Source organism: Vibrio sp. A8-1 (assembly GCF_013048685.1).
Classification (GTDB): Bacteria; Pseudomonadota; Gammaproteobacteria; order Enterobacterales; family Vibrionaceae; genus Vibrio; species Vibrio metschnikovii.
Map to the genome: position 1 here is coordinate 1 of NZ_VHTC01000021.1, position 57671 is coordinate 57671.

The 57671-nt window shown below is 43.5% G+C and carries 46 protein-coding genes (1 of these 46 running past the window's edge); 30 read left to right on the top strand and 16 right to left on the bottom strand.

Features of this window, described 5'->3' with window-relative positions:
- Positions 1 to 337: 337 nt before the first annotated feature.
- Positions 338 to 1255: a LysR substrate-binding domain-containing protein gene (locus FKN93_RS11915; RefSeq protein ID WP_154168346.1), complete on the bottom strand. Its 918-nt coding sequence runs from the start codon at positions 1253 to 1255 to the stop codon at positions 338 to 340.
- Positions 1256 to 1412: 157 nt separating this feature from the next.
- On the opposite strand from FKN93_RS11915, the gene FKN93_RS11920 reads away from it, so the two are divergent.
- On the top strand, positions 1413 to 2066 hold the full coding sequence (locus FKN93_RS11920; protein ID WP_170905171.1) for an HAD family hydrolase: 654 nt from the start codon (positions 1413 to 1415) through the stop codon (positions 2064 to 2066).
- A 124-nt stretch (positions 2067 to 2190) separates the two neighbouring features.
- Here the strand turns inward: FKN93_RS11920 and FKN93_RS11925 are convergent, their stop codons facing one another.
- Positions 2191 to 3828, bottom strand: a complete 1638-nt coding sequence (locus FKN93_RS11925) for a methyl-accepting chemotaxis protein (protein WP_170905172.1) — start codon at positions 3826 to 3828, stop codon at positions 2191 to 2193.
- 484 nt (positions 3829 to 4312) lie between these two features.
- On the opposite strand from FKN93_RS11925, the gene FKN93_RS11930 reads away from it, so the two are divergent.
- Complete coding sequence (locus FKN93_RS11930; RefSeq protein ID WP_170905173.1) at positions 4313 to 5965, top strand: methyl-accepting chemotaxis protein; 1653 nt, start codon at positions 4313 to 4315, stop codon at positions 5963 to 5965.
- Between the two features lie 168 nt (positions 5966 to 6133).
- On the opposite strand, the gene rplY is transcribed toward FKN93_RS11930, so the two are convergent.
- A complete protein-coding gene (gene rplY / locus FKN93_RS11935) occupies positions 6134 to 6412 on the bottom strand; it encodes a 50S ribosomal protein L25 (RefSeq protein WP_004395389.1) in 279 nt (92 codons plus the stop codon).
- A gap of 179 nt (positions 6413 to 6591) precedes the next feature.
- A complete protein-coding gene (locus FKN93_RS11940; RefSeq protein WP_170905174.1) occupies positions 6592 to 8331 on the bottom strand; it encodes a DEAD/DEAH box helicase in 1740 nt (579 codons plus the stop codon).
- 86 nt (positions 8332 to 8417) lie between these two features.
- On the opposite strand from FKN93_RS11940, the gene rsuA reads away from it, so the two are divergent.
- The 3 genes from rsuA to FKN93_RS11955 all read left to right on the top strand — a co-directional run bounded on the left by rsuA (position 8418) and on the right by FKN93_RS11955 (position 11184).
- The gene (rsuA, locus tag FKN93_RS11945) at positions 8418 to 9113 is read left to right on the top strand and encodes a 16S rRNA pseudouridine(516) synthase RsuA (protein ID WP_170905175.1); all 696 of its coding nucleotides are present in this window, start codon (positions 8418 to 8420) and stop codon (positions 9111 to 9113) included.
- Positions 9114 to 9316: 203 nt separating this feature from the next.
- Complete coding sequence (locus tag FKN93_RS11950) at positions 9317 to 10525, top strand: Bcr/CflA family multidrug efflux MFS transporter (protein ID WP_004395386.1); 1209 nt, start codon at positions 9317 to 9319, stop codon at positions 10523 to 10525.
- Positions 10525 to 11184, top strand: a complete 660-nt coding sequence (locus FKN93_RS11955; protein ID WP_170905176.1) for a DUF2913 family protein — start codon at positions 10525 to 10527, stop codon at positions 11182 to 11184. Before FKN93_RS11950 ends, FKN93_RS11955 begins: the two co-directional genes overlap by 1 nt.
- Positions 11185 to 11389: 205 nt before the next feature.
- Here FKN93_RS11955 and FKN93_RS11960 read toward each other — a convergent pair whose 3' ends face one another.
- The 3 genes from FKN93_RS11960 to FKN93_RS11970 all read right to left on the bottom strand — a co-directional run bounded on the left by FKN93_RS11960 (position 11390) and on the right by FKN93_RS11970 (position 14732).
- Positions 11390 to 12229 carry a lipase secretion chaperone gene (locus tag FKN93_RS11960; RefSeq protein WP_083797755.1) on the bottom strand — a complete coding sequence of 280 codons (840 nt, stop codon included), beginning with the start codon at positions 12227 to 12229 and terminating at the stop codon, positions 11390 to 11392.
- Positions 12229 to 13143, bottom strand: a complete 915-nt coding sequence (locus tag FKN93_RS11965) for a triacylglycerol lipase (RefSeq protein ID WP_224214109.1) — start codon at positions 13141 to 13143, stop codon at positions 12229 to 12231. The genes FKN93_RS11960 and FKN93_RS11965 overlap by 1 nt, the downstream gene beginning before the upstream one ends.
- 161 nt (positions 13144 to 13304) lie before the next feature.
- On the bottom strand, positions 13305 to 14732 hold the full coding sequence (locus FKN93_RS11970; protein WP_004395382.1) for a DUF2867 domain-containing protein: 1428 nt from the start codon (positions 14730 to 14732) through the stop codon (positions 13305 to 13307).
- Positions 14733 to 14913: 181 nt separating this feature from the next.
- Here FKN93_RS11970 and FKN93_RS11975 point away from each other — a divergent pair, with 181 nt between their 5' ends.
- The 15 genes from FKN93_RS11975 to nspC all read left to right on the top strand — a co-directional run bounded on the left by FKN93_RS11975 (position 14914) and on the right by nspC (position 34691).
- Positions 14914 to 16290: an MATE family efflux transporter gene (locus FKN93_RS11975; protein WP_170905177.1), complete on the top strand. Its 1377-nt coding sequence runs from the start codon at positions 14914 to 14916 to the stop codon at positions 16288 to 16290.
- Between the two features lie 125 nt (positions 16291 to 16415).
- Entirely contained in the window at positions 16416 to 17087 is a 672-nt protein-coding gene (locus tag FKN93_RS11980) for an ABC transporter ATP-binding protein (protein WP_004395380.1), read from the top strand.
- The gene (locus tag FKN93_RS11985; RefSeq protein WP_170905178.1) at positions 17068 to 19527 is read left to right on the top strand and encodes an FtsX-like permease family protein; all 2460 of its coding nucleotides are present in this window, start codon (positions 17068 to 17070) and stop codon (positions 19525 to 19527) included. The genes FKN93_RS11980 and FKN93_RS11985 overlap by 20 nt, the downstream gene beginning before the upstream one ends.
- Positions 19524 to 20642, top strand: a complete 1119-nt coding sequence (locus FKN93_RS11990; protein WP_170905179.1) for a lipocalin-like domain-containing protein — start codon at positions 19524 to 19526, stop codon at positions 20640 to 20642. The genes FKN93_RS11985 and FKN93_RS11990 overlap by 4 nt, the downstream gene beginning before the upstream one ends.
- A gap of 632 nt (positions 20643 to 21274) precedes the next feature.
- The gene (nhaA, locus tag FKN93_RS11995; protein ID WP_170905180.1) at positions 21275 to 22468 is read left to right on the top strand and encodes a Na+/H+ antiporter NhaA; all 1194 of its coding nucleotides are present in this window, start codon (positions 21275 to 21277) and stop codon (positions 22466 to 22468) included.
- A gap of 491 nt (positions 22469 to 22959) precedes the next feature.
- Entirely contained in the window at positions 22960 to 25251 is a 2292-nt protein-coding gene (locus FKN93_RS12000; RefSeq protein WP_170905181.1) for a putative monovalent cation/H+ antiporter subunit A, read from the top strand.
- On the top strand, positions 25248 to 25679 hold the full coding sequence (locus FKN93_RS12005; RefSeq protein ID WP_040904350.1) for a Na+/H+ antiporter subunit B: 432 nt from the start codon (positions 25248 to 25250) through the stop codon (positions 25677 to 25679). The genes FKN93_RS12000 and FKN93_RS12005 overlap by 4 nt, the downstream gene beginning before the upstream one ends.
- Positions 25680 to 25684: 5 nt before the next feature.
- A complete protein-coding gene (locus FKN93_RS12010; RefSeq protein WP_154168320.1) occupies positions 25685 to 26038 on the top strand; it encodes a Na+/H+ antiporter subunit C in 354 nt (117 codons plus the stop codon).
- Positions 26035 to 27531 (top strand): Na+/H+ antiporter subunit D, encoded by a 1497-nt coding sequence (locus tag FKN93_RS12015; protein WP_154168318.1) that lies wholly within the window; start codon positions 26035 to 26037, stop codon positions 27529 to 27531. Before FKN93_RS12010 ends, FKN93_RS12015 begins: the two co-directional genes overlap by 4 nt.
- Complete coding sequence (locus FKN93_RS12020; protein WP_040904346.1) at positions 27528 to 28001, top strand: Na+/H+ antiporter subunit E; 474 nt, start codon at positions 27528 to 27530, stop codon at positions 27999 to 28001. The genes FKN93_RS12015 and FKN93_RS12020 overlap by 4 nt, the downstream gene beginning before the upstream one ends.
- Before the next feature lie 6 nt (positions 28002 to 28007).
- Positions 28008 to 28283, top strand: coding sequence for a cation:proton antiporter (locus FKN93_RS12025; RefSeq protein ID WP_040904345.1), 276 nt, complete (start codon positions 28008 to 28010; stop codon positions 28281 to 28283).
- Positions 28276 to 28686 (top strand): monovalent cation/H(+) antiporter subunit G, encoded by a 411-nt coding sequence (gene mnhG / locus FKN93_RS12030; RefSeq protein ID WP_154168316.1) that lies wholly within the window; start codon positions 28276 to 28278, stop codon positions 28684 to 28686. Before FKN93_RS12025 ends, mnhG begins: the two co-directional genes overlap by 8 nt.
- 564 nt (positions 28687 to 29250) lie before the next feature.
- The gene (locus FKN93_RS12035; RefSeq protein WP_170905182.1) at positions 29251 to 32136 is read left to right on the top strand and encodes a pyridoxal phosphate-dependent class III aminotransferase; all 2886 of its coding nucleotides are present in this window, start codon (positions 29251 to 29253) and stop codon (positions 32134 to 32136) included.
- 14 nt (positions 32137 to 32150) lie between these two features.
- Complete coding sequence (locus FKN93_RS12040; protein WP_170905183.1) at positions 32151 to 33395, top strand: carboxynorspermidine synthase; 1245 nt, start codon at positions 32151 to 32153, stop codon at positions 33393 to 33395.
- A 165-nt stretch (positions 33396 to 33560) separates the two neighbouring features.
- A complete protein-coding gene (gene nspC, locus FKN93_RS12045; RefSeq protein WP_161426559.1) occupies positions 33561 to 34691 on the top strand; it encodes a carboxynorspermidine decarboxylase in 1131 nt (376 codons plus the stop codon).
- A gap of 76 nt (positions 34692 to 34767) precedes the next feature.
- Here the strand turns inward: nspC and FKN93_RS12050 are convergent, their stop codons facing one another.
- Together FKN93_RS12050 and FKN93_RS12055 are read right to left on the bottom strand one after the other, a co-directional pair.
- Positions 34768 to 35280, bottom strand: a complete 513-nt coding sequence (locus tag FKN93_RS12050; protein WP_004395364.1) for an ACT domain-containing protein — start codon at positions 35278 to 35280, stop codon at positions 34768 to 34770.
- 178 nt (positions 35281 to 35458) lie between these two features.
- The gene (locus FKN93_RS12055; RefSeq protein ID WP_158143932.1) at positions 35459 to 36355 is read right to left on the bottom strand and encodes a DUF3943 domain-containing protein; all 897 of its coding nucleotides are present in this window, start codon (positions 36353 to 36355) and stop codon (positions 35459 to 35461) included.
- A 286-nt stretch (positions 36356 to 36641) separates the two neighbouring features.
- Between FKN93_RS12055 and FKN93_RS12060 the strand changes: the two genes are divergently transcribed.
- Positions 36642 to 37892 carry a CinA family nicotinamide mononucleotide deamidase-related protein gene (locus tag FKN93_RS12060; protein WP_170905184.1) on the top strand — a complete coding sequence of 417 codons (1251 nt, stop codon included), beginning with the start codon at positions 36642 to 36644 and terminating at the stop codon, positions 37890 to 37892.
- Between the two features lie 192 nt (positions 37893 to 38084).
- Positions 38085 to 38351: a hypothetical protein gene (locus FKN93_RS12065; protein WP_040904342.1), complete on the top strand. Its 267-nt coding sequence runs from the start codon at positions 38085 to 38087 to the stop codon at positions 38349 to 38351.
- Positions 38352 to 38377: 26 nt separating this feature from the next.
- On the opposite strand, the gene yfaE is transcribed toward FKN93_RS12065, so the two are convergent.
- The 4 genes from yfaE to ubiG form a co-directional block, all read right to left on the bottom strand.
- Positions 38378 to 38656 (bottom strand): class I ribonucleotide reductase maintenance protein YfaE, encoded by a 279-nt coding sequence (yfaE, locus tag FKN93_RS12070; protein WP_110167010.1) that lies wholly within the window; start codon positions 38654 to 38656, stop codon positions 38378 to 38380.
- On the bottom strand, positions 38656 to 39789 hold the full coding sequence (gene nrdB, locus FKN93_RS12075) for a class Ia ribonucleoside-diphosphate reductase subunit beta (protein WP_004395360.1): 1134 nt from the start codon (positions 39787 to 39789) through the stop codon (positions 38656 to 38658). Before nrdB ends, yfaE begins: the two co-directional genes overlap by 1 nt.
- Positions 39790 to 39865: 76 nt before the next feature.
- Entirely contained in the window at positions 39866 to 42148 is a 2283-nt protein-coding gene (nrdA, locus tag FKN93_RS12080) for a class 1a ribonucleoside-diphosphate reductase subunit alpha (protein WP_170905185.1), read from the bottom strand.
- A gap of 500 nt (positions 42149 to 42648) precedes the next feature.
- Positions 42649 to 43356, bottom strand: a complete 708-nt coding sequence (ubiG, locus tag FKN93_RS12085; RefSeq protein WP_158138394.1) for a bifunctional 2-polyprenyl-6-hydroxyphenol methylase/3-demethylubiquinol 3-O-methyltransferase UbiG — start codon at positions 43354 to 43356, stop codon at positions 42649 to 42651.
- Between the two features lie 350 nt (positions 43357 to 43706).
- Here ubiG and gyrA point away from each other — a divergent pair, with 350 nt between their 5' ends.
- From gyrA to FKN93_RS12110, 5 genes are all read left to right on the top strand, one after another.
- Positions 43707 to 46382, top strand: a complete 2676-nt coding sequence (gene gyrA, locus FKN93_RS12090; protein WP_158138395.1) for a DNA topoisomerase (ATP-hydrolyzing) subunit A — start codon at positions 43707 to 43709, stop codon at positions 46380 to 46382.
- Between the two features lie 374 nt (positions 46383 to 46756).
- A complete protein-coding gene (locus FKN93_RS17670; protein ID WP_040904340.1) occupies positions 46757 to 46936 on the top strand; it encodes a hypothetical protein in 180 nt (59 codons plus the stop codon).
- A 482-nt stretch (positions 46937 to 47418) separates the two neighbouring features.
- On the top strand, positions 47419 to 48066 hold the full coding sequence (gene ribA, locus FKN93_RS12100) for a GTP cyclohydrolase II (RefSeq protein WP_154168307.1): 648 nt from the start codon (positions 47419 to 47421) through the stop codon (positions 48064 to 48066).
- Between the two features lie 390 nt (positions 48067 to 48456).
- A complete protein-coding gene (locus tag FKN93_RS12105; RefSeq protein ID WP_170905186.1) occupies positions 48457 to 49995 on the top strand; it encodes a L,D-transpeptidase family protein in 1539 nt (512 codons plus the stop codon).
- A 109-nt stretch (positions 49996 to 50104) separates the two neighbouring features.
- Complete coding sequence (locus tag FKN93_RS12110) at positions 50105 to 50761, top strand: MBL fold metallo-hydrolase (protein ID WP_161438151.1); 657 nt, start codon at positions 50105 to 50107, stop codon at positions 50759 to 50761.
- Between the two features lie 66 nt (positions 50762 to 50827).
- Here the strand turns inward: FKN93_RS12110 and FKN93_RS12115 are convergent, their stop codons facing one another.
- Positions 50828 to 51493 (bottom strand): DUF2982 domain-containing protein, encoded by a 666-nt coding sequence (locus FKN93_RS12115; RefSeq protein ID WP_170905187.1) that lies wholly within the window; start codon positions 51491 to 51493, stop codon positions 50828 to 50830.
- Positions 51494 to 51740: 247 nt separating this feature from the next.
- On the opposite strand from FKN93_RS12115, the gene FKN93_RS12120 reads away from it, so the two are divergent.
- Entirely contained in the window at positions 51741 to 52127 is a 387-nt protein-coding gene (locus tag FKN93_RS12120) for a MarR family transcriptional regulator (RefSeq protein WP_158138399.1), read from the top strand.
- Between the two features lie 69 nt (positions 52128 to 52196).
- Here FKN93_RS12120 and FKN93_RS12125 read toward each other — a convergent pair whose 3' ends face one another.
- Positions 52197 to 52673 carry a MarR family transcriptional regulator gene (locus tag FKN93_RS12125; protein ID WP_004395351.1) on the bottom strand — a complete coding sequence of 159 codons (477 nt, stop codon included), beginning with the start codon at positions 52671 to 52673 and terminating at the stop codon, positions 52197 to 52199.
- A 629-nt stretch (positions 52674 to 53302) separates the two neighbouring features.
- Here FKN93_RS12125 and FKN93_RS12130 point away from each other — a divergent pair.
- Both FKN93_RS12130 and FKN93_RS12135 read left to right on the top strand, forming a co-directional pair.
- A complete protein-coding gene (locus FKN93_RS12130) occupies positions 53303 to 54877 on the top strand; it encodes a BCCT family transporter (RefSeq protein WP_004395350.1) in 1575 nt (524 codons plus the stop codon).
- Between the two features lie 224 nt (positions 54878 to 55101).
- A complete protein-coding gene (locus FKN93_RS12135) occupies positions 55102 to 56985 on the top strand; it encodes a methyl-accepting chemotaxis protein (protein ID WP_170905188.1) in 1884 nt (627 codons plus the stop codon).
- A 128-nt stretch (positions 56986 to 57113) separates the two neighbouring features.
- Here the strand turns inward: FKN93_RS12135 and FKN93_RS12140 are convergent, their stop codons facing one another.
- Positions 57114 to 57671, bottom strand: the 3' portion of a protein-coding gene (locus FKN93_RS12140; protein ID WP_170905189.1) for a 3'-5' exonuclease. The gene runs 159 nt beyond the window's last position; only the last 558 of its 717 coding nucleotides appear in the window; the start codon falls outside the window, past its right edge — the gene reads right to left on this strand; its stop codon occupies positions 57114 to 57116.

The following is a 57671-nucleotide window of genomic DNA, read 5'->3' on the forward strand; positions in this document are numbered from 1 at the left end:
ATGTCAGTTCTGAGTGAAATCATCACGTCAGTCGTTGAGAAGAAACCGTACCCGAACGTTTTTGATCTATAAACTGCACATGCTTCTTCAGGCATGGTAAGTCAAGATACCTCGGTGAACGCTTACGTATAGACGGTCAGTTCGGTTGCGTGAAGCATAAAAGAAAAACTTGCCGAGAGAGCCAGTATTCCTTTGGCCAAAATGTGTCGTGCTGACATGGTTAACTCCTCATAACATATTTGTTGGGCGAATATCTGTGGTGAACTTTATTATGATTACATTAAGCAAGTTAGATGACGAAACCGTTACGCCATTGGGTTAAATGGCCTAGAATTTCTTATGTCAGGCCTAATAAATCAGCTTGTGTTGCATGGTGCTTGGCAACTTCACGACGAATCCAATCACAAAAAGCCAATACTTTGGGGCGATGATCGCCTTTTTTCCACACGAGATAATGTCCTCCAGTCGTTGTCATACTCGCCGGATGCGCCAGTACGAGGCTACCTTTAGCAAGAGGATCGGCGACCACAAAATTACGCGTCAGTAAGGCAATATCACCGTGACGAACCGCTTGAATTGCTAGGGTAGTGGTATCGAACTCTAAGCAAGGTGCATCGGCAATCTCAGTGATACCTTGTTGGCTAAACCAATCGAGCCAAGTTTCTCGATAACCAATAATCGCGGCGCGTGGCCAATCTAATAACTGTTTGGCACAAGTGACGTTACCGTAATGGTTTATGGCTTGTGGGCGGCACACCACTTGCCAGTATTCATGAGTTAGCCGTTCGACTTGACGCCCATCCCAGTCTCCATAACCGTTGTATATTTCAATATCAGGCTGACTTCTTTGATCAGATTGGCTCCATGGCGAGGTGTATAACCGAACTCGAAAGCGGGGATAATCTTTTAAAAAACTCGGCAATCTTGGGGCAAGGAAATGCTCAGCAAATGTATTGGATACACGCAGTGATAAGGTGTTATTTCCCCGCTCACCAAACAGATCTTCAGTTCCAATCCGTAATGAGTGAAAAACTTGGCTTAATACGGGTTGATAACTTTGTCCCGCATCCGTCAGTCGAATGCCTTTCGCCTCACGAGTAAACAATGTGGCTTTGAGATGATGTTCTAAAATTTTCACTTGTTGGCTGACCGCAGCTTGCGTGACATTGAGTTCATCGGCCGCTTTGGTAAAACTGCCTAAACGAGCTGAGGCTTCAAATGCACGTAAAGCATTCAGAGGGGGTAGTTGACTCATGATTAACTCCAATGGGATGTGGTTTAACCATAAATAAGAAAGATGAAGTTCCAATGACAGACATTAGTTAATATAGGGCTAAGGCCAAGCTAGACTCGCTATACAAAAGCAATTTGGCTTGGCATCCTATACAAAGGATTATCGATTAGGAAAAAATATGGAGCTGGCTCTGTTTGATTTAGACCACACATTGATTGCTACTGATAGCTCTGCACAGTGGTGGCATTACATGTCGGAGATAGGTTGGCTGAAGAAAGAAAGTGCATTGCATCATCAGCATGCGCAAATGATGGCTGAGTACGATCATGGTGTACTGGATATGCATGATTATTTAAAGCTCACCCTTGCTCCTCTTGTCGGCAGGGAGTATCAGCAAGTCAGTCAGACAGCGGAAGCGTTTGTGCAGCAGCATTTATTCAAGCAGTTATATCCGATGGCGCAACAATTGATCAGAGAGCATCAACAAGCTGGACGTCGAGTCGTGATTGTTTCAGCCAGTGAGGATTTTTTGGTGCGCCCTTGGCAACAGTTATTAGAGATTGATGCTGCGATTGGCATTGAGATAGAGACACAGCAAGGGCTCATTACTGGACAGGCGCGAACCCCATTAAGTTATCGCGAAGGAAAAGTGGCTGTGATTCATCGCTGGTTGGCCGAGCAGGGCATCAGCTTTGGTGATTGTTATGCCTACAGCGATTCACATAATGATATTGCCATGCTTGAATTTGCCAGCCATCCTGTTGCGACCAATCCAAACCAACAGCTTAAAGCGCGTGCCTTAGTGTCTGATTGGCCGATCATACATTTTTAGCCGTTGCAGGCATTATCAATCAACCGATCTTTTTCGGCCCTCAAGTACGATATTGTACTTGAGGGCATGGCTATTTAGTTTTTGCGGATCAAGGCTAAAGTGTCAAAAGCTCCACCCAGCGTACCTATACGGTGGTAAAATGCTGTACTTTTTCCCCAAGTTGTTGAGAAGCATCGCTTAACCGCTCACTGATCGTTCTTGCTTGTGTTGCTTGTTGTTCTAGCCCATGAGTTTCTTGGCTGAGATGATAAATAATACTTTTAGTCTGCTTCGCGACACTGGCTTGTTGATGGCTAGCCGTGGTGATCGATTGGTTAACCAGAGCAACCTCTTCAAAGGCTTGACGAATATGTTTAAGAACCTGTTCAGAATGTTCCGAAAATTCAACACTGACTAAAGCTTGTTGGTTTGCCGATTGCATCGCCGTGACTGCGTCATTAGCGCCCTTTTGTAATCGAGAAAGCACATCGTTAATCGAACGGGTAGCTTGTTCAGTATTGCCTGATAAATTACGCACTTCATCGGCGACGACAGCAAACCCTCGCCCTGCTTCTCCCGCTCGTGCCGCTTCAATTGCGGCATTGAGAGCCAATAAATTCGTTTGTTCAGCAATGGTCTGGATGACGGTTAATACTTGGGATATTTCGGTAGATTCTTTATGGAGATGACGAATGATTTGTGCTGAGTCATCGATCGATTTCGCTAAGCTTTTTATTCCGGCGCTGGCTTTTTGTACGGTATCTGTTCCTTGCGAACTAAATTCTTCCGCTTGGGCAATCACAGTTTGCGCGTATTGTGTGTGTTCACCGACCGCATAAATGGTTTGCTCCATTTCATCCATCGCTTTTGTGACGCTTGCGGTTTGTCGACTTTGCGTATTTGCTTTGTCCTCGACCGTTTCGCTTACCGCGAGCATACGTTGAGCATTTTGGTGTAAATCGACACTTTTATTTTCAATTTCTATGATCAAGTGACAGAAATTATTAACCATCGTATTGAGCGCTTGCGCTGTTTGTGCAACTTCATCTTTTCCTTGCACCGTTACTTGTGTTGTTAGATTAGAAGAATGAGCAAGGTATTGAATGCTATTACGTAATTGGCGTAATGGTTGCTGAATTGAGTGTTGGATCAACCAGCCGAGTACCATGAGCAAGATAACCCAAGCGGCTCCACCAAAGAGATAAAAATGCATCATTCTAGCCGTCAAGAGCGTTGCTTCTTGTTGAACGTCATCGGCTTTACTAATTTGTTGGTTAACTAATTGATTCAGTGTGTCACCGAGCGGAACTAATACTTGATTAATTTCATTACCAAACGTCGATTCGTTGAGAATTCGGATCGTAATTGCATCACTGCCTGCCCTTGATATCCACTGCTGATAAAGTTCGATAGCTTTTTGCAATTGTTCATCCGCTTGTTGACTTAATGGGTCGAGCACACCACTTTGCGTCCGTTGATAAGCTGTCCAGTGGGTTTCCACTTGGTTTATTAACTGTTCTATTTTTTCTACGGTATCTTTTTGACTTGCCCAGCCGGTGCGATAACGTCTTAAGTCATCTAAACCTTCTTGTCTCAGTAAAGAGTGGGTTGCCAAAATATCACTCAGTGGCAGTAGATGTTGTTGATAAAGCCGCGTGAATTGCCGATCTTTTTCTTGAGCGGCTTCAAATGAGAGTCCAAGTGCGACCAGTAAGCTGATGATGGGTAAGGCGCTTAAGCAAAATAAGCGAGTACTAATGTTGAACTGGTTTAATTTAAACATAATGATAACCACCGTTAGAAAGAGGCTCTCTCGCTATCACTGCTGTGTTTGAGTAGTAAAATACCGAGAATCCGCTGGATTATTTCTCTTTTAGATGACGACGATGTTACAGAATGTTTGAAAATTGAGCGTTCAATCAATAAGTGTTGAGTTCAATCACTCGCTTTGATGATAAGTTAAAGTGCACAGTAGAAAACTGAGTGGTTAATTATTACTTTTTCCTATCAAATTAATACGTAGATTCGATTAGCGAAGGCCCCTTTATTTCACTATACCTAATCAGACTAAAGTGGTCTTTTTAGTTTACGTTACGTACAACCTGTTCAGCATTGATTCGACGTACGACACAGTAAAAACTGTTTTGTCTGAACGTGTGATACATCGGTGTGTTGACCCTATTTAGCCTATTTTTTGCATTAAATATTAGCAAGCTTAATAACAAGAAATACTAATAATTAATTGATACTTATTTTTGGAGGAAGCCATGGACTTTATGTCTCAATGGAAAGTAAAAACGCGACTTGCACTGGGTTTTGGCATTTTAGTCTGTTTAATGTTGTTGTTAACGATACTGGGTATTCAGAAAGTAAACTTGATTGACGATACCTTGTCACAAATCACCGATGTCAACTCACTCAAACAGCGTTATGCGATTAATTATCGAGGTAGCGTGCATGATCGCGCTATTGCAATTCGAGATGTTGCCATCGCCCGAAATAGTAGTGAGCTTAATAGATTAGAAAATGAGATAAAAAATTTAGAGCGTTTTTATCGAGACTCTGAAAATAACATGCAAAAAATGATCGCCAGTGGCGTGATATTTACGCCGAAAGAGCAGGCTATCTTACGCAGTATTGATCAAATCCAGCAAAAAACCTTACCCATGGTGCAATCGATCATCAGTGATAAGAAAAGAGACATTAATGCGAATGTAGCGCTCCTTGATCAGGTTCGTCCGGCATTTGTAGAATGGTTGAATAGCATCAACCAGTTTATTGACTATCAAGAAGAGTTGAATCAGCAGATGACGCCCGCGGCTCGTGAACAAGCAAGCGGTTTTCAAAACTTAATGCTGCTGCTATCGGGAGTGGCGATCGTGATTTCATTACTCGTCGCCATCGTTATTGAGAGAAGCTTTCGCCAATCATTGGGTGGTGAACCTTATGAAGCCCAGCAGGCGATCAAACGCTTATCAAAAGGGGATTTAACCCACCGCTATGGGCAACGAGCGAAAGACAGTATTTTGGATTCATTGTCTGGTATGTCATTAACCTTAACGGCTATCGTCAGTAATATTGTTCAAGCTTCAACCAAGATCGTTGGTCAAGTTTCAGAGGTCTCTGATGGGTCGAGTCGAGTTTTGAGTTCGGCCAAGCAGCAATCAAATTTAACCGCAGATACGCTTTCACGATTAGAAGATATGCGTCATACGATTGATCAAATCGCGGATATTGCTAAACAAACCGAAAGTAATTCGGTCATGACGACAGATAATGCGCATCACGGGCGCGAATTAGTCTTCTCGGTCGCGAAACAAATGGAAAAAATTGCTCTTACGGTCAACTCAACCGTTGAACAAGTCAAGTTACTTGAAGCAAAGACCAAAGATATTGGTGGAATATTAAATGTGATCAGTGGTATTTCAGAACAAACCAATCTACTCGCATTGAATGCCGCGATTGAGGCTGCACGAGCCGGAGAATCTGGTCGAGGATTTGCTGTAGTGGCTGATGAAGTGCGTCAATTAGCCAAGCGTACCGGAGAAGCGACTTCGCAAATTGAATCATTGATCAGTGAAGTTCAGTCTCAAACTGCGATCAGTGTTAAGGCCATGCAAGCAACACAACCTCAGGTCGAAGAGGGTAATCAAAAAACCGCGCAAGCCAGCGATCTACTGATTAATATAGAAAAACAAGCCAAAGATACGCTTCATCGGATTCGAGAAGTGGTTTCAGCGACGGATGATCAAGTGGCTGTGGTTGGAGAGGTAGTTTCAGCGATGGGGCAAATCTCATCAATGTCGAGTGAGTCGATCCAATTGATGGCAGCCAATGAAAATGCGGGGCACGAGTTAAATCGTTTGGCTAACGAACTTAAAAAAGAGGTCGCTTACTTTAATATTTCGCACAACCGCTAACGCGATGATACATGAGGGTAGGGCTTTAAAAGGAAGCCCTTAAAACGGTGAAACCCCGATGTTGGTAGCATCGGGGTTTCTGATTTTTAGATGGTTTGGATGGTAAGGCCAAAAAATCTTATTTATGCAAAAGGTTGGATTTTATCCAACAAATTCCTTGGTAGGGAATTAGATACGGATGAAGTCCATGTGCTCAACTTTTGGCTTGAACACGTGACGTTGAACGTCTTGAGGCTTAACTTTAACTTCAGTACCGTCGATAACTAGAGTAATCGCTTCGTAGAACTCTGGCTTATCCATTTGGTTGATCACATCATCGTGTTTTAGAGCGATAGATACTGGCGCTGCTTCACCACCGTAAACGATAGCTGGGAATAGACCAGTGTGACGTAGGCGGCGGCTCGCACCTTTACCTAGTTCAGTACGCACTACTGCATTGAATTTCATAGTATTTACTCTCAAATTAGTAAAAAAATAGTAAGTGTGACAGCATCAATGCGACCTTGTGCTGTCGTAGCGCTTCGTTAGCGATAATAATCACTCTCAAAACGAGCGCGGATACTAACATTCTACGTTAGGATGAGCAATAAAAATGATGGCTTCATACTAGGCAATCCCCAGCATGGTTAATCACTGAGCTCATCGGCAAAAATTTTATCCCTCAGTGCCCAAAATCGGCCATTTTTTCGTGCGATAACGAATTGTGGTGGTCGAAAACGGTGCTGATGATCGACGACTTTACTCGGTGATGCGGCGTCAAATGCTCGATGTTTATCGGCCAGATGGGGGCGAACGAAACGCTGTTTAAAGATAGCTTTCTGTTTTGGGGTTGTGAGTGACCAAAACTCGTGCACTTGGGCGTTATTCTCACCAAGATAAGTCACTCGAAGATGGTTTTTTCCTTTGCTATCTTTATGAACGCTGAATGTCATGGTGAGACACGCAAACACTAAGGCATCTTTTAAGCTCAATGCCTCTTTAAGCTTTTTATCCGGATCCACTAACGTCGCTTGGCATTCGTGACAAATTCGTGCGGCGATGTCGTTATCGGCTCCGCATTGATTGCAATATTTGGCACGAAAACGGTAGCCGCAATGTTCGCGCTCTGCAGTCTCTTTATCTTCAAAATAGCCTTGGCATCGCCGCCCATAGTGTTCGAGAAGAAAGCCGTTCGCATCCAGTTTGCCCCAAAAATTATTATTAAAGCCGCAAGCAGGACAAGGAATAGTAATGATTTCACTGTTAGAGTCGGGTTTCGGATCGCCGACTTCGGGTTGATACAGATCATACTGATTACCTGCATAATCAAGCACCAAACATTCGTTTTTTCCCGGCGCGAGACGTAAACCTCGACCGACGATTTGTTGGTATAAACTCACCGACTCGGTAGGCCTTAAAATAGCAATCAAATCGACATGTGGAGCATCAAAGCCGGTGGTTAATACTGAGACATTGACCAAAAATTTGATCTCTTGCTGTTTAAAACGTTGGATGATCCGATCGCGATCTTGTGATGATGTATCGCCAATCACTAAGGCGGATTGCTGTTCAGGCAGTAAACTAAGGATCTCTTGGGCGTGACGAACCGTAGCCGCAAAAATCATTACCCCTTGCTTGTTGTGCGCTAACTGAATAATTTGTTGAACGATTTGTGGTGTTGCGCGTTTGGATTGCTCGATAACCAGATCGAGTTCAGATTCTTTGTATCGTCCGCTAGTCGTTGGGCTTAACTGAGAGAAATCGTAGCTGAGGATAGGCGCATCAATCAGACGCGCTGGAGTTAAGAAACCTTCATCCAATAAGTAGTGGATCGGTAATTCAAAAATGCAATCTTTGAAAAAACGTGGCTCTTCACTGCGCACGAGCCCACGAGTGTGGTACTGATAGATCCATCCCATGCCTAGTCGATAAGGGGTTGCGGTTAAACCGAGCACCTTCATCTTTGGGTTGAGGGTCAATAAGTGGCTAATGACTTTTTGATAGCTGCTGTCTTTATCATCGGGGACTCGATGACATTCATCAATCACTAATAACGAAAATGGCTGTTGAAAAGTCGATAAATTTCGTACCACAGACTGCACGGAAGCAAACACCACCGCATGTTCGCTCTCTTTTCGTCCTAGTCCGGCTGAAAATATGCCACCAGTGAGCCCATAGCCTTCATATTTGGCATGGTTTTGTTCCACCAGTTCTTTAACATGGGCAAGAACTAATACTCGCCCTTTAGCTAAACGTGCTAATTCAGCAATTACTAAGCTTTTTCCTGCACCGGTAGGGAGGACAATCACCGCAGGGGTACTGTGCTGACGAAAGTAATGAATCACGGCTTTGACTGAATCCGCTTGATAAGGTCGTAAGGTATACATAAAGGCAAGGGATTAATTATGTGAAATAGTTCAACTATTTTGAGTGAGGCTTGTATAATACCTGACTTCAAGCAGATGAGGTATTCATGCGTTTAGATAAATTTTTGTGTGATGCGCTCGGCACCACACGTAAAGAGTCGACTCAACTTTTAAAAAGTGGCGATGTAACGGTCGATGGTATTGTTCACAAAAGTGGTTCATGTCAAGTTACCGAGTTATCGCAGGTTGAGTGGCAAGGCAGAGCGCTGACCTTAAGTGGCCCTCGTTATATCATGCTGCATAAGCCTCAAGGTTATGTTTGTTCTCATGAAGACAGCTTCAACCAAACGGCCTTTGTGTTATTGGATGAGGCTAACCAACGGGACTTGCATTTTGCTGGGCGCTTGGACGTTGATACGACAGGGCTCGTGTTAATCACGGATGATGGGCAGTGGTCACATCGGGTGACTTCACCTAAACATCATTGTGAAAAAACTTACCGTGTCTGGCTCGCAGATCCCATTGCCGCCGAGTATACTGAGCAGTTTGCGAAGGGAATTGAGTTACGCGGTGAGCGAGATCTAACCCGACCTGCTCAGCTAGAAATCATAGATCAACAACAGGTTTTGTTGACCATTCACGAAGGTAAATATCATCAAGTTAAGCGTATGTTTGCAGCTCTTGGTAATAAGGTCGTTGGGTTACATCGTGAACGTGTGGGCGATATTGTTTTGGACCCTGGCCTTGAGCCGGGAGAATCTCGTTATTTGACCGAATCGGAAATCGCTTCTGTCTGGAACTGATCGCTCAACCTTAGGAAACACGGCCATCGAGTTTCCTTATATTTGAACATACAATTGGCTTCGTAGCGAACGCTTATCCTAAGCCAGTCGCTTATCTCAGCTCGTCGCAATAAAGAAATGGGTTGCTGATCGGCAAGATCAGCGCTTGGGTCGATAGGCTATCGACCAGAGTTAAATCATATTCATTGATAAAACGGAGACTTATGACTTCCAATACTGCCCCCGCTAAATATGATGCTTCTAGCCTTGGCTTTTTGCTGTTTATTGTGTTGGGCGCTATCGGGGCGTTAACCCCACTCGCTATCGACATGTATTTACCTGCAATGCCTGCTATCGCCAAAGATCTAGGTACTACTGCCGGTTCCGTGCAATTAACGTTAACGGCTTATACGGCAGGTTTTGCGATTGGACAATTATTGCACGGCCCGTTAGCGGACAGTTATGGTCGTCGTCCGGTGATGTTGTCAGGGGTATTTTTATTTGCGGTGGCTTCGGTTTTTAGTGCCACGACACACGGTATCGAGGCATTAACTTATATTCGTGCCGCCCAAGGGTTTGCAGGTGCAGCTGCCGCAGTAGTGATTCAGGCGGTTGTGCGCGATATGTTTGATCGAGAAGACTTTGCACGTGCGATGTCTTTTGTCACCTTAGTGGTTACACTTGCGCCGTTAGTTGCGCCATTGATTGGTGGGCATTTAGCTGTTTGGTTTGGTTGGCGTTCCATTTTTTGGGTGTTGGCTATCTTTGCTGTGGTCGTGATGGCGATGGTACTTTGGAAAGTGCCTGAGACATTGGCAATAGAAAATCGTCAACCCTTGCGATTTATGAACACCATGAAAAACTATGCGCAATTATGCCGTAATGGTCAGGCGATGGGGCTGATTTTCGCTGGGGCTTTTTCATTTTCGGGGATGTTTGCCTTTTTGACCGCAGGATCTTTTGTTTATATTGATATTTATGGTGTGACTCCAAACCAGTTTGGTTATCTGTTTGCGCTCAATATTATTGCGATGATCGCGATGACCAGCATTAATGGTCGATTTGTGCGACGCGTTGGTTCGCATGCCATGTTACGTTTTGGATTATTTATTCAATTATTGGCGGGCGTTGGTTTATTTGTTGGTTGGGCACTTGATTGGGGATTATGGGGAACCGTTCCTTTTGTGGTGTTGTTTATTGGCACCATTTCAACCATTGGCAGTAATGCGATGGGACTATTATTGAGTGGTTATCCTCGAATCGCTGGTACGGCTTCTTCTTTGTCCGGTACATTGCGTTTTGGTACCGGTTCGGTGATTGGTGCCGTGGTTGCCTCAATGCCAAGTGATGTGACTTGGCCAATGATTTTAGTGATGTCAGCATGTTCAGTGCTGTCAGCGGGTTTTTATTGGACATTGGGAAGAAACGCATAGTGGCGAAGTATTATTTAGAAATTCAGAAGCTGGTGAACAGCGCTTTAGAAGAGTTAGCGCAAGAACACGCTGCTGGAAAGTTGGCGAATGCTCCCGTGGCAAATAATCATTTTTTAGTACATTGGGTGACCAAATCTTTAAAAAATCAGCGTTTTGACCGCTGTGTACGCGATGATTTAACCGTTTGGCAAAAAGCGGGGCGCTCGAAGGGGAATCAATCAGGACTATGGTTGCAATTTCGACGTATTTCGGCGTATTACGCCCAGTTTTTCAATGAGCATGCCGATAATTACTTAACGGATAAGAAAATAGACGCCTTTTTGGACGAAATGGAACAAGCTGGATGGGAAGTCTCAACCTCTGAACCATTAGTGGATTGTGGTAAAGTACAAATATTTATCGAAGGGCAAAACTCTTTCGCGCTTTGCTCAAGACAGTGTGATGACTGTTTTGATGGCGAAGCCTTGATAAAACCCATGAACTGGTTTGTGCGTGGCCACCATGCCGGATTTGTTGAGAAAGCAGCGGCAGCAGGGTTTATGCTTCATAAACGCACTGATTACAAATCGAACGTCAAATACCATGGCGAATATGTGATTTTTCCAGATAATCAAGGGACCCAATTAGCGGAAATTCCCCTTTCTTTTCAAGCCTCTTAATTTTACCATTTTAGTCTAAATCAGAGCGACGATTTATCGTGGCTCTGATAAGTATAAAAGTAACGTTTCCTCTTTGAATCTGCATCAGTTGTTGATGATGTTTGCTCACGTCAATCCAATAATTATTCCCCGCAATGGGGGAGTGACTTATCCGATCTCTTACTTATACTATCTTATTGACCAAAGCGCTTATTGAGCACAATGCTTATTGATCAAAGTGAATGCGTTCTAAACTTTGTACACGTCGTAAATCTTGTTCGGAAAACGTGCGACGACGTAGCTCGTCTAACTGTGTTTGTTGCTGATCAGGATGATCGGCTAAACGTTTAACAATTACTTTTCTTTGCTCAACATAATGCTGCCACTGTTGATCAAACTGCTGTCTTGATTGCCCAAGGTGATTAAGACGTTGAATGGTTTCTTCATCCACCCATTCTTTTAAAGCTAGGTAGTGGTCTTGTGGATCTTGCTCATCTAATGTGAGAACCGCTTTTAATAAACGATCATTGTGTTCATTACGTTGTATGTAATCCGGTTGTTGGTTTATCTGCTCATCCCATAAGCGTTGCGCTTTTTGTTGTGGATAGATTTCAAACAGTTTTTGTTTATCAATCGCGAGCTGTCGAATACGATTTTCTTCAGTAAATAAAGATTGCTGATCGGTAGAAAAATGAACGCCTTGAAGATTAACGATTTTGTCATGCAGACGTTGCCAATCTGCAGCGAGTCCGTTCAGTGATGAAAAGCTTAACTTATCGAGAGCGTGGTGATAGTCGATTAATTGATGAAACAAAGGCTCATCAAAGCTGATTTTTTCATCAATATAATGCGCAAATTGTTGTTTTAATAAGTTAACATCGATCTGATCCATTTCTGATACCAGATAATTCAAGAAATCGCGAGGGGAGGAAAGATCAACGTCACTTTTCAGTACACTCGGTGGTTGGGCGGTCACGGGTTGATCATCATGCAACCATATTGGTGACAATGTCACTATCAATACTCCGAGTGCTAGGGCAACCATCATGGGTTTATAACGCATCATTACAGTCCAAGTTGTTGCAAACGATTGGCATGTTGACGATAAAGAGTAACGGGTGAAACCTCAAAAAGATGGCGAATGCCTAAAAGCCCATTGACTTCATCGAGATGATTCATTTTATAGTGGGTACCAATGACTTGACCAAGATGGCTACTGCAGACAGAGACCAAGCCATCATTGGGTTCATCAAAAGCAAGGCTTAAAACTCCGATAGGGATGTCGGTGGGGTCAAGCAAGTTAGTAATGGCCGATGAACCAGTCCAAGAAAAATAGTGAACACCATTACTGGCGATCGCTTCACCTTGCCCACAATAGGTTGTCGGAACGCCTTCTGGATAATGACGGTTAAAAGCCAATGAGCCTTCCGTGGTTAAGGTATCGAGCGCCGCTAAGGCATCTTGTTCTAGCCCCTTGCCACCGGAGAGTACGTTGATCAAAGTGACAAAACTATTGGTGATTTTGACGGCTAAGGCCTCAGAAATCGAGTCTTCTGGTACGGTATTTCTCACAATATCAGCGACTCGCGATCCCCAGTTAACACCACCAACGCTAGTCACCGAAGCAACCAGATCAGGACGCACTGAGGCGACATAACGAGCGGTTGGACTGCCTTGACTGTGACCGATAAGATTGACTTTCTCTTTGCCGGTTAGGGCTAGAATGGTTTCAACTTGTGCCAATAGTTGCTCGCCGCGTACTTCTGAGCGGTTAGCGGCTGCGACTTGCGCAGTAAATACGGTAGCACCATCTTTACTGAGTGCATGAGGAATGCCATAGAAGTAATCTATTTTGGCGATACTATCAAAACCGAAGATGCCATGGACCAGTACCAATGGGTAGCGGGTTTCGGTATAGCCACTATTGGCGAATGTCGCTGGTGTGTGAAAGGATATTAATCCAATACAGAGTAGGCTTATCCATCGATATATGACGTTCACATTGATACCCTTGTGTTATTTATTATAAGTTGGCATTGATATTATCAATGTAAAATAGTGTCAATTCTACGCACTGTCGAGGGTTTTCGCCGTGATTGTGACCGGGGTAACTCATCCGTCGGTCAGTGACACCCACGGGTTCATTTTTTGGTTTTTTTCACGATCGCTCTGACCATACCTTTGAAAATAAATAGGTGCGCAGGCATCATCACAAACCAATAAAGAAGGCCACGAAACCCTTGTGGATGCCACCATGCGGTAATAGTCAGTTCACGTTGTTCACCAAGATCTTTAATGGCAAACTCCAGACGCCCTAAGCCAGGCCCTTTCATGCCAAACAATAAAGACAAAAAGCGCGGCGGCTGGCAGCGAATCACCTTCCATGAGTCGATAAAATCGCCCACTTGTAACTCGGTTCCTGGTGGGCTGCGTCGAACCGGTTTTCCTCCACCAAATAACACATCGAGCCATTCACGTGTTCGCCACAACGAATTAGCAAAAAAATAGCCTTGATCGCGCTGGCCCATGGTTTTGACGACTTTCCAGAGCTGTTCTGCAGTGGCATCGGTGGTTATGGTTGCGCCGGTATACTTAGGATAAAATCCAAACCCCGGTTGCCAACGCTGCATTGCGCCGGGGTCAAAGCCCCAGACATTACTGCGTACAAAGGTACCCTCTTGTTCGATGGTGGACTTCACCGCATCGTAATAACCAATCATCGTTTGTGGATAACGTTGCTGAAGCGCATCGTTATTGGCAATAAAATCATGGGCAAGGCCATCTAATAGGGCTCGTCCGATACTCGACGGAACCGAGGTGACTAATCCAAGCCAGTAAGAGGCCATTCGAGGGGTGAGTAAACCAGTAGACCAAAGCCGAAAGGGTTTATTGGCTAATCGGCAAATAACTTCAAATTGTTCACGGTAGGTGAGGGTATCGGGGCCACCCGCTTCAAACTGTTGATGTTGTTCGGGAGTTTCCTGAGCAAGCGCTAACAGGTAATGGTTAAGATTAGCTAAAGCAATCGGGTTGGCTTTTGAATCGACCCATTGCGGTGTGATCAGAATGGGTAAATTATAAACAAAATCGCGCATGATCTCGAAAGCCGCTGAGCCAGGGCCGATGATCACTCCTGCTCTTAATTCGGTTACGGGAACTTGGCTTTGACGTAAAATTTCGCCAGTTTTTTGTCGAGCGGCTAAATGGTCAGAATGGCCGGATGGTGGTTGTAAAGCACTAAGATAAATGACGTGTTTGACTTGGCTGTGTTGTAAAGCTTCACGCATGTTATTCGCTAGGGACAATTCGTAGTCGATAAAATCGCCGCCTTGGGCCATGCCGTGCACTAAAAAATAGACTAAGTCCGCTTGTTTGACCCAGTGACAAGTCTGCTGTTGATTGGCTAAATCAAGATAAATAATGGTGAGATTCTTATGTTTAGGGGTGCGATCGGTAAAATAATCGACTTGCCGAGCCGCAGCGGTGACTTGATAACCTTGTTCAAGTAATAAAGGGATAAGCTGAGAGCCGACGTAACCTGAAGCACCTAATACTAATACTTTTTTCATTTTTATTCCTTGGGATAGGCTAAGGCTTGAGCGTATAATCTTCAGCCACTATTCAGCCTTCTAACTTGACGTTGTAGCGATATCATTTGGTCCAGTAATCTCGATGAAACGGCCCGGCGGTTGGTATTGATGCGACTCAAGATGCCTTTTTCTCGTTAATGTTTGCCATTGAGGTGCTCCGTTGTCCGTTGTTTCACAAGTGATATATTACACCAAAGGTGACTTTTTGCGTCGCTTGATAGCGATTGCTTTGCCGATTACTTTACAAAGCATTATGTTTTCTAGCCGCGGGCTAGTGGATGTGTTGATGCTGGGGCAGCTCGGTGAGGCAGAAATTGCGGCGGTTGGTGTGGCGGCAAGAGCTACGTTCGTGACCACAATTATGCTCGTAGGAGTAACTACAGGTGGGGCACTATTAACCGCTCAATATTGGGGAGCAGCGAATAAACAGGGGGTGAGAGAAAGTACCGCCTTAACTTGGTTGGTGTCGATGTTGTTTGCGGTATTAACGGTGGGTTTATTTTTATTTTTTCCACAGCAAATTATGGCATTGACCACCGATTCGGCTCTCGTTAATCAACTGGGCAGTCAATATCTCGTTATTACCTCTTTTAGCATGTTAGCGGTTGCCTGTGTCAGTAGTATGGCGGTCGGCCTACGTGCGATGCATAAGCCAGGCATTAGTACTTTTTTCAGTGGTATTGGGATTCTGGCCAACGTATTTTTGAACTGGGTGCTAATTTTCGGCAAATTAGGCTTTCCAGCACTCGGCATTCAAGGCGCAGCGATTGCAACGTTACTCAGTGGTTTTCTTGAAGTGGGCTGTTTGTATGGTTACTTATATTGGAAAAAGCATCTATTAGCTTTTGGACTACTTGATGTAAAAGCGGTTATGGTCTGGCAAACCATTGAACGATTTCTACGCTTATCACTCCCGACGACGTTTAACTTTTTAGCATGGGCTGGGGGGTTATTTGTTTACCACGCCATCATGGGCCAAAGTGGAGTGCAGGGGCTGGCTGCCTTATCCGTCATGACGCCTGTTGAATCGATTTCTTTGAGTTTTCTAATTGGTATGTCTAATGCGGCCGCAGTACTGATCGGCAATCAGTTAGGCGCTAAGCAGTATGATGCGGTTTATTACCAAGCCATTGGTGTTACGGTGCTGAGCCTGCTGTCTGGGATACTGGTTGCTATGGTTCTGTTTATTGTGCAGATCCCTATCTTAAATGCGTTTAGTGCTCTGACCACAGAAACTCGTCAGTTAGCAGAAAAATTCATTGTGATTTTAAGCCTTGGTATTGTCTTGCGTTCAGTACCCATGACAGTGATTGTCGGAGTCCTTCGTGCTGGAGGCGATGTCAAATTTTGTCTTGGACAAGATGTGGTTGCGCAGTGGATTATCGGTATCCCTCTGGCGGCGGTTGCCGCTATCTATTTTAACGTTAAACCTGAGTGGATTTATTTGTTGTTTTTAGTCGAAGAATTGATCAAATGGGTCGGCTCATTATGGCGAATGATCAGTAAAAAATGGATGCGGAATTTGATCGGAAACTAGACACATAACAACAAACTGGTGCAATTGTGTTCATATTCTGTGATCTACAGCCAAAATACTTCCTACCCGAAGGGATTTAGTGTAGATTCTCAATCCTAATTTTAAGCAATGGTGTGAGCGGTTTAATGTTACAGCTGATAGACCTGAGCAAAGGTTTTGTGGATGGTGATGAGTTCCACCCTGTGTTACAAGGTGCAGAGTTGACGTTAAATCAAGGTGATCAGTTGGCATTAATGGGTGAGAGTGGCTCTGGCAAAAGCACCTTACTCAATTTGATCGCTGGTTTAGATAGTGTTGACTCGGGGGAGATTTGGTTTCCCGGCTTTGCGATGCACAGTACATCAGAGCATAAACGCACCGCCTTTCGGCGTAATAACATTGGTCATATATTCCAACAGTTTAACCTGTTGCCGACCTTAAATGTCGCCGATAATATCCGCTTCTGTCGGCAACTTAAAGGTTTACCCGAAGACCAAGGTTTATTGAGACAAATTCTCTCCTCATTAGATTTAATGCCGCTTTTAGGTCGTTATCCTGAAGAAGTGTCGGGCGGTCAACAGCAACGAGCGGCAATTGCTCGTGCTTTGTATATGGAACCCAAAATCCTTCTAGCGGATGAGCCAACCGGTAGCCTTGATGAACGCAATGCTGAAGCAGTGATGCGCTTACTGACTTCATTAAGTCGTCAGTTACAATGTACCTTATTGTTAGTCACTCACAGTGAAAAAGTGGCGCAGCACATGGAAGGTTGTATTCGCTTACAAGGAGGAAGGTTGCATGTTATTGCCCGTAGTTAAAGCGTTACTTGGGCATTATCGTCGCTACCCGTTACAAATTTTTCTCGTCTGGCTGGGTTTAACACTCAGTGTTTCTTTATTAGTTGGTGTGACGGCGATTAATCATCATGCGAAACAAAGCTATCAGCATGGTGAAAAACTGTTTGCCAATCCTCTTCCTTATCGCATTCGACCAAAACATATTGCTAATAAAATTCCTCAAGGTTTTTACGTTCAGTTACGTCGAGAAGGGTTCCATCAATGTGTGCCTATTGATCATTATCGCTTAACCACGACAACTGGCACGGAGTTTTCGCTTTTAGGGATTGACCCAGTAGCGATGCTCCCCCTTAATAATCGTCAGCCATTCAATGAAATTAGTACGTTAGCCTTATTTAAATCGCCACATCCGATTTTAGTCAGTGATGGCTTTGCAACGTTACAAGGTTGGAATAATGGCGACTACATTCCATTACAAGATGGCAGCCTGCTTGGCCCACTATTGATTGATACCAATGGGTTGATTCATGGTACACGAGTCGTTGCCGACCTTTCATTGGTGCGCAGTATTCGTCAAAGCTCTGGGTTATCGGTGATTGCTTGCGGTGATATGCCGAAAGAGAAATTGCAAAGATTAACCGATAGCTTACCCAGTGGAATGGCGTTAGTACGCACCACGCGTAGTGAGTTAGAGTCACTCACCCAAGCTTTTCATATGAACTTAACCGCACTGGGTATGCTGTCTTTTTTAGTCGGTATGTTTATTTTCTATCAAGCCATGTCGTTATCGTTAATTCAGCGTCAGCCATTAGTGGGGATCTTGCGACAAACTGGAGTTTCTGGTTGGCAATTAGCGCAAGCGTTATCGATAGAATTGATCGGTTTGATTTTAATCAGTTGGGCCTGTGGTAACGTTTTGGGGTTAGTTTTGGCCAACCAATTATTACCCTCGGTATCTGCTAGCTTAAGCAATTTGTATGATGCAAACGTAGGACTTTCCGTTGGGTGGAGCTGGCGCTGGAGTAGCTATAGTTTACTGATGGCTACTTGCGCTGCATTAGCGTCTTGTGCTTGGCCGTTAATTCGTCTGCTCAAGTCTCAACCGATCCGGTTAACCACACGTTTGTCTATGGTTCGTTTTGCTGGCTCAGAATTTACCTTTCAAGGATTAGTGGCTTGTGGCTTGCTCGTCTCAGCCATCGCGATTTATCAAGCACCGAAAAGTCAAACCTCTGGATTTGTGATCATTACCTTAATGCTCCTCAGCGCGGCGTTGTTAACACCTTATTTTATTTGGAAACTGTTTGTCAGTTTTTCTTATACTTTACGTGGCGTAAAAATACGTTGGTTTTTTGCGGATGCGGCTGCCAGCATGAGTTATCGAGGCGTTGCGACCATGGCGTTTATGTTGGCGATGACGGCGAATATTGGTGTAGAAACCATGGTCGGCAGTTTTAGAGACACCACGGATAAATGGTTGAATCAACGATTAGCTGCGGATATTTATCTTTATCCAACCAATAGTTCGGCAGCACGGATGACACAATGGCTGACTCAACAACCTGAAGTGCAAGAAGTCTGGCATCGTTGGGAAAAAGATCTCGCCAGTGACAAAGGTATGATCCAAATGGTGAGTACAGGCGATTCTGAAGGTGAGCGGCAATCATTAACCATTAAAGTCGGTGTTCCGGATTATTGGTATCTTCTTCATCAATCTCGCAGTGTAATGATTAGCGAATCAATGGCGTTACGGCTTGGCATTCGTCCGGGTGACTATATCGATTTATCGATGCCTTTAGGACAACATTGGTTAGTGGTCGGGGTGTATTATGATTATGGTAATCCCTACCATCAAGTCATGATGTCTCACCAAAGTTGGTTGCACGGTTTTATGAGTAGCGGCAATGTCTCTTTAGCGGTGACGCTTAACGCTGATCAGGTAACGGAGGGGGAAGCATTATTGAAACGCTTAAATAGTGTCTTTCGTCTTAATTCTGAGCGTGTATTTGATAACCGTTCTATTCATCATCAAGCCATGCAGGTATTTGATCGCACGTTTGCTATCGCTGATAGCTTAAGTAACATTACGCTGTTTATTGCTGTGTGTGGGATATTCTTTGCAACCTTAGCGGGAGAGGTCTCTCGTCAGCGGCATATCTCCCTTTTGCGTTGTTTGGGTGTATCAGGTAAAGAGTTAGTGGTGATTGGTGCGTTACAGCTATTGGTTTTTGGGTTGATTTCCTTATTGATTGCCTTGCCGCTAGGTTTGGCATTAGCAACACTGGTGATTGATGTGGTGATCCGTTACTCATTTGGATGGAGTATTGAGTTGCAACTGATGCCAGCCGCTTATGCAAAAACGGCTATGTTATCGATGCTGGCACTGATTATTTCTGGGGCGCTTCCTGTGATGCGTTTAGTTCGTCAGTCGGCGATTAAATCATTAAGGGATGCATTATGAGTAATAATATGAATCACAAGCGATGGCTGATAGTGGTTGTTTTGGCCGCACTTGGTTTATTGATTGGATTCCTTGTCAGTCATTTTTTGACCTTATCGGCTGACCGTTTGTCATCGGTGACTCATTCCATCGATGAGCAACAGGTTTTTGCTTTTCCCTCTGCCGATAATCCCGTTCGTTTGCCACAAGATTTTGCTTTGCATCCCCAGTATCAACATGAATGGTGGCATGTTTTCGCGAATGTACAAGATGAACAGGGGCAAGAATACGGGATAGTATGGAATTTCTTTAAGTTGGCGAACGATTCCGAGCAAGGCGTCGGCTGGCAAAATTCGCAACTATTTTTATCGCATGTTGCGGTGGCGAATGCTTATCAAGTTTGGAAAGAGCAACGTATTGCCCGAGGGGGGATTGGTCAAGCCGATGTGACAACACCGCCATTTCGGATGTGGATCGATAACTGGCATTGGCGATCATTAAGTGCGGGGCCATTGCCGAGTCAGTTAGATATTGCCACCGATAACTTTCAGTTGGCGATGCATATGACACCTAAAGGTCCTTATATCTTACCGGGCGAACAAGGGTTTCAGCGGCGACAAAATCATCATTCATCACTGGCTTCTTACTCGGTATATGCGCCATTTGTCTCTATTCAAGGTACATTACGTTTAACGCCTTATACACAACCGATAGCCGTACGTGGTCAGGCATGGATAAGTAAAGAGTGGGGCAGCCGACTGATAGGCCAAGATCAGCAAGGTTTAGATTGGTTTGTACTGCACCTTGATCAACAACGAACGTTGAGTGTCACTCGACATCGCTATCTGCATCAAAGACCTCATATTTATGGCACCTTGGCGAGTAAAGATGGAAAGGTGACTCATTTGACTGAGCAAGAAATCAAGATGATACCACTGCCATCCGTCAAACTTGCCAATGGCAAAACGTTACCTTTGCAATGGCAGGTCGTGATCGCTAAAGAAAATATCGATATTACCTTGAGTCCACTGAATCCTAATCTGTGGTTAGACTTCACCCAGCCTTATTGGCAAGGGCCCATTCATTCTCAAGGCTCGCATTCTGCCCGCGGTTTTATGCAGCTGACGGGCTATTAGTTTGATTTTTGTCTGTGTATTTTGGCCTAACCCTTCAGGCAGCGTTGGTGGCTCCTTTCTGCCGCGTTATCGGCTTATCAGGTAGCGTTACTACATTCCAACGCTTATGCCTTGTATAAAAAATAAAAAACCACTAACTGCTGTAAAAATCAGCTCGAAAGGTTAACAGACCCTAGCTCATGCCTTTTATTGTGTTCAACGTTTAAGCGTATGACGACTCAATAGTTGATTTATCTCCCCATCTTCTGTTTTTACCTCATGTTTACCGGTACAAGCATGACTGTTCATTTTATCGTGTCTTGACTTCTTTCGAATTCTGATTCCCCTCCTTTAAAATTGATATTGTCATTTTAACTATTTGATAAGTTTTATTTTTATAAATGATCTTTTGATGTAATTTTTGAGTTAACATATTTTATTACATTATTTTTGTCTGTTTTAACGACGGAAATTACGTTTTTTTTGTCTTTATAGATCGGATTTTCCGATGTTTTGTTTCATTAGAAGCGATTTTTAAACCGAGCAGCGAGTGAGTAGACTCAATCTCATCTTCTTGTACCGGATTTATTGTGTTTAGTGTCGTTAGGTACATTTCATCGTTGATTCTTATCATCACAAAGGACGATATCCCCATGATACGCATGATTCGTAGTTTCTTTAAAACAGAAGCCGCGGGTGGAGTGTTATTAGTTATGGCTGCTATTGCGGCTATGTTGATTGCCAATTCACCTGTTAATGAGCTTTATCAGCATGCTCTGCATGCTTATGTCTTCGGTATGTCTCTCTCTCATTGGGTCAATGATGGGCTGATGGCGATTTTCTTTTTATTAATTGGCCTAGAAGTAAAACGCGAATTAATCGAAGGATCGCTAAAATCAAAAGAGCAGGCTTTATTCCCAGCCATTGCTGCTTTAGGGGGAATGTTAGCGCCAGCATTGGTTTACACTTGGTTTAATTCAGCGGATCCTACGGCAAGCCAGGGATGGGCGATTCCTGCGGCCACCGATATTGCCTTTGCTTTGGGGATTATGGCGTTACTGGGTAATCGAGTGCCTGTGAGTTTGAAGGCTTTTCTATTAGCGTTGGCGATTATTGATGACCTTGGCGTGATTATTATTATTGCCCTATTTTATACCAGTGAGCTATCGAGTTTTGCGTTAGCAATGGGTTTACTGACGGCTGGTGGTTTATACTTACTTAATCGTTACAGGGTCACGTCGTTAGTGCCATACTTGATACTTGGCGCAATATTATGGTTTGCTGTCCTACAATCAGGGATTCATGCCACCCTTGCTGGCGTGATGATCGGTTTTGCGATTCCTTTGAAAGGTAAACAGGCAACCTCTCCATCGCCATTAAAGCGCTTAGAGCATTGGTTACATCCATGGTCAACGTTTGCCATTCTGCCGCTGTTTGCTTTTGTGAATGCGGGGATCTCGTTAGAAGGGATCTCGTTAGCGGGATTAACATCAACGTTACCTGTTGGTGTCGCGTTAGGGCTTTTTGTCGGTAAACCGCTTGGCATCTTTACCTTTAGCTGGATTTCCGTCAAATTAGGGATGACAAAGTTACCAGAAGGTATTGATACTCGGCATATTTTTGCTGTCTCGGTGTTATGTGGTATCGGCTTTACGATGTCGATCTTTATCTCTTCGTTAGCGTTCGGTCATGCTCATCTTATTTTGGATAACTATGCCCGTTTAGGTATCTTGATTGGGTCAACCGCTGCGGCGCTGGCGGGCTATATTATGCTACGTGCTACGCTACCGAAAAAAGTATTGCTTGATGAGCCTATTTTAGTGAAAGAGATCAAAGCGAAGTTCTAATCACTCAAGGCTTCGCTAATCGAGTCAGCGGATTAAACATAGTGTGATTGGATAGTGGCTTAATGTTTCAAGAGATTGCTATCCTATGGTATTAGAGCCTTAGTTAAGGAGATACTAGGCCTTATTGACTGTTCGAGCCGTATACATGGGTGATAACAGTAACGTAAATTCTGGTTGGTGCTGAACAACGATACATGTGCCTATCTTTATCTTGTGTTAATGTGTCATGGTTTATAGAAAAATCCCTTGACAGGTCAATATACTCTCAGAAAGCATAAAACTTTGTTTTTATGCTTTCTTGTTTTAGGAAGAGTAAGCTACTCTTCATGTAAGTTGTTTATATTAAAGTATTAACCTTTTAGGATAATACGTAACACGGTTCGCATTCGCCGTTCAGCTTTATTTTTAGTGTGGTTGTCATTTAATCACTTGCATTAGGGAAACGAACCCTTGTTGTCTACGACAGGATTTCGACGTTTGGAGGTCATTAGATGCTATTAGCATTAATGTCAGGTTTTATTGTTGCTTTTTTTGTACCTTGGCTGTATCGCCAATTAGGTGAGCGTGCAGTATGGTGGGTTGCTTTGCTTCCTGCCTTGCTGTTTGTGTATTTCTTAGGCTTTGTTCCGCAGGTGACGGCTGGGCATAGCTTATTATTCTATTACGATTGGATTCCGTCATTAGGCATTTCGCTTGATATTCGTCTTGATGGTTTAAGCCTATTGTTTGCATTATTGATCACTGGGATCGGTACATTAGTTGTCGTGTATGCAGGAAGTTACCTGTCAGGCCACGTCGATCAGCGTAAGCTAGTGATGTATCTTTGTGCATTTATGGGCGCCATGCTTGGTGTCGTGTTAGCGAACAACATTATGGCGATGTTTGTTTTCTGGGAACTGACCAGTATTACTTCATATATGCTGATTGGTTTTCATCATGAGCAAGAAAAGTCGCGTAAATCAGCCTTGCAGGGACTGTTTGTTACGGTCGGTGGTGGCCTTGCTTTAATGGCGGGAATCATATTACTCGGTCAGATTGCCGGTACCTACCAGTTGGATCAAATTGTCCGTCAAGGAGCAGAAATCCAGCAACATAGCCTATTTTTACCAATGATGTTACTGGTATTGGCGGGAGCATTTACTAAATCGGCTCAGGTTCCATTTCATTTTTGGCTACCAAACGCAATGGCAGCACCAACGCCAGTTAGCTCATTCCTACATTCCGCTACGATGGTGAAAGCTGGTATCTATTTAATGGCTCGCTTACAACCAGTCATGGCAGGAGACAGTACTTGGACGATGCTGCTCGTTGGCGTCGGTGCATTGACGATGTTGGTAGGCTCGGTAATGGCGGTGACGAGTACCGATCTAAAACGTATTTTAGCTTATACCACGGTTGCTTCTTTAGGCACCTTAACCTTATTAATAGGGATTGGTACGGAAGCGGCGTTAATTGCCGCCATGGTGTTTTTATTGGCCCATGCACTGTACAAGGGGGCTTTGTTTATGGCAGCCGGTACGGTGGACCATGAGACCGGAACCAAAGACATTCGTCAGTTGAGTGGTTTACGGCGCAGCATGCCACAGACGGCGATTTTTATGTCACTAGCGGCATTAGCTCTAGCAGGTATTCCACCGGTTTTCGGTTTTATTGCTAAAGAAGCGATGTTAGAAGGGCTGTTAACCAGTCCATGGCAAAGTGCATTACTGTTTGTTGGCGTAGTCTCTTCCATCTGCTTAGCGGCTTGTGCCGGACTGGTTGCGATTAAGCCGTTTTGGGGAGAGGTGATCACAACGCCGAAAGAAGCCCATGAAGCTCCTTTTGCTATGCGGATTGGTTTTTCACTCCTCGCAAGTTTAGGGCTAATCTTTGGTTTGATTCCATCCTTGGTTTCACCACTCATTACTGCTGCGGCTTCATCCATTTCTGGGTATAAGGTTGATCCTATCGCTTTATCTTTATGGCATGGATTTAATTTGCCTTTACTGCTCAGTGCCGTCGCATTAGCAGGGGGCTATTTACTCTTTAAACGCTGGGGCCGTTTAGCGCCTAAAGCTATTTTGGCTAAGCCTTTACTTAATTATGGCCCAGAAAAAGGCTACGACCTCTTTATGCAAGGGTTAGTGATTTTTTCTAAATGGTTAACAGGCCGTGTGCAAAATGGTTATCTTTCCAATTACATTTTAACCATCTTTATTACCACCATTGTATTGGTTGGCTACACCATTGCCACGCGCGTTGGTTGGTATGGTACGCTGGATTTTTCTGGCGTTGAGGTTTACGAGATTCTGATCTCGGGCATCATTATTGCGGTAGTGAGTTATGCCTGTATCACCTCGCAGCGTTTGGGTGCGGTTGCAGCGATCGGCGCACTAGGCTTTAGTATGGCGTTGATTTATGTCTTCTTTAGTGCCCCTGATTTGGCGATTACCCAGATACTGATTGAAACGCTAACGGTGATCATGTTGGTCTTTGTATTGTTTAAATTGCCGCGTTTTCAACGCTTATCAAGTTCAGACGTTCGTTGGCGTGATGCTTTTGTCGCCATTGTGTTTGGTGGCATGATGACATTGCTGGTGATGACCGTGACTCAATTTGCCGAACCCGATCGGATCAGTGATTACTTAATTGAAAATAGTTATGTGATAGCAAAAGGACGCAATATTGTTAACGTAATACTGGTTGATTATCGTGCGTTAGATACCTTGGGTGAACTATTTGTTCTTGCTTTGGCCGCCATTGGAGTCACGGCGATGATCAAGTTGGAGAAAAATAAACCATGAAAACAGATAGTGCGTTAATTCTACAAGTCGCGGCACGATTTCTATTACCAATGTTGTTGCTGTTTTCGATTTTCTTATTGCTGCGTGGACATAATGAACCGGGGGGCGGCTTTATTGCTGGTCTTGTTGCCTCCAGTGCTTTTGCCTTGCATCTGTTTGCTTTCACACCAGTCCAGACCCGACGTCTGATTGGTGTCGATAGTTCACAACTGATGGGGGTTGGATTAATGATTGCCATGTTTAGTGGTGTGATCGGTGTGATTCTGTCAGGCAGTGAATTTTTGACCAGCGTCTGGTGGACGGTTTATCTACCTGGCGTCGGTGAACTGAAATTGAGTACACCATTATTATTTGATATCGGGGTTTATCTGGTCGTTATTGGTATGGTAACGACGTTATTGCTGACCCTTGCTGAAGTGGAGGATTAAGTAACATGACCACTTTATTTGCTTTCGTGATTGGCGGATTGTATGCCGCCGCTCTATTTATGATGTTACGTCGCAGTATTGTTAAGCTTGTTATTGGTTTAATGATCTTATCCAATGCGGCTAATTTACTGATCTTCACCGGAGGTGGGCTAGTGAGAGGTGCTCCGCCGTTGATCCCGGTAGGAATGACCGTACCGTTTGCTGAGATTGCTGATCCACTCCCACAAGCTTTGATATTAACGGCGATTGTGATCAGCTTTGGCGTACTGGCTTTTGCCGTAGTACTGATACATCGCGCCTATAAAGTCATTGGTGCGGATGACATGAACAAAATGAAGACGACAGATACTCAATTATGATGTTATTAATGCCTATTCTTATTCCTATGTTTGCAGCGGCATTATCGATGGTCATTTGGCGTCATCGAAAGCTGCAACGTTGGGTCAGTGTGCTTTCCAACTCCACACTATTGATTGCTACGTTGATTTTATTCCACAACGTGTATTTAAATGGAATTCAAGTTACTCACTTGGGGGGATGGCAAGCGCCGTTTGGTATCTCCATGGTCGCCGATTTACTGGCGGTGACGTTAGTTACGTCTTCTGCTTTTGTTGCGTTATGTGTTTCCATCTATGCATTGGCAACCATGAGCGAAGAACACGAAGCGTTTGGTTTTTATCCATTATTGCATCTGATGCTGGCTGGGGTGATCGGTGCTTTCTTAACCGGCGATATCTTTAACCTCTACGTTTGGTTTGAGATCATGCTGGTTGCGTCATTTGGTCTATTGATCCTTGGCGGTGAACGAGCCCAAATGGAAGGGGCATTAAAGTATGTGACCCTAAACTTATTATCATCGGCGTTATTTTTATCAGCAATTGGCTTGTTATACGCTTATGCTGGCACATTAAATATGGCTGATTTAGCGCAAAAGCTAGCGGCATCCGACAACCCACAAATTGTTACGTTAATCTCGTTGCTCTTTTTGGTGGCGTTCGGGATTAAAGCAGCAGCGTTCCCGCTGTTTTTCTGGCTACCAGCATCTTATCACACACCACCAGTAGCGATTTCTGCGATTTTTGCTGGCCTATTAACTAAAGTTGGCGTCTATTCGTTGTATCGCGTGTTTAGTTTGATTTTTATCTCCGATGTGGCATTTACTCACCAAACTATTTTGTTATGGATGGGGATCTTCTCCATGGTGGTGGGTGTGTTAGGGGCTGCGGCTCAATTTGAGGTTCGACGTATCCTCGCTTTCCACAGTGTCAGTCAGATTGGTTATATGCTGTTAGGCTTAGCGTTGTTCACACCGTTAGCTATTGCTGGTGGTATTTTGTACGTCGTACACCACATGATTGTGAAAACTAATTTATTTTTGATCAGCGGCGTGATGTATCGTCGTCACGGTAGCTACCAACTGGATAAGTTAGGTGGGTTATACCGTAGTGCGCCTTTATTAGCGTTCTTGTTTGCGATCAGTGCTGCATCGTTAGCTGGGCTTCCGCCATTCTCTGGTTTTATTGCTAAATATGTGGTCATAACCGGAGGGATTGGTATTAGCCATTGGATTGCCGTTGGTTCTGCGTTAGCGGTTGGCCTTCTAACACTTTATTCAATGATTAAAATTTGGGCAGAGGCTTTTTGGAAGAAATTACCTGATGATGCGCAAACGAATTCACCGATGAGTGATAGTGAACGTTTCTGTATGTACGTTCCAATCATCCTTATGGTGTTAATGAGTGTTACCATCGGTTTATGTGCAGAGTGGTTTATTCAGCTGATGAATGCTACCGCTGAGCAGGTGATGAATCCACAAGTTTATATTGATGCGGTACTTGGAGGTCAGTCATGAAAGCCTTTGGATGGAATATGCTGCTTGCCTTGGTATGGCTCATCTTATCGGGTACCTATACCATCTCTAACTTATTTGCTGGCATGCTGATGAGTTACGTGATTTTGGCTTATTTGCTACGAGATAGCCCAACGTTTAAAGCCTATTTTAAAAAATTACCGAAAGTGATCAGTTTTGGACTGTTTTTCATTTGGGATTTAATTAAGGCTAATGGGCGAGTGGCTTATGATGTATTAACGCCGACGCATTTAATGAAACCAGCCGTGATTGCGATTCCTCTCGATTTACGAGACGAAGGGGCGATCACTATGTTTGCGACATTAATTACCGTCACACCGGGATCTTTGGCATTGGATGTGGCCACCGATAGAAGCGTGTTGTATGTCCATTTAATGTACTTTGAGAATGAAGCTCGTCAGATTGAAGAGTTCAAGCGTCTTGAAGCTCGTGTGATTGATTTACTGGGGTAACAGACTATGTTGAATATTGTTTATACCCTTTGCTTTGCCATGTTAGCAATTAGCTTGGTTTTGGCAACGGTACGTTTATTAAAAGGTCCATCTTTACCTGATAGGGTGGTGGCCTTAGAGTTAATGGCCTCTTTAACCGTTGGCTTAGTCGTGCTCTACAGCATTCGCTATCAACAGCCTTATTTTATTGATGTGGCGATTGTGTTGGCCTTAACGTCATTTATGGCAGCGGTCGGTTTTTCCCGTTATTTAGAAAAACGAGGACACAGAGACGATGACTGATTTAATTATTGCGATACTCATTCTTACCGGCTCATTTTTAATGTTGCTAGCAGGCATTGGTATTAACCGTATGCCAGATTTATTAACTCGCATGCATGCAACAACCAAAGCTGGGGCATTGGGTGTTGGTTTGATGGTGGTGGCGTTTGCTGTGGTTAACTGGGGAGATATGGCCTTTGTGGTACGAGCTCTCGCTGTAGTGGTATTTGTTATCTTGACGGCACCGATTGCTGCTCATGTTTTAGCTCGCGCTAGTTATTTTGTTGGCGTACCACAGTGGGATGGTGTCGTGAAGGACGTGATTAAAGAGCGTTATGATCTAGAAACGCATGAATTGGCCAGCCGTCATTTACCCGTCAAAGAAGCCGAGCCCGCGGGTAAAGAGAACGACAACAAAAACTAGGGTTAATCAACGCTAGTTACTTTTTTATTACGTTTAATCATCAACCTCTAGCGCATGGATCATGCGCTAGAGGTTTTTTACCACTTATTGCTCAATAGTCTCTACGATGCAGGGATTATTTGGCTGAATGATAGAATAAAAATCATTGCGAACACGGTCAATTTTATGTTAACGTCCGCCTCAATCTCGGACTGCGTTTTCTGGGGGATACGCGTGGTGAACATTCAGGCTGATTGCGGCACCACGTAGGGTAGGTATCAGCAAACCTTTTGCTGATAGACGGGATACTCTTGCTGTGGAAACAGCATGTGAATGGGAAACCCAACATTGAACTCACTTAACTTACACACATTAATAATCAGCTTTGTGCTTCCTCTATGCCCTGTTTATCAAGACAGCAGCATAACCGAACCTTGATTCTCTGTTTTAGTGATTTGCCATTTACGCTAATGGCCCGTATTCCGAAGGTGTCTTACGACAGCATCGGAAATTTTGCTATTTGTCATTTTTCCTCGCACGACGACGAACAATGGACAGAATTTTAACCATTTCAAGGTGACGAAGATGAGTACAGCCTTTGAAGTCGATAACACTATCGCAACCTGTTTTTCCAACCAAGTACCAATACTAGATGGTCTTTATGATCTAACGCCTGATCAAGTTTTGCTTGATCAAGCTGAACACGAATCCGCGGTACGTTCTTACCCACGTCGTTTACCGATTGCGATTAAACAGGCTTTTGGCTGTTTAGTGGAAGATACCCGTGGGCAGCTTTTCCTCGATTGTTTAGCTGGCGCAGGAACGCTTGCGTTAGGCTATAACCATCCTGAAATCAATCAAGCGTTGAAAGACCAGCTCGATTCTGGCTTGCCTTATCAAACCTTGGATATAGCGACTACGGCAAAAACCCATTTTATTAAAACAGTGAAAGGATTTTTACCGACAGAACTTGCTGAACAGTGTGTCATTCAGTTTTGTGGTCCTTCTGGTGCGGATGCCGTCGAAGCCGCGATTAAATTAGCCAAGCAAACGACTGGTCGTAATACCATGTTTGCGTTTCGTGGCGCTTACCACGGCATGACCAATGGGACGATGGGTATGATGGGCAACCTAAATACCAAGGCACGTCGTACCGGTTTAATGTCAGATGTGCATTTTATGCCCTTCCCATACAGCCTGCGTTGTCCGTTTGGACTCGGCGGTGATGAGGGAGCCAAAGCCAGCATTCGTTATATAGAGCGCTTATTGCATGATGACGAAGCCGGTATCATGAAACCCGCAGCCATTATTGTCGAGCCCGTGCAAGGTGAAGGTGGCGTTATCCCTGCGCCAGCATTTTGGTTACGTGAATTGCGCCGTATCTGTGATGAACATGGCATTTTACTGATTTTCGATGAGATTCAGTGTGGGGTTGGTAAATCCGGTTATCACTTTGCGTTTGAAGAGTCAGGAATCATCCCTGATGTACTTTGCTTATCAAAAGCGATTGGCGGTGGTTTACCTATGTCGATTTTGGTGATCAATAAACAGCACGATACATGGCGTCCAGGTGAACATACGGGTACTTTCCGCGGTAACCAATTAGCGATGATCTCTGGGGCTAAAGCACTAGAAATTATTGTTCGCGATAATTTGGTTGAGCACGCCAATATTGCGGGACAATACTTACGCATGGGCTTAGAAAACATTCAACGCCGTGTGAATTGTATTGCCGAGGTTCGTGGTAAAGGTCTGATGCTTGGCTTAGAAATTCAAGATCCAAGTGGTGAGCTTAATCAATTTGGTGAGCCTAAATCGGCACCGCAATTAACGCTGGCGATTCAACGCGCCGCATTAGAGCGCGGACTAATTGTTGAGAAAGGCGGACGTGATGGTTCGGTGATCCGCTTCTTACCACCATTGATCATCTCTTTCGAGCAAATTGATTTTGCATTACGTGTGTTAGAAGAAGCCATTCTTGCGGCTGGCGGAGGCTCGAAAGAACCTGAAGCCGCGAATGACCAGTGGAAAAAGCATTTTATCCATACTGGGCATTTAGGCAGCCAAGCGTTCGCTCAAGTAATGAATCACACTACGGCTGCAATGAAAGCAGTATTTGAGCAAGTTAATGCGCCTTATTCGGGGTTAGAGCCAAAGATCCTCGAAAATGCGATTAACGCCGTTGATCTGGATAATAAAAATGCGTCTTTGCACGATGTGATTTCAGATACTGCTGAACTGATTGCTAAAAATTCAATCATTGTTCAGCATCCAGATTGTATTGCTCACTTGCACACTCCACCATTGATGCCATCGGTAGTGGCTGAGGCGATCATCGCGTCACTCAATCAATCCATGGATTCTTGGGATCAATCTTCTGCGGCAACGTTTGTTGAGCAGAAAGTGGTCGATTGGATGTGCGAAAAATACCAGTTAGGCGCTCAAGCGGACGGTATTTTCACCAGTGGTGGCACGCAAAGTAATCAAATGGGTTTAATGTTAGCCCGTGATTGGATTGCCGATAAATTAAGTGGTCATTCGATTCAAAAACTTGGTTTGCCTGACTATGCCGATAAGCTGCGGATTGTTTGCTCGAAAAAATCACACTTTACGGTACAAAAATCCGCCTCTTGGATGGGCTTAGGTGAAAAAGCCATTCTTGCTGTGGACGCACTGCCAAATGGCACGATGGATGTCACTCAGCTAGACGCTGTGATTCACCAAGCGAAAGCGGAGGGGTTAATACCTTTTGCGATTGTGGGTACGGCAGGAACAACCGATCACGGTGCCATTGATGACTTAGTGGCGATTGCCGATGCCGCTCAGCAACATGATCTATGGATGCACGTCGATAGTGCTTATGGCGGCGCGCTGATTTTGAGCAGCCATAAACAGCGTTTAAATGGTATCGAACGCGCTCACTCTATTAGTGTCGATTTCCATAAGTTGTTTTTCCAAACCATCAGTTGCGGTGCGTTACTACTGAAAGACAAACATAACTTTAAATACCTGCTTCATCATGCGGATTATTTAAACCGTGAACACGATACGTTACCAAACTTGGTCGATAAATCGATTGCGACGACCAAACGCTTTGATGCGTTAAAAGTGTTTATGACTATGCAAAACGTGGGACCACAACAAATGGGTGCCATGTATGATCACTTGCTTGAGCAAACTCAACAAGTGGCGCAGCTAGTTCGCCAGCATGACGCTTTTGAACTGTTAGCTGAACCTTGTTTATCTACCGTGTTGTTCCGCGCGGTAAACACACAAGCGTCTGATTTAGATGAGCTGAACAAAACCGTTCGTCTGCAGGCCTTGGTACGCGGTGTCGCTGTACTTGGCGAAACCATAGTGGATGGCAAAACAGCTTTGAAATTCACAATCTTGAACCCATGCTTAAAGATTTCAGATTTTGAATCTTTACTGGCTAAAATTGAAACTCTAGCGGTTGAGCTAGCGAAATAAAGGTAACGGATACTATGTCAATTCTACAGATTGGTGCGGGCGGTGTTGGTTGGGTAGTTGCTCACAAAGCAGCGCAAAACAATGACGTACTGGGTGATATTACCATTGCTTCTCGTTCTATCGGGAAGTGTGAGAAGATCATTGAATCCATTAAAGGTAAAAATAACCTTAAAGATTCGACTAAGAAGCTAGAAGCTCGCGCAGTGGATGCCGATGATGTTGCTGCACTTGTTGCGTTGATTAATGAGGTGAAGCCTGATCTAGTGATCAATGCTGGTCCTCCTTGGGTTAACGTCACAATTATGGAAGCTTGCTACCAAGCAAAAGTCTCTTATCTAGATACGTCAGTGGCTGTTGACTTATGCACAGAAGGGCAGCAAGTACCAGAAGCTTACGATCCGCAATGGGCATTTCGTGATAAGTTTAAACAAGCAGGTATTACCGGTATTTTGAGTGCGGGTTTCGATCCAGGTGTGGTGAGTGTATTTGCCGCTTATGCGGTCAAACATTTATTTGATGAAATTGATACCATCGACGTGTTAGATATTAACGCGGGCGATCATGGTAAAAAATTCGCCACCAACTTTGATCCAGAAACTAACTTACTGGAAATTCAGGGTGACTCTTTCTATTGGGAAGAGGGACAGTGGAAAAGCGTTCCTTGCCATACCCGTATGCTGGAGTTTGATTTCCCTAATTGCGGTAACTTTAAAGTCTATTCAATGTCTCATGACGAGATTCGTTCGCTACAGGAATTTATTCCAGCTAAACGGATTGAATTCTGGATGGGCTTTGGCGATCGCTACCTGAATTACTTTAATGTGATGAAAGATATTGGTTTACTGAATCCAGAGCCATTAACTCTGCATGACGGAACGGTAGTGAAACCATTGCAAGTGTTAAAAGCCATGTTACCCGATCCAACGTCACTCGCTCCTGGTTATACCGGATTGACCTGTATTGGTACTTGGGTTCAAGGTAGAAAAGACGGCAAAGAACGCAGTGTCTTTATCTATAATAACGCTGATCACCAAGTGGCTTATAAGGATGTTGATCACCAAGCAATTGCTTACACGACGGGTGTACCTGCGATTACTGCTGCGCTACAGTTTTTCCGTGGTGAGTGGGCTGAAGCTGGAGTATTCAATATGGAGCAGTTGAATCCCGATCCGTTCTTAGAAACCATGCCATCGATTGGTTTGGACTGGGATGTGATTGAACTTGAGCCAGGACAGCCTGATATTAAAATTCTCAAGTAATGATCGCTGAGGGCATCCTAGAACTGATTGCTTGGATATTGATTCTAGAGATGTGAAATAAATACCGCGTGTTTAAAACAGCAGCTACTGAGTAGCGGCTGTTTTTTCCTTTTTAGGATATTTCCAGTAACGAAAGTCACTGGATATGAATAGGAATAAAATCAGATGCAAAAGAGTGAACTAAACACCCCTTACTTCATGATCGATGAAGCGAAGTTGATCGCTAATTTGGAAATCGCTAAGCGTTTAAAAGAACGTTCAGGGGTTAAATTAGTGCTAGCATTGAAATGTTTCTCGACTTGGGGCGTGTTTGACATCATTAAGCCTTACCTTGATGGCACGACCAGCTCGGGCCCGTTTGAAGTCAAGCTAGGTTATGAGAAGTTTGGCGGTGAAACTCACGCTTACAGTGTTGGTTACAGTGAGCAGGATGTTAAAGAGGTTGCTGATATTTGCGACAAAATGATCTTTAACTCTCAATCTCAGTTGGCGGCTTATCGCCACTTGGTGGAAGGTAAGGCATCACTAGGTTTACGTTTAAATCCGGGAGTGAGTTATGCGGGGCAAGATTTAGCTAACCCTGCTCGTAAATTTTCTCGTCTCGGAGTACAGTTTGATAAGTTAGATACCAGCGTTTTCGACTCTATCAACGGTGTGATGTTCCACATGAACTGTGAGAACAAGGATGTGGACGCATTTATTGCGCTGCTTGATGCGATTTCTGAAAAGTTTGGTGCTTATCTCGATAAACTTGACTGGGTAAGCTTAGGTGGCGGTGTCTTCTTTACTTGGCCGGGCTACGATGTAGATAAACTCGCCGATGCGCTGAAAGCTTTTGCTGATAAGCACAAGGTTCAGTTGTATCTTGAACCGGGTGAAGCGATCATCACTCAAACCACAGATTTAGTCGTGACCGTTGTTGATATTGTAGATAACGAAATGCAAACCGCGATTGTTGATTCGGCGACAGAAGCGCATCGTCTTGATACTTTGATTTATCGTGAACCAGCATCGGTACTTGAAGCCAATGAACAGGGTGAACATGAGTATGTGATTGGTTCTTGCTCTTGTCTTGCTGGTGATCAGTTCTGTGTTGCCAAGTTTGCTGAGCCATTACAGATCGGGCAAAAGCTGCATATCATGGACAGCGCCGGTTATACCATGGTGAAGCTAAACTGGTTTAATGGCCTAAAAATGCCATCGGTGTATTGCGAGCGCCGTGATGGACAAATCATTAAATTAAATGAATTTGGTTATCAAGATTTTAAACGTTCTTTGTCTCAGTGGTCGGTTTAACTTTTGTTTGCTTATCACTGCATAGCAATTAGGGAGGCGTTTGCCTCCCTTTGTTATTTTATTGGACCCATTTTATTTAAGATTCCAACATCACTCGGGTATCTTCACTGAGTGCTTCCAGCTCTTTAATGACATCTTCAATCCGGATTTCTGCTGGTAAACGAATGGCCATCGTTGAACTAAATAGGCTCGAGCTTACGCCACCACCGGTTGCTAAAAACACTCGTTGACAATCCATATCAAGAATATTGATCCCTTGCCCATCAAGTAAATGGGTGATTTCATTAACAATCCCAAACCGATCATTGGCATCTAAGCGGACGTGATAAATCTGCTCTTCTTGGTTTGTTTGTGCTTCACAATCAATAATTTGTACCAGCAATTCGGAGTGAGATTGAAAGGCGGATTTCACTATGTCCGCGTTGTTTTGCGGTACTTCAATTTTAATCACCGCGGCCACTTGATTGTCGATGAAGTTGACTTTGCTGATTAGCCATTTGCCCTCATTTTCATGAGTGATCGCCGCCAATTGCTTGATCGTTGCGGCAGTGGCTGTGCCAACAAAGTTTACAATAAAAGTACTATTCATAATGACCTCCTAGCATAGCCTGAACGCTTATTATCAGTGTAGGCGGTTATGATGAATAAAAATTGAGGTAGGTCAATGTTTGCGAAAAGGATACCGATCAAGGTCTGATAATTCTATTTTTCGCACAAAAGTCATTGAATAAGGTGACCTTTAGCGAAAAGGCCATCTTGAGAATCCGTTAAAAAGAAATTTTAAAATCAATACCATAGAACTGACTATCGTATTTTGCACCGGAATTGAGGGCAAATTTAGCCGCATTGCTATCACCAAACCAAGGTGTACTTTGGAATGTCACTTCAGCACTACCACCCCAAGCATCACTGACCCAACTATGAATGTGTCCAACAGGATTCAACAGAAAGAGGCTGACGCTGCCTAGACGTTGAGAACCAAATACTTCACCACCATTGGCGACAATGTCTTGCTCTTTCTCAAACATCAGTTCTCCGACTACCGCGCCAAAGAAAGGGGTAATAAAGAGGTCTTGCCAAGAGGGGACTTCAGCAAACGCTTCTACACCATACTCCCAGAAGAAACTCGACATCGTGGCCGAATAAAGAAAAGACTCAAATTCATTAAAGCCAGCATGTCTTGCCGCGGTGTAGTACACCCCGCCAAAATATGGATGCATAATATAGTTCAGAAAATGCTCATCGCGATCCCACGTTGGTCCAGAAGTGACATTATCTTTCCATTTTCGGCCTAAGCCACTTAGATTGCGGTCCTCTTCATCCCATTTTGTGATCGATTCAGGGAGCAGAGTCATCAATCCTACCGTCGCAACACTGAGTCCTAATATGGTGTATGTTTGACCTCTTAAATAAGCCCAGTCCCGAGTATCTGAAATGGTTAAATAACGCGGTAGTGATGAATCTTCGATCTTTAGTGTTGGTTGTTGCTTTAATGGTGTAACAAAAGTGAGTTGCGAAGGAACTACGGCTTCTGGCTGATGACAAACGACTTGTAGACAGTCGACATTATAAGATAACTCTATATGTTGGGGCATTTGATAGTACGCCGCATTGGCATAAGAAGTGCAAGATAATAGCAATGCAAGACTATATTTTTTAGGCACAAAACGCTCCAATCATTAAATAAATCGTTGTTGATGGGGTCAAACGGTTGAGTTTTTAGCTCGCTCAACATGCTCAGTAGTATAAAGGGTTAATTATCCATGAAAATGCTCATGATGAAAATGATCAATAGGCTTATTCATTGAACGACTTACCGCTTGCGGTCATTTTCAGTGTTCAAGTATAGCGTTGGTTCGGATTTAAGCATTCAACCAAGTATATCTAATGCCATCGGTTGGTTATACTGATGGCTATAATGAGAAACGAGTACTCAAATAAGGTCAAACTATGCTCAAGATAGCAATGTTAAGTACTGGAGAAGAGGTATTGCATGGTGACATCGTCGATACCAATGCGGCTTGGTTATCACAGCTATTTTTTGAAAATGGCTTTAGTCTCACCAAACGTTCTACGGTAGGTGATAGTCAATCTGCCTTGGTCGAAGAGTTGTTAATGCTCAGCTTCAATAATCAGGTCGTCATTGTGAATGGTGGATTAGGCCCGACCAGCGATGATCTCAGTACAGCGGCGGCGGCTCAAGCCGCTGATCAACGTTTAGTCGTCTTTCCTGAATGGGTTGAAGTATTACAACGTTTTTTTGCTCAGCGCCAAAAAACCATGCCAGACAGTAATCTTAAACAGGCGATGTTACCAGAGAAAGCGACCCTGATTGATAACCCTATTGGTACCGCATGTGGATTTAAATTGTCTATCAATGATTGCTGGTTTTATTTTACGCCAGGGGTGCCAAGCGAGTTTAAGTTGATGGTTCAGCAACAGATTTTGCCAGACCTACAACAGCAGTTTCCGCAACAAGTCGGTTTTGAATGCAGCAAGTTGTATACGTTTGGTAGCTCGGAATCCGGGCTTTCCGATAAGCTTGATAAGTTACAGCTTCCACAAGGTTATCAACTTGGCTATCGCTCGTATTTGCCTTTTATCGAAATTAAACTTTTTGGCCCGGCTAATGATTTAGCGACACGAGTCAGGGTATTACAGCTGATTCATTCGCATATTGAAGCTTATGTGGTGAGTGTCGATGAACCTATGCTGACTCATCTTGGGCATTTATTGCGAGATAAAGGACTGTCGTTATCGATAGCTGAGCAGGCGACGAAGGGATGGCTTTCCTATTGGTTACTCAGTGATGAGCAAATTGCTCGCTTAAGTGGTCATAGTTGGATATTAAGTCATGGTGCTGAAGCCGGACTGAGTGAACAAGAGCCTCTTGCTGCGGTATTTGCGTTGGCAGGAGCGACAAAAGAGAAGTGTGCCACAGATCTTGCGTTAGTAAGTGGTCCACTGCAAGACGATGCCTTTTGTTTGGCATTATCGACCCCTCATGGCGAATGGGCACAACAGTTAAAATTTAATCGTACTTATTCTGCAGACGATCAAAAGCAGCTGATCGCAACCATTGCGGGGGATATGCTACGTCGTTATTTGTCAGCGAAGCCGATATTCGCTCACTATAGCAGTGTAACGAGCCTTAAAGAGATGCATTTACCAGCTAGCATGCTCAATAAACAACCATCTTGACCTGATAAGATGGTGATTTACCAACTTATTACCAGAGACGTTTTAGATAAGCCGCAGTATGCCTAATTAGTCTAAATAGTAACCGTTTGATTTGCTGAAGCTTGCCCTTTTAGCTGAAAAAATGATCGATCCAGCGAGTGAATTTATCTGTAGACTAACAACTCGCTCGATTCATTTCGGCAGGAGGCTGGTATGTTCCATCAATCTAAAATTCTCGTTTGGTATAAAGTCGCAAGTCAAAAAGTTATCTTAGGTGAGGCGTTAATTCATCAACATCAAGATGTGGTTTCACTTTGGCTGCATACCCCAATAGAAGAACCGAATAGAGAGGATTGCTCACCAAATCAATACGGTTATCAATTGTCTCTATTTGATGATGGGGGAAGGGAGATTGCGCAAAAATCGGTATCAGGAAGTACGGTCGATAGACTGTTATTTGGTATTAAAGCCAGCGCATAGTGCTGGCTTTAGATAAACACGAGAAGTTAAGCGCGCTTGGCTTTTGGGCGATAATTCACCCCAACCAGCTCAAGTGCGCTTTTTGCTTTGCAGATACAGGGTAGAATTTCATTACCTTGCGTATAAGCCATCGCAAAACCAACATATTCCACTTCACCGGAAACAAGGGTGCAGCGGCACGCGCCACAGTGCCCGTCTCGGCAATTATATTCTGGCTCTAACCTCGCTTGTTCCATGCTTTCTAGCAGCGTATTAGAGGAATTAGACTCAATGGTTACGGTATTGTTGATTTTGATACTGGCCATTACAGTTGGAAATCCTCAAAGTCATCAGCATTGACTTCATTATCAATTTGACCGACTAAGTACGAACTTATCTCCGCTTCTTGTGGGGCAACTTGAACATTATCAGAAGATAACCACGCATTAATCCAAGGGATCGGATTACTGGTTGCTTTTGGATAAGCTGGCTCTAGGCCGACGGCTTGCATGCGGATATTCGTAATGTATTCAACGTATTGGCATAAGATGTCGCGGTTTAGACCAATCATCGATCCATCTTTAAATAAATACGCTGCCCACTCTTTTTCTTGTTCAGCTGCTTCTTTGAACAAATCAAAACATTGCTGCTTACATTCTTCAGCGATTTGCAAGAAGGTGAAATCATCCAATCCGTTACGAAGCAGATTAATCATATGCTGTGTACCGGTCAGATGTAATGCCTCATCACGAGCAATCAATTTAATGATTTTCGCATTCCCTTCCATCAGTTCACGTTCGGCAAACGCAAACGAACAGGCAAAACTAACGTAAAAACGAATCGCCTCTAGCGCATTAACCGACATCAAGCAGAGATAAAGCTTCTTCTTTAACTCAGTCAAACTAACATTAATCGTTTCATCATTAAGCTGGTGTTTCCCTTCACCAAAACGATGATAATCATTCGTCGCTTGGATTAAGTCATCGTAGTAATGGGCGATGTCTTTTGCACGCTTAAGGATATGCTCATTTTCAACAATATCATCAAATACAACCGCAGGATCATTGATGATATTACGAATAATATGTGTGTAAGAGCGAGAGTGAATCGTTTCAGAGAATGACCACGTTTCAATCCACGTTTCAAGCTCAGGTAATGAGACTAAAGGAAGTAGCGCAACGTTCGGGCTGCGTCCTTGAATAGAATCGAGCAGAGTTTGATATTTTAAATTAGAGATAAAAATATGCTTTTCATGATCAGGTAATTTACCATAGTCGATTCGGTCGCTCGATACATCGACTTCTTCTGGTCGCCAGAAAAAGCTTAATTGTTTTTCGATCAGTTTTTCGAAAATTTCATATTTTTGCTGGTCATAACGAGCAACGTTGACTGGTTGACCAAGAAACATAGGTTCTTTCAGTTGGTCATTTTTTTTCTGAGTAAAAGTGCTGTAAGCCATAGTGGTTTCATCCGTTTAGCCCCTTACTCTGCAAGGGGCATACAAATTATCAGTGAATAATATTCAAAAAAGTTGCTTAGATCTTACATCCGCCGCCAGCGCAGTCATCATCTTGTGCTTGCACAGCATCTTTTTGATCATCTTTAGCGCCATCACGCGTGTTATGATAGTAAAGCGTTTTTACGCCATACTTATACGCAGTGAGCAGATCTTGGAGCAATTTTTTCATCGGAACTTTACCAGAATCGTACTGGCTTGGATCATAATTGGTGTTCGCTGAAATCGCTTGATCAACGAACTTCTGCATAATACCGACTAAATGCAGGTAACCATCATTAGAGCCAATATTCCATAACAACTCGTAATTCTCTTTAAGCTTGATGAACTCAGGAACGACTTGCTTAAGAATGCCATCTTTAGACGCTTTGACCGATACATAGCCACGTGGTGGTTCAATACCATTGGTCGCGTTAGAAATTTGCGATGACGTTTCAGACGGCATTAAAGCGGTCAACGTTGAGTTACGTAAACCAAACTCCATGATCTCAGTACGTAAGCTATCCCAATCGTAATGCAATGGTTCATCACATAATGCATCAAGATCTTTTTTGTACGTGTCGATCGGTAGCAGACCTTTGGCGTAGTTAGTCTCGTTAAATGCAGGGCAACGGCCTTGCTCCTTCGCTAATAACACCGAGGCTTTGAGCAGATAATATTGCATCGCTTCAAAGGTACGATGCGTTAATCCGTTCGCGCTACCATCGGAATATTTCACACCGTGTTTTGCCAAGTAGTAAGCGTAGTTAATAACACCTACGCCTAACGTACGGCGGTTCATGGTTGACTTACGAGCCGCTGGAAGAGGGTAATCCTGATAATCGAGTAGAGCATCTAATGCACGCACCACCAATTCAGCTAACTCTTCGAAATCATCGAGTTTTTCTATTGCACCTAAGTTAAAGGCAGACAGAGTACAGAGTGCAATCTCACCGCTATCGTCTTCGACATTCGTCAGTGGTTTGGTAGGTAGAGCAATCTCTAAACACAGATTCGATTGACGTACTGGTGCGACGCTAGCATCAAATGGACTGTGAGTATTACAGTGGTCCACGTTTTGAATGTAGATCCGACCTGTTGAGGCACGCTCTTGCATTAACAGCGAGAAGATCTCTAACGCTTTGACGGTACGTTTTTTGATACTAGGGTCATTTTCATAGTTAACGTACAGACGTTCAAATTCATCTTGATCTTGGAAGAATGCGTCATATAAGCCAGGGACATCAGACGGTGAAAAGAGGGTAATATTGCCGCCTTCTACTAAGCGTCTGTACATCAGTTTATTGAGCTGAACGCCATAGTCCATATGACGAACACGGTTTTCCTCGACACCACGGTTATTTTTCAGAACTAATAAGGATTCTGCTTCACCGTGCCACAAAGGATAGAATACCGTTGCTGCACCGCCACGAACGCCACCTTGTGAGCAGCATTTCACCGCCGTTTGGAAATACTTGTAAAATGGAATACAACCCGTATGGAATGCTTCACCGCCACGAATTTCAGAGCCTAATGCGCGAATGCGTCCAGCATTAATGCCGATCCCTGCACGTTGTGAGACGTAACGGACAATCGAGCTTGCCGTTGCATTAATCGAGTCTAAGCTATCACCACATTCAATCAACACGCATGAGCTGAACTGACGCGTAGGGGTGCGCACACCCGACATAATCGGTGTTGGGAGTGATATTTTAAAGGTCGACGTCGCATCGTAAAAACGTTTAACAAAATCAAGACGTGTTGCTTTGGGATACTTGGCGAATAAACAAGCGGCCACTAACAGATACAAAAATTGTGCACTTTCGTAAATTTGTCCAGTGACTCGGTTCTGTACGAAGTATTTGCCTTCCAGCTGTTTGACGGCGGCGTAAGAAAAATCTAAATCGCGTCGATGATCAATAAACGTATCCATCAGCGCAAATTCTTCGGCGCTATAATCTTCAAGTAAGTGACTATCATACTTACCTTTTGCGACCATTGCAGAAACGTGATCATAGAGTGCGGGTGGCTCATATTGACCATAGGCTTTTTTGCGTAGATGGAATACCGCGAGCCTTGCTGCAAGATATTGGTAATCTGGTGTCTCTTCAGAAATCAAATCAGCGGAAGACTTGATGATCGTTTCATGGATATCAGAGGTGGTGATCCCGTCATAAAACTGGATGTGAGCGCGCAGTTCTACTTGTGAAACGGAGACGTTATCCAGACCTTCAGCGGCCCATTCGATTACGCGATGAATTTTATCTAAATCGATATTTTCTTTGCGGCCATCACGCTTGGTGACAGTAAGTTGTTGGTTCATTCTGCTTTATTTCCCTAACAAAACTGATAAAAGCCATGTTTTGGTGTAATTATTGTAAATCAAACGTTGGCTTTGTGATAAAAATCGCCCTACAGCCAGTGGTGAGAAACACTATATATAGGGGTGTATCAGTGTTCGGGTTACAAGATAGTGCTATCTGGTCATGAATGCAAGTTACAGAACTTGCACATATTGTGGATAACCTGAGAAATAAAAAAATTCAGTTAGTAGCTACTTACCGACAATCAAAGGGTAGATTTAATGGTAAAAAATCTGCCTTTGCAGATTGCTTTTTTACTAACCAAGCTTAAAAAAAAATGACTTGATCTTTCAGTAATTTTTTCAGTAAAGATTGAGACCCGAGTCAAAGGTTTACTAAGGTCTTGTCAAGCACCAATTGACACGATAAATGTGCTGGTCATGATGCACAAGACCCGTTGTTCGTTCTACTTATGGTTGCCAATGCTCTTTGCTATCGATGAGCAAAGAGAGCGGTTATTTTAGAGCACTCGGGTATGAATGATGTAATTCACATCCACATTTTTTCCCAAACGGTAACGATCAGTAAGGGGATTGTAATGCAAACCAGTGATGCCTTGTTCTTGTAACGCAGTTTGATCAATCATACGTAACAGCTCAGAAGGGCGAATAAACTTGCTGTGGTCATGGGTTCCTTTCGGCACAATCTTGAGCAGTTGCTCAGCACCGACAATCGCAAATAGATAAGATTTAATATTGCGGTTTAAGGTAGAAAAAAACACATGGCCGCCGGGTTTCACCAAACGAGCACAGGCTTTGACCACGGAGAGAGGGTCGGGTACGTGTTCGAGCATTTCCATACAGGTGACCACATCATAATGATGCGGATATTGCTGGGCGTGATCTTCGACGGTACTTTGTAGATAAGTCAGCGTTGTGCCTGTTTCAAGCGCGTGTAAGCGAGCCACTTCCAATGGTTCTTTGCCCATATCAAGGCCAGTCACGATTGCGCCTTCTCGAGCCATACTTTCGGCTAAGATCCCCCCGCCACAGCCAACATCCAGTACGGTTTTATCAAATAAACCATTAGCATTATCCAGCACGTAATTAAGACGTAACGGATTAATTTGATGCAATGGTTTAAATTCGCCGTTTAAATCCCACCAACGTGATGCCATATCGGCAAATTTTTGAATTTCATTTGGATCGACATTTTGTGCTTTGGTCATACTTCTGATTGCCTATGTTTCCCACACGAATAAGCGCTCATTATAACCCGCTGAGCAATACACACCAGCCGTTATCTTTAACCCAAAGAGAGTTGATGGAAAAGTAACCACTTATCAGTTAGATATAAGACGAATGTGTGATTTCTCGGCAGTTGATACTTAACCACGGTCACAACCTGATAAAAGGGCAGGGAAAGTGATGCCGAAGTGGGTCAACTTGTGTTATATTTTTCAACCTTATAAGTATCAATATTATTCGGCCAACAAAACAGTTAAACCAAGGCTCGTTGTCGAGCAAAACTGAGTGTGGTTTGAATAATCCGATCAAACTATAGAGGGATAATGGCTCTATGAGCGATCTAGCTAAAGAGATCACACCCGTAAACATTGAAGATGAGCTACGAAGTTCATACTTAGACTATGCGATGTCAGTCATCGTTGGTCGTGCTCTTCCAGATGTGCGTGATGGTCTAAAACCAGTGCATCGTCGCGTGTTGTTCGCGATGAGTGTCTTGGGTAACGATTGGAATAAACCCTACAAAAAATCGGCTCGTGTAGTAGGGGACGTCATTGGTAAATATCACCCACATGGTGATAGTGCGGTTTACGATACAATTGTACGTATGGCGCAACCTTTTTCTCTGCGTTATATGTTGGTCGATGGCCAAGGTAACTTTGGTTCGATTGACGGTGACTCAGCGGCAGCGATGCGATATACCGAAGTTCGGATGTCGAAAATTGCTCACGAGCTTTTGGCCGATTTAGATAAAGAAACGGTTGATTTTGTACCTAACTATGATGGTACAGAGCAAATTCCTGCTGTCATGCCGACAAAAATTCCTAACTTATTGGTGAATGGCTCGTCTGGTATTGCGGTCGGTATGGCAACCAATATCCCGCCTCATAACTTGACTGAAGTGATCAATGGCTGTTTGGCTTACATTAGTAATGAAGATATTACCATTGATGAGCTGATGGAGTATATCCCAGGTCCAGATTTCCCAACTGCTGCTCTGATCAGTGGTCGTAAGGGCATTGTTGACGCCTATAAAACGGGGCGCGGCAAAGTCTACATGCGTTCAAAAGCGGAAATTGAAACCGAGAAAAATGGCAAAGAGACGATCATCGTTAGTGAAATTCCTTATCAAGTGAATAAAGCCCGCTTGATTGAGAAAATTGCCGATTTAGTAAAAGAGAAAAAAGTCGAAGGGATTAGCGCATTACGTGATGAGTCTGATAAAGACGGTATGCGTATTGTAATTGAGTGTCGTCGCGATGCCGTGGCGGAAGTGGTATTAAATAATCTTTATGCCAATACTCAATTGCAAACGACGTTCGGCATTAACATGGTGGCACTTGATAATGGTCAACCAAAACTGTTCAACTTAAAAGAGATGTTGAAGTGTTTTGTTAACCACCGCCGTGAAGTGGTTACTCGCCGCACCATTTTTGAACTACGTAAAGCGCGTGAAAGAGCTCATATTCTTGAAGGTTTATCACTCGCGTTGGCCAATATCGATGAGATTATTGATCTTATTCGTAAAGCCCCGACACCGGCTGAAGCAAAAATGGGTCTTGTTTCTCGTGGTTGGGATTTAGGCCATGTTGCCGCTATGCTTGAGCGTGCTGGTACTGATGCCGCGCGTCCGGAGTGGTTAGAGCCGCAATACGGCATTCGTGATGGTCAATATTTCTTAACTGAGCAACAAGCTCAGGCGATTCTTGACTTGCGTCTACACCGTTTAACGGGTCTAGAGCACGGCAAAATTCTTGATGAGTACAAAGCGTTATTGGATGAAATTGCCGAGCTAATCCATATTTTGTCGAATACAGAACGCTTGATGGAAGTGATCCGTGAAGAGTTAGAAATGGCTCGTGATAATTTTGGTGATGCACGTCGTACCGAAATTACTGCCGCTAGCCACGATATCGATATGGAAGAGCTGATTGCTCGTGAAGATGTTGTCGTTACTTTGTCACATGAAGGCTATGTTAAGTATCAGGTATTGACCGATTACGAAGCGCAGCGTCGTGGTGGTAAAGGTAAGAGTGCGACACGAATGAAAGATGAAGATTATATTGAGCGTTTATTGGTAGCCAATACGCACGATAATATCTTATGTTTCTCAACTCGCGGTAAGACCTACCGTCTGAAAGTGTATCAATTACCACTGGCTAGCCGCACCGCACGTGGTAAGCCGATTGTTAACTTATTGCCACTTGAAGAAAACGAGCGTATCACCGCTATTTTACCGGTAACGGAATTCAGTGAAGATAAATTTATCTTTATGGCAACCGGTGATGGTACGGTTAAGAAGACCTCACTTGATCAATTCTCTAATGTTCGTGCTAATGGTTTGATCGCTGTTAACTTACGTGATGATGATTCGTTGATCGGGGTTGAAATTACCGACGGTGAAAGCGATATCATGTTGTTCTCAAAATCAGGCAAGGTGGTTCGTTTTAACGAAAAACCGATTGTTGATGATGAAGGTAATGTGAAAGGTGGGGTTCGCCCAATGGGACGTACTGCATCTGGTGTTCGTGGTATGAAGCTGGTTGAAGGCGATCAAGTCGTATCTTTAATTGTGCCAAAAACCGATGGTGACATCTTAACCGTGACTGAAAATGGTTACGGTAAACGAACTCAGCTTTCTGAATACCCAGCGAAGAGCCGTGCGACACAGGGCGTTGTGTCAATCAAAGTTTCAGAACGTAATGGTAAAGTTGTCGGAGCGGTGCAAGCCGATGAAGGCGATGAATTCATGATGATTACCAATGCAGCAACTTTGGTTCGCACTCGTGTTTCTGAAGTGAGTCAGGTAGGGCGTAATACCCAAGGTGTCACGCTTATCCGTACTTCAGAAGGTGAGAAAGTGGTTGGCCTGCAACGTATTGAAGAGCTTGATGAGGCAGATTTGCCACAAGATGATGATGTTTCTTCTGAAGATCAGTCATCGGTGGAGTCAACGTCAACGGTGATCGACACTGATTCAACGGATGTAAATACGGATCCTACTGAATAAGTTGTCATATTCACACCGCTTTAATAAATAAGCAGTGGTGAATATTACGAATAAAAGACCGAGATTAAATACTCGGTCTTTTTTATGGTTAAAAGAAGTGCAGATATTAAGATCATAATAGGATCATTAAGAACGATCGATATAATTGAGCGATCATTTCCTGTCATGATTTTACTCTTCACTCACTCTCAATGATCCCTTTTATTATATAGTCAACGTATTGGTGATCGTCTTAGATTCAAAACGCTTTATTGGCTAATATAAATAAATAGTGTGATTATTATTGCAATTCTAAAATATTCTTGCTAGATATTAACAGGAAGTGATATTATTTTTAGAGTAAATTATAATCAAATCACCATAGGATATTTGCCGTGGACTACGCCATAATCTCGCAATTAAAAAAAGATTTTTATGCGCAAATTAGCGCGTTTCAGTCTTATGCTTTGCCCCAGCAAACCACGACCTTATCGTTGTTAACTGAAGAAGAATTAAAAGAGCTAGAGCAAATTTGGGTTGAATTAGCGGTTTGGAAGCGCTCGCAAAGTCATTAATTCAAAAATGGTAACATCGACTAATGAATGGATCTCGATGATATCATCATTTTTGATTGAACAGAGCATCGTCTATCTATTTTATCATTTAGCTATTCTTTTTTTTGACCATCTTTTCTTACGACTTCTTAAGTGCCACACTTTTTCTGCTTGATTGACGCCAGTCTAGTCTGGATAGGTTCGCATATTCTTTATGCTGCAATGTTGGCCACAAGCCTCACTATCTATCCCCTTCCGACTTGAAGCTGCAGCGGTGTTAGCTACGTTCGTTCATCCCAATCACATCGTTTGCCTATGCTCATGGGGATTCACTCACTTGCCGCCTACCTACAACTTCAAGTCGTTTGGGTATAAGCTCTTCACTCTTTTGTTGCGATCTTAATGAATTGTTATAATATAACAATTTGAGCTTATTGTGATCTTTTCGTTGAAAAATGGGGTATTAGTCTCCATAGTAAAAATCATCAGATAAGAGTAACCTTATGCATACCATAACTAGCGTGCAGTCAGAACGAATTCAAGTGAGTAAAGATATGGCGGAAGTGAGAGCCAGAGTCGACTTTAAAGTTGGCTTGAAAAGTAATATTGATGCTGAGATTCTTTCATTCCGAGGTTTACAATCGGATAAAGAACACGTAGCCGTTATCTTTCAAGCGGCAGATAAAACACAACCTATTCCATTAGTTAGAATGCATTCTGAGTGTCTAACTGGCGATGTTTTCCATTCTTCAAGGTGTGACTGTGGGGAGCAACTTGAAGAGACCATTACTAAGATGGGCGAATATGGCGGTATCATTCTCTATTTGCGTCAAGAAGGTCGTGGAATCGGCTTGTATAATAAGATTGATGCTTATCGCTTACAAAGCCAAGGCATGGATACATATCAAGCCAATAATCATCTTGGCTTTGGTGATGATTTGCGCGATTTTACCGAAGCTGCGCAAATGCTAAAAGCACTTGGGGTGACTAAGATTCGTTTAGTAACGAATAACCCTAAGAAAATAAGAGAATTACAAGAGCACGGTATTGAAATTATCAGTGTCGTTAATACAGCTGCACACATTAAAAATGGTAATGAAGACTATTTAAAAGCGAAAGTCTCACATGGTAAACATCATTTGAAGTTATAAGCGGTTATCTTTTTCAGTGTAAGAAGTCTCTGCGATATCGATGTGTGTTTCTCCATCGGCGTCATCTACGTGATATTTTCTATGACTGCTCATTAAAATTTTATGCCCAAACCCCATCATTTCTTGATTTGAAATGATGGGGTTTGTCGTTTGTACGTTGCAGATTTTTCCTGTCGATAGCCTATCAAGATAACGCGCTACTTGCTCAAGAGCAGCCGATAAACGTTTGGCTTAGCCATCGAGATCAATTTGGATAAAGAGTGGGTAAAGCGGGGAATATTTGCCATACTTACTCCAACATCGGTTGGACGGTTTAGTGATGGGTATCGTCTATGCTCACCTATCCTAAATTAACCAATGCTACCGGTTAGCCAAGGGAGCACTAAAAATATGAAGCGTTACTCATTGATGGCCATTGTTTTGCTTTGGATTAGTTTGCCACTTTTTGCCAATACGCCAGTGGTTCAACTTCCTGATCTCAAAGGACAAAGTGAGTATGCGTTACATTATCCTCAACAAGTCGAGAAACTCTATCAGCGTAATCAGTATCAATTAATTTGGCGAGATGAGTTGAGTCGAGTCTATTTTGAGCAGCAACTTGCGCTGATCCATCAAGCGAATATTAGTCCGTTATTTTCAAAACGCTATAAGCAATTACGAGCCTTGAGTGAACAACAAGCATGGGTTCAATATGATGTTTTAGCGACAGACACCATTATCGGCTATCTTAGTTATGCTCAATTAGCCACTCAACAAGGGATTGATTGGTTTTTTAACGGTAAACTTAACTACGCTTTGCCTTTGCCGAGTGCATCTTCACGGTTAGCTCTGTCTGTTGCCGCTGGTACGCCAGCGATGGCTGATTTAGTTTTGCAGCATGCACCACAAGATCCCGCTTATCATCAATTGGTTTATGCTCACGGTTTTTTATCTGCGCTCAAAGCGACACCATTACCGCTTTATCGACAAGCGGGTCTGAAACGGCCGGGCGATAAGTTGGACGACCGTCCTACCTTGATCCAGCGTTTAGCTCTGGTCAATATTGATGTCACAGTGATTCGTGATGATGTCTCTTGGTACGATAATTCATTAATCGAACCCATAAAGCATTTTCAGCAGTTACATGGACTAACCGCTGACGGTGTGATTGGTCCGCAGACATTAAAATGGCTTAATCTCTCCGTTGAAGAACGTTTGGGTCTGATTGCCTTGAATGCTGAGCGAATGCGTTTATGGCCAACCAGTAACACATCCATTGTGGTTAATGTACCGAGTTTTGAATTGAAATATTGGCATGCGGGGGAAAACGTCTTTCAATCAAAGGTGGTGGTCGGACGCATTTCACGACCGACGCCAGTCATGACGACTCGTTTGGATTCTTTAATTGTTAATCCCACTTGGAATATTCCCTATAAAATCATGGTGGAAGATATTTTACCGATAGCGAAGCGAGATCTTCGTTATTTAGATCGTCAGAATCTAGAGATTCTACCGCGTTGGGGAGCGACGCAGACTCTAGATCCGACATCGATAGATTGGGAAAATATCTCATTAGAGGCATTCCCCTATCGTATGCGTCAAAGAGCGGGCTATCATAATGCTCTGGGATTATATAAATTTAACACTCCGAATCGCCGAGCGATCTTTTTGCATGATACTCCAAGTAAATACTTATTTGAGCGTGACTCAAGAGCGTTTAGCTCGGGTTGTATTCGGGTTGAACATGCCGATCAATTTGCCAATATGTTGTTAACTAAACAGGGGTTAGACTCTCAACAATTTGCTCCGCAAAGTAGCTCAGTGAACCAAGCAATCCCATTAAGACAGCGCATACCAGTGCAGATCATTTATCAAACAGCATGGTATGACGCAGGACAATTGCATTTTAGAGAAGATATCTATCGTCTCGATAAGCTAGTGACTCATTAGCGACTCTCCTTATCACGTCAAGTGATGTGAGTCGCGAGCGCGACTTGTCAAAACGTAGTGAGAATGTCATAGTTGGTGATAATTTTTTGCTGGTTGTTCAGGTTTTCTCATGTCTTTGAAGTATCAAATTGTCCCCGTTACTCCGTTTGCGCAAAATTGTTCGATTGTATGGTGCGATGAAACCATGCAAGGTATCGTTGTTGATCCCGGTGGTGATGTAAAACAACTGAAAATGTTGATTGATCAACTAGGTGTTCAGGTAGTTAAACTGGTTCTGACTCATGGTCATTTGGATCATGTCGGGGGAACACAGCCTCTCGCTACATTGTTGGGTAATGTTGACATTATTGGTCCTCATAAAGCCGATAACTTTTGGTTGCAGGGCTTAGAAGGGCAGAGTCAAATGTTTGGTTTTCCGCTGACAGAAGCCTTTGAGCCTCATCAATGGTTAGATGAAGGTGATACCGTCACGTTTGGCAACCAGACACTTACTGTCTTGCATACGCCAGGCCATACCCCAGGTCATGTGGTTTTATTTAGTGAAGAAGCCAGCTTAGCGTTTGTAGGCGATGTGCTTTTCAATGGCAGTATTGGACGGACGGATTTCCCACAGGGCGATTTCAACACCTTAATTGATTCTATTAAGAACAAATTGTGGCCATTGGGCAATCACGTGACGTTTATTCCTGGCCACGGACCGACGTCAACGTTTGGTCGTGAACGTGCGAGTAATCCCTTTGTAGCCGATGAAATGCCGCTTTACTAGCAGAATAGATATTACGTTTACTATGACAAGTAGGGAAGGTTCGGTGGTCTCTAAACCAAACTTTTCTTATTCTGGTTTGGCTGCGGCGAGATAGCGTCGAGCCAGACCAATAAATTCATCAGCAGAACGGTCAAGATCATTCTCCGAGATGAAGACATCAAAGCCATAAAAATTACGTTGATGCTGCATACGGTTAGCGAGCATCGCCATTAGGCCAGTGTATACTTTGCCTTGTGGATCCGTATAGGGGGTAGAGTCTAATACGATGTCTTCAAAAAGCAGGCTTTTATCATGCTGCTTCATGCCTAAATACAGTAAAGCTCGTTGGTTAAATAACATTTCTCGAGCAATTCTTGGGCAAATCCCGTCTAAAAAAGGGCTATAATTTTTTAAACGAACACCTATCCATGGCAGCGGCTGATGCCAACCCTCTTGTTGATGGGTGCATATTCCAATTTGACTGATATTTTGCCATTTCACTACCCATCCACCATAGTAAAAATGTTGCTGTAAGTGACTGGCGGTGAGAGTAAAACCAACCCAACTTTTACGTGCTAGCCAATAACCAACACCACATAAAATCAACACACACATCACCGAAACTGACGCTTGTTGCCAACTGTTCGATAAGCGAATCAAAGCAGTAATGATCAACAACACGATCAATAAACCGATTTTGACGTAAGGTGAATGTCGATCAAATTGATAATTAGATAAGTGGATTGTTGGCATACCGACCTCGCATGCAAATACTTTATGATTAATACTCAATGTTCGTTGACAATGATCACTGATCCTCACTGAAATCGTAAACAGCAAATAATGATTTACTGTTTAAATTCTAGTCGCTTATGGTTTAAATCTCGTTTTTGTCGTCTGAACTTGAGCGATACCCTACAAAAGGTCGATGAATTTTGCTATAAAACGCGCTTCAAATTTTCACCACTGCATCTTGTGCAGTGAAATGGAGAGATACTCGATGAGACTTGCTCATAAGCGTAAAGTGCAGGCAAAACTGCAAAAACGCATCATAGCGATGGTAGCAAACATTACCTCAGCACCAAAAACAGCCAAGCCTGTAGCCGTTAATCCTGTCGTTGCAAAGAAAACGGCACACCCATCAAGTGAACCCGTTTCACCAACAACACGTGCAGAGATCGTGTTAACCCCTAAGCAGCAACAAGTATTTGATATTGTTGTCGCGAATGCGGAAGGTATTAATCCTAAAGGGATTGGTTTGGCGGCAGGACAAGAAGAGAGTAAAGCGGCGTCTTGGGCGACAGGGGCATTAAAGAAACTACTTGAAGTTGAATTAATTACCAGAGAGTCCCAGGCGGGCAACAAGGTTATTTATAAAGCGCTGTAAATAATTAAAGATTCTACAACTGCTCTTGTCACTCAGGCGGCAGTTGTAGAACGGTACTGATTGTCAAACTTACTCAATTTTGGTGATGCTGCCAATTTCCAGCATCGGTGCGACATCCATCTTTTCTGCATTCATCATTGCAGATAAACGTTGAACCGATGAGAGTAATAAACTTTGCTCCCAATCGGCCAAATGCTGAAATTGTTCCACAAAACTGTCTTGTAGCGGCTGTGGTGCGCGAGCCAAGAGTTCTCGGCCAGTTTCTGTTAAATGGGCATGGACTTTACGTTTATCGGTGCTACTTCTAACACGTTGTACGTATTGATTCCGCTCTAAGCGGTCTAGGATGGTCGTGGCTGTTGCTTGACTCATGTTAGTATGTTTTGACAATTGACGAATGGTAACTTCCCCCAACTCTTCAATTGAACGCATCAAAATCAACTGCGGTCCCGTCAACCCTGCGTATTTGCTTAATTTTTTTGAATGCAAATCGATGGCTCGGATAATTTGACGAATCGCAACCAACACCTCTTCGTGTTTTTCCACAATATTTACCTACAACAAACAAGAGACCAATTGGATCGGACCATACCTTAGTTGGGGATAATTGAAAAGTAGAGAAATCGTCTTCCTACTGCAAGCTACCGTAGTGTGAGTAACGTTCGTCCATCGCCAATCCGGTCCTTTCTCTATACTGATGAGGAAGATTTATCTGCGGATTGCTTAGTCAAGCTCTGCCTCTCGCTGAGCAAATTTATCACTCACCTGCTGCCTAACTGTAATCGCCATTATTTGGGCAGGCGAGGATACCTCCAAAATCTCACAAGTCTCGAAACGATGGATTGAAATGCCATGGATACAATAGGTATTTGAGTGAACGATTTCGTGAATAGCACACATTACTTACCAGTAAACCAATGCCCATTAAATGTTTGAGCTCGAACTAAATTGTGGTGGTGGCTTGTAACTTTTAGCGATAATTTACTGTAAAATGGTCGATTTTTATCCTCAATAACTTTGTTTTGTGGATTTTAATCTAATTTTCTGTAATATATCGCCCCTTAAATGAATTCTTTAGTTATGAGTACGAAATATATTTTAATGGTAAGTCTGTGAATTTATTTCGTTGTCATGGTTACTGAATTTTGTCTGTCGTTACCAAAAAGAGAAGATCAATGACAAAAGGAATAGACAAGTACAGCATTGACAGTACCGACTATACAGTCGGTCAGGATAATGTGCAGAAGTGGGGGTTTGATGTTCATAACCCTGTATTTGGCATCAGTGCGGGATTAATTGGTTTATTTTTACTCGCCACTCTGTTGGTGGATGCTGATACCGCTAAGAATGCACTAGACGGGGTTAAATGGAAAATTATTGGCTCATTTGATTGGTTATTCATTTGGTCGGGTAACCTTTTTGTGATTTTTTGTTTGGCTTTGATTGTATCACCATTTGGTAAAATTCGCTTGGGTGGTAAAGATGCGGTGGCTGATTACTCGGTGATCTCATGGTTATCGATGCTCTTTGCCGCCGGCATGGGCATTGGTTTGATGTTTTGGAGTGTCGCGGAACCAGTTGCTTATTTTACGGGATGGTATGAAACACCATTAGGTGTAGAGGCCGGTACACCAGAAGCGGCAAGATTAGCTTTAGGCGCGACCATGTATCATTGGGGACTCCATCCTTGGGCGATTTATGCTGTTGTTGCCTTATCGCTGGCATTTTTCTGTTATAACAAAGGGTTGCCTTTATCTATTCGTTCTATTTTTTATCCTATTCTCGGTGATAAAACGTGGGGATGGCCAGGGCATCTGGTTGATATTTTAGCGGTATTAGCGACGTTATTTGGCCTTGCTACTTCGCTAGGTTTAGGGGCTCAACAAGCCGCAAGTGGTATTCATCACGTGTTTGGTCTTGATGCAGGAATAGGATTACAAATCATTGTTATCCTAGTGGTAACCGCATTAGCGACGATTTCGGTCATTCGTGGAATTGATGGCGGGGTCAAAGTGATCTCTAATATCAACATGATTGTAGCCTTATTACTTGTCGCGTTAGTTGCTCTGATTGGTTATGCGGTCACTTTTGCGTCGATTCCAACCACATTGATGTCGTACATTGAAAATATCATTCCATTAAGTAACCCTCATGGACGTGAAGATGAAGCGTGGTTCCAAGGTTGGACCGTTTTCTATTGGGCATGGTGGATCTCATGGTCACCATTTGTCGGTATGTTTATTGCTCGGGTATCAAAGGGGCGGACGGTTCGTGAGTTTATTACCGCAGTGTTACTGATTCCAACAGCCGTCACTGTGATCTGGATGTCTGTATTTGGTGGATTAGCGATTGAGCAGGTGATAGGCGGTGTTGGCGAATTAGGTCAAAAAGGTTTAACGGATGTGTCATTAGCCATGTTCCAAATGTTTGATGTATTACCACTGGGGACTTTACTCTCGATTATCGCGGTAGTGTTAGTGTTGGTGTTTTTCATTACTTCATCTGATTCTGGTTCATTGGTTATTGATAGCATTACGTCTGGCGGTAAAATGGATGCGCCAGTGTTACAGCGAATTTTCTGGGCAATCATGGAAGGGGCGATTGCCATAGCCTTACTGTGGATCGGTGGTGCGCAGGCCGTTCAAGCTTTGCAAGCTGGTGCGATTTCGACGGCTTTACCCTTTACTTTTGTCTTATTACTGATGTGCGTTAGTTTGGTGATGGGCATGCGTACAGAGCTGAAAAAGTAAGTCAAGTGGATACATAGAGGTTTAAAAAAGCTGGCTGAGCCAGCTTTTTTTGTTGATAGACGAATAATGTTGGAATGATGACATTTGTCACTAATTTGACGGTAATGTGATTAAAAGCAGATAGTTATTGCAACGGTGTTTATTTTTACATAATGCGTGCAAACGCTTATAAACCTCGCTATTATTTGCCGCCCAACTGTTCCTTTTATCAGCGATAATTCACTATGAAATTAACCCTAAAACAAAAGCTTATTGGCACCAGCCTGTCAGCGGTCGTCGTGATGGCGGCCGCATTAACTTGGTTGTCAGCCGATCAACTCAAACAACAAACCAGTCGTGGTGTACTTGCCCGTGCACAAGCCATTTCTGAAACGGCATCGAAAGGTATTTCTGATTGGATTTCGATCCGAAAAGATATTTCCACCGCTTTTAATGACTATACCGTACAACCTGATGTGGTGCCTTTTTTACAACAGGCGCGTAAAGCGGGCGGATTTGACGATATTTTCTTTGGTACTGTTAACGGTGAAATGTATCGCTCCCATCCAGAGCGCAACCGAGCTGATTATGACCCTCGTACTCGTCTTTGGTATCGCGATGCCGCGAATGCGGGTAAGCAAATTATTACCACGGCATATCAAGATGCGATCACTAATGCTTTATTAGTGACTATTGCTGAACCTATTCGTCACAATGGTCAGTTACGTGGTGTGGTCGGTGCTGATGTATTGATTGATCAATTAATCAGTGATGTGTTGAGTATCGACGCGGGTGATAATGCTTACACGATGCTGATTGATACCCAAGACGGCTATTTTCTGGCACATCCAGACAAACGATTGCTTTTAAAGCCTGTCAGTTCGCTCGATAGCGCATTAACCATGAATGCTATTCAGCAAGCCGCCAATAGCCGTCAGCTAATGACACTGAACCATAACGGTCAAGAGAGCTTGTTTTACTTCGATAGAGTCGCGGATACGCCATGGGTATTTGCTGTGCAGATGGATAAAAATACCGAATTCGCAGCACATACTCAATTGCTCACCGGCTTGTTGATCACAGCGATTTTCATCACCTTGATTGTGGTGTTGATCGTCTCTTGGTTAGTCAGCTTTTTATTCAGAGATTTATTACGAGTTTCTAAAGCATTAGAAGAAATCGCAACCGGAGATGGTGATTTAACGCAACGCTTAGAGCCACGTAGTGACGATGAAGTGGGGCAATTAGCGAATAATTTCAATATTTTTGTTGGCAATATGCATACCATGGTCAGTAAATTGAGTGAGGTTTCTGCGTCACTTTCATCACAATCGCATATGACCGCCGCGCATGCTGAAGAACGTAGTGCACGTATTCGCATGCAGCAAGATGAAATCAATATGGTCGCCACAGCGATCAATGAAATGGCCGCTGCGACCCAGGAGATTGCTAACAACTCTGAGCATACTGCGCAAAACTCATCCGAGGCGGTAACCGCTTGTGTCGATGGCTCTAAGCAAGTGTCGCAAACGCAGAACTCTATTCTTTCTTTAGCGAAAGAAGTGCAGGTAGCAACAGGCGTCATTCAAGAGCTGGAAGAGCATGGTAATCAGATCAGTACTATTCTTTCAACCATTCAAGGCATTGCAGAACAGACCAATCTATTGGCATTGAATGCGGCGATCGAAGCGGCTCGTGCTGGAGAACAAGGTCGCGGCTTTGCGGTGGTTGCGGATGAAGTGCGGGTACTGAGTCAACGTACTCACGCCTCAACCAAAGAAATTCAAACCATGATTGAAATGCTGCAAGGCACGACAGGCAAAGCGGTCGGGATCATGAATGATAGCCGAATGTTAGCCGATACGAGTGTTGATGATGCGCACTCTGCAGCCGCGAGCTTAATGCAAATTCATCATGCGGTTGAGCGTATCAGTGATATGGCAACTCAGATTGCCTCAGCCGCTGAAGAGCAGGCATCCGTCACCTCTGAGATTACGCGCAACACGGTAGGCATTCGCGATGTCTCGAACGATCTCGCTGAAGAAGCCCATGAAGCTGCAGCTCAAGCGGCGGAGCTATCACAACTTTCTTATCAGCTTGACCAAGAGATCCGTCGCTTTAAGTTATAAGTTTTAATTGATAACAGATGAGCTGATAAACTTAAGTCATTCGCGATAGTTTGTTTATGATAAATAATAGGGAGCGAAAGCTCCCTATGTTGATCCTTGAGACTAGTGATAACGACTTCAGTGAAAAGCTATAACCAAAAATGTTTAAGCCGATCATCTGGTGAATAATGATGGGCGATTTGCGCCTGCATCAGTTCTGCTGTAGCAATCGCATCCGTCAGGGCGTGATGAGGATTATAAGCCGGTAAACCATAGCGTTGTCGGGCTTGCCCTAAACGCAGTGATTGCGGTTTCTTACCGCGCAGTTTATTCCAAATCCCTGCGGTGAGGCGTTTTTGAATCTCCGCTTCGAGTTGCATGGTATCGATAATTGGAAACTCAATGCCTTCATTTATTCGCCGTTTAAAGGCTTGATCCAAAAACTCACGCTCAATTTTATGGTAGTGGGCCACAACGATTTTCCCTTCCAGTGCGGTTAATAACGCTTCGAACACCTCACTTAAATCAGGGGCGTGCATAATATCACTGTGCGTGATGCCGTGAATGATCACCGAGCCCTCGTCTAATTTTTGTCGAGGACGAACGATCCAGTGCTGCGCTCGCTTAAGATAGACGCGCTGTAAAGTGAAGGGTACTAAGCCGATGGTGATAATTTCATCTTTATTTTCATCAAGCCCGGTGGTTTC

Bases quoted from the DNA above. Each gene is read 5' to 3' on its own strand.
- rplY (WP_004395389.1), bottom strand. From the start codon at position 6,412: ATGAAATTCAATGCAGTAGTGCGTACTGAACTAGGTAAAGGTGCGAGC.
- FKN93_RS12050 (WP_004395364.1), bottom strand. From the start codon at position 35,280: ATGAATAGTACTTTTATTGTAAACTTTGTTGGCACAGCCACTGCCGCA.
- FKN93_RS12010 (WP_154168320.1), top strand. From the start codon at position 25,685: ATGACCACTTTATTTGCTTTCGTGATTGGCGGATTGTATGCCGCCGCT.
- FKN93_RS12020 (WP_040904346.1), top strand. From the start codon at position 27,528: ATGAAAGCCTTTGGATGGAATATGCTGCTTGCCTTGGTATGGCTCATC.
- FKN93_RS12115 (WP_170905187.1), bottom strand. From the start codon at position 51,493: ATGCCAACAATCCACTTATCTAATTATCAATTTGATCGACATTCACCT.
- FKN93_RS12110 (WP_161438151.1), top strand. From the start codon at position 50,105: ATGTCTTTGAAGTATCAAATTGTCCCCGTTACTCCGTTTGCGCAAAAT.
- FKN93_RS11930 (WP_170905173.1), top strand. From the start codon at position 4,313: ATGGACTTTATGTCTCAATGGAAAGTAAAAACGCGACTTGCACTGGGT.
- mnhG (WP_154168316.1), top strand. From the start codon at position 28,276: ATGACTGATTTAATTATTGCGATACTCATTCTTACCGGCTCATTTTTA.
- FKN93_RS11960 (WP_083797755.1), bottom strand. From the start codon at position 12,229: ATGATGCGTTATAAACCCATGATGGTTGCCCTAGCACTCGGAGTATTG.
- FKN93_RS12130 (WP_004395350.1), top strand. From the start codon at position 53,303: ATGACAAAAGGAATAGACAAGTACAGCATTGACAGTACCGACTATACA.
- FKN93_RS12065 (WP_040904342.1), top strand. From the start codon at position 38,085: ATGTTCCATCAATCTAAAATTCTCGTTTGGTATAAAGTCGCAAGTCAA.
- FKN93_RS12035 (WP_170905182.1), top strand. From the start codon at position 29,251: ATGAGTACAGCCTTTGAAGTCGATAACACTATCGCAACCTGTTTTTCC.
- FKN93_RS11985 (WP_170905178.1), top strand. From the start codon at position 17,068: ATGTTATTGCCCGTAGTTAAAGCGTTACTTGGGCATTATCGTCGCTAC.
- FKN93_RS12040 (WP_170905183.1), top strand. From the start codon at position 32,151: ATGTCAATTCTACAGATTGGTGCGGGCGGTGTTGGTTGGGTAGTTGCT.
- nrdB (WP_004395360.1), bottom strand. From the start codon at position 39,789: ATGGCTTACAGCACTTTTACTCAGAAAAAAAATGACCAACTGAAAGAA.
- yfaE (WP_110167010.1), bottom strand. From the start codon at position 38,656: ATGGCCAGTATCAAAATCAACAATACCGTAACCATTGAGTCTAATTCC.
- FKN93_RS11950 (WP_004395386.1), top strand. From the start codon at position 9,317: ATGACTTCCAATACTGCCCCCGCTAAATATGATGCTTCTAGCCTTGGC.
- FKN93_RS11915 (WP_154168346.1), bottom strand. From the start codon at position 1,255: ATGAGTCAACTACCCCCTCTGAATGCTTTACGTGCATTTGAAGCCTCA.
- FKN93_RS11925 (WP_170905172.1), bottom strand. From the start codon at position 3,828: ATGTTTAAATTAAACCAGTTCAACATTAGTACTCGCTTATTTTGCTTA.
- FKN93_RS11920 (WP_170905171.1), top strand. From the start codon at position 1,413: ATGGAGCTGGCTCTGTTTGATTTAGACCACACATTGATTGCTACTGAT.
- nhaA (WP_170905180.1), top strand. From the start codon at position 21,275: ATGATACGCATGATTCGTAGTTTCTTTAAAACAGAAGCCGCGGGTGGA.
- ribA (WP_154168307.1), top strand. From the start codon at position 47,419: ATGCATACCATAACTAGCGTGCAGTCAGAACGAATTCAAGTGAGTAAA.
- FKN93_RS12000 (WP_170905181.1), top strand. From the start codon at position 22,960: ATGCTATTAGCATTAATGTCAGGTTTTATTGTTGCTTTTTTTGTACCT.
- FKN93_RS12015 (WP_154168318.1), top strand. From the start codon at position 26,035: ATGATGTTATTAATGCCTATTCTTATTCCTATGTTTGCAGCGGCATTA.
- FKN93_RS11990 (WP_170905179.1), top strand. From the start codon at position 19,524: ATGAGTAATAATATGAATCACAAGCGATGGCTGATAGTGGTTGTTTTG.
- FKN93_RS12060 (WP_170905184.1), top strand. From the start codon at position 36,642: ATGCTCAAGATAGCAATGTTAAGTACTGGAGAAGAGGTATTGCATGGT.
- FKN93_RS11970 (WP_004395382.1), bottom strand. From the start codon at position 14,732: ATGAAAAAAGTATTAGTATTAGGTGCTTCAGGTTACGTCGGCTCTCAG.
- FKN93_RS12105 (WP_170905186.1), top strand. From the start codon at position 48,457: ATGAAGCGTTACTCATTGATGGCCATTGTTTTGCTTTGGATTAGTTTG.
- FKN93_RS12120 (WP_158138399.1), top strand. From the start codon at position 51,741: ATGAGACTTGCTCATAAGCGTAAAGTGCAGGCAAAACTGCAAAAACGC.
- FKN93_RS12025 (WP_040904345.1), top strand. From the start codon at position 28,008: ATGTTGAATATTGTTTATACCCTTTGCTTTGCCATGTTAGCAATTAGC.
- nspC (WP_161426559.1), top strand. From the start codon at position 33,561: ATGCAAAAGAGTGAACTAAACACCCCTTACTTCATGATCGATGAAGCG.
- FKN93_RS11940 (WP_170905174.1), bottom strand. From the start codon at position 8,331: ATGTATACCTTACGACCTTATCAAGCGGATTCAGTCAAAGCCGTGATT.
- FKN93_RS12135 (WP_170905188.1), top strand. From the start codon at position 55,102: ATGAAATTAACCCTAAAACAAAAGCTTATTGGCACCAGCCTGTCAGCG.
- FKN93_RS12005 (WP_040904350.1), top strand. From the start codon at position 25,248: ATGAAAACAGATAGTGCGTTAATTCTACAAGTCGCGGCACGATTTCTA.
- ubiG (WP_158138394.1), bottom strand. From the start codon at position 43,356: ATGACCAAAGCACAAAATGTCGATCCAAATGAAATTCAAAAATTTGCC.
- nrdA (WP_170905185.1), bottom strand. From the start codon at position 42,148: ATGAACCAACAACTTACTGTCACCAAGCGTGATGGCCGCAAAGAAAAT.
- rsuA (WP_170905175.1), top strand. From the start codon at position 8,418: ATGCGTTTAGATAAATTTTTGTGTGATGCGCTCGGCACCACACGTAAA.
- gyrA (WP_158138395.1), top strand. From the start codon at position 43,707: ATGAGCGATCTAGCTAAAGAGATCACACCCGTAAACATTGAAGATGAG.
- FKN93_RS11980 (WP_004395380.1), top strand. From the start codon at position 16,416: ATGTTACAGCTGATAGACCTGAGCAAAGGTTTTGTGGATGGTGATGAG.